The sequence below is a fragment of the Halobacillus amylolyticus genome, from assembly GCF_022921115.1.
Lineage (GTDB): Bacteria > Bacillota > Bacilli > Bacillales > Halobacillaceae > Halobacillus_A > Halobacillus_A amylolyticus.
In genome coordinates, this window is sequence record NZ_CP095075.1 from 1,954,766 (window position 1) to 2,012,436 (window position 57,671).

55 protein-coding genes and 2 riboswitches (2 of these 57 running past the window's edge) are annotated in these 57,671 nt (G+C 38.3%); of the genes, 9 read left to right on the top strand and 46 right to left on the bottom strand.

Features of this window, described 5'->3' with window-relative positions; all coding sequences use genetic code 11:
• Positions 1–268, top strand: partial view of an RDD family protein gene (locus MUO15_RS10125; protein ID WP_245035577.1) — the end only. Its footprint begins 269 nt before the window's first position; the window shows 268 of its 537 coding nt (coding positions 270–537); its start codon lies beyond the left edge, outside the window; it ends in the stop codon at positions 266–268.
• A 71-nt stretch (positions 269–339) separates the two neighbouring features.
• Here MUO15_RS10125 and metE read toward each other — a convergent pair whose 3' ends face one another.
• The gene (gene metE, locus MUO15_RS10130) at positions 340–2,652 is read right to left on the bottom strand and encodes a 5-methyltetrahydropteroyltriglutamate--homocysteine S-methyltransferase (protein WP_245035579.1); all 2,313 of its coding nucleotides are present in this window, start codon (positions 2,650–2,652) and stop codon (positions 340–342) included.
• 144 nt (positions 2,653–2,796) lie between these two features.
• Positions 2,797–3,001, bottom strand: a riboswitch (cobalamin riboswitch).
• A 75-nt stretch (positions 3,002–3,076) separates the two neighbouring features.
• Positions 3,077–3,188: riboswitch (SAM riboswitch) on the bottom strand.
• A 245-nt stretch (positions 3,189–3,433) separates the two neighbouring features.
• Between metE and MUO15_RS10135 the strand changes: the two genes are divergently transcribed.
• Positions 3,434–4,015 carry a YdhK family protein gene (locus tag MUO15_RS10135; protein WP_245035581.1) on the top strand — a complete coding sequence of 194 codons (582 nt, stop codon included), beginning with the start codon at positions 3,434–3,436 and terminating at the stop codon, positions 4,013–4,015.
• Between the two features lie 336 nt (positions 4,016–4,351).
• Here MUO15_RS10135 and ppc read toward each other — a convergent pair whose 3' ends face one another.
• The 3 genes from ppc to MUO15_RS10150 form a co-directional block, all read right to left on the bottom strand.
• A complete protein-coding gene (gene ppc / locus MUO15_RS10140) occupies positions 4,352–7,111 on the bottom strand; it encodes a phosphoenolpyruvate carboxylase (protein ID WP_245035583.1) in 2,760 nt (919 codons plus the stop codon).
• Positions 7,112–8,081: 970 nt separating this feature from the next.
• Positions 8,082–8,843, bottom strand: a complete 762-nt coding sequence (locus tag MUO15_RS10145) for a sugar phosphate isomerase/epimerase family protein (RefSeq protein ID WP_245035585.1) — start codon at positions 8,841–8,843, stop codon at positions 8,082–8,084.
• A 203-nt stretch (positions 8,844–9,046) separates the two neighbouring features.
• Positions 9,047–10,441, bottom strand: a complete 1,395-nt coding sequence (locus MUO15_RS10150) for a hypothetical protein (protein WP_245035587.1) — start codon at positions 10,439–10,441, stop codon at positions 9,047–9,049.
• Positions 10,442–10,708: 267 nt separating this feature from the next.
• On the opposite strand from MUO15_RS10150, the gene MUO15_RS10155 reads away from it, so the two are divergent.
• From MUO15_RS10155 to MUO15_RS10165, 3 genes are read left to right on the top strand one after another with little or no spacing between them, the layout of a single operon-like run.
• Positions 10,709–11,233, top strand: a complete 525-nt coding sequence (locus tag MUO15_RS10155; protein ID WP_245035589.1) for a sigma-70 family RNA polymerase sigma factor — start codon at positions 10,709–10,711, stop codon at positions 11,231–11,233.
• Positions 11,234–11,235: 2 nt separating this feature from the next.
• Positions 11,236–11,391, top strand: coding sequence for a YvrJ family protein (locus MUO15_RS10160; RefSeq protein ID WP_245035591.1), 156 nt, complete (start codon positions 11,236–11,238; stop codon positions 11,389–11,391).
• Entirely contained in the window at positions 11,384–11,614 is a 231-nt protein-coding gene (locus MUO15_RS10165) for a helix-turn-helix domain-containing protein (protein ID WP_245035592.1), read from the top strand. Before MUO15_RS10160 ends, MUO15_RS10165 begins: the two co-directional genes overlap by 8 nt.
• 196 nt (positions 11,615–11,810) lie before the next feature.
• Here the strand turns inward: MUO15_RS10165 and MUO15_RS10170 are convergent, their stop codons facing one another.
• Positions 11,811–13,250: a carbon starvation CstA family protein gene (locus tag MUO15_RS10170; RefSeq protein ID WP_245035594.1), complete on the bottom strand. Its 1,440-nt coding sequence runs from the start codon at positions 13,248–13,250 to the stop codon at positions 11,811–11,813.
• Positions 13,251–13,593: 343 nt separating this feature from the next.
• On the opposite strand from MUO15_RS10170, the gene MUO15_RS10175 reads away from it, so the two are divergent.
• The gene (locus tag MUO15_RS10175) at positions 13,594–13,938 is read left to right on the top strand and encodes a nuclease-related domain-containing protein (protein ID WP_245035595.1); all 345 of its coding nucleotides are present in this window, start codon (positions 13,594–13,596) and stop codon (positions 13,936–13,938) included.
• Between the two features lie 36 nt (positions 13,939–13,974).
• Positions 13,975–14,208, top strand: a complete 234-nt coding sequence (locus tag MUO15_RS10180; RefSeq protein WP_245035597.1) for a hypothetical protein — start codon at positions 13,975–13,977, stop codon at positions 14,206–14,208.
• Between the two features lie 38 nt (positions 14,209–14,246).
• Here the strand turns inward: MUO15_RS10180 and MUO15_RS10185 are convergent, their stop codons facing one another.
• From MUO15_RS10185 to MUO15_RS10270, 18 genes are all read right to left on the bottom strand, one after another.
• On the bottom strand, positions 14,247–15,224 hold the full coding sequence (locus tag MUO15_RS10185; RefSeq protein ID WP_245035599.1) for a metallophosphoesterase: 978 nt from the start codon (positions 15,222–15,224) through the stop codon (positions 14,247–14,249).
• Positions 15,225–15,256: 32 nt separating this feature from the next.
• Positions 15,257–17,047 (bottom strand): ABC transporter ATP-binding protein, encoded by a 1,791-nt coding sequence (locus tag MUO15_RS10190; protein WP_245035601.1) that lies wholly within the window; start codon positions 17,045–17,047, stop codon positions 15,257–15,259.
• Positions 17,048–17,049: 2 nt separating this feature from the next.
• The gene (locus MUO15_RS10195) at positions 17,050–18,237 is read right to left on the bottom strand and encodes a nucleotidyltransferase domain-containing protein (protein WP_245035603.1); all 1,188 of its coding nucleotides are present in this window, start codon (positions 18,235–18,237) and stop codon (positions 17,050–17,052) included.
• Complete coding sequence (locus MUO15_RS10200; RefSeq protein ID WP_245035959.1) at positions 18,215–18,697, bottom strand: lasso peptide biosynthesis B2 protein; 483 nt, start codon at positions 18,695–18,697, stop codon at positions 18,215–18,217. Before MUO15_RS10200 ends, MUO15_RS10195 begins: the two co-directional genes overlap by 23 nt.
• 17 nt (positions 18,698–18,714) lie before the next feature.
• On the bottom strand, positions 18,715–19,011 hold the full coding sequence (locus MUO15_RS10205; RefSeq protein WP_245035605.1) for a lasso peptide biosynthesis PqqD family chaperone: 297 nt from the start codon (positions 19,009–19,011) through the stop codon (positions 18,715–18,717).
• Positions 19,004–19,942 carry a phosphoenolpyruvate carboxykinase (ATP) gene (locus MUO15_RS10210; RefSeq protein ID WP_245035607.1) on the bottom strand — a complete coding sequence of 313 codons (939 nt, stop codon included), beginning with the start codon at positions 19,940–19,942 and terminating at the stop codon, positions 19,004–19,006. Before MUO15_RS10210 ends, MUO15_RS10205 begins: the two co-directional genes overlap by 8 nt.
• A gap of 84 nt (positions 19,943–20,026) precedes the next feature.
• Positions 20,027–20,188: a paeninodin family lasso peptide gene (locus MUO15_RS21645; protein WP_256464179.1), complete on the bottom strand. Its 162-nt coding sequence runs from the start codon at positions 20,186–20,188 to the stop codon at positions 20,027–20,029.
• Positions 20,185–22,155 (bottom strand): asparagine synthase-related protein, encoded by a 1,971-nt coding sequence (locus MUO15_RS10220; protein ID WP_245035610.1) that lies wholly within the window; start codon positions 22,153–22,155, stop codon positions 20,185–20,187. Before MUO15_RS10220 ends, MUO15_RS21645 begins: the two co-directional genes overlap by 4 nt.
• 165 nt (positions 22,156–22,320) lie before the next feature.
• Complete coding sequence (locus tag MUO15_RS10225) at positions 22,321–22,452, bottom strand: paeninodin family lasso peptide (protein ID WP_245035612.1); 132 nt, start codon at positions 22,450–22,452, stop codon at positions 22,321–22,323.
• 14 nt (positions 22,453–22,466) lie between these two features.
• Positions 22,467–24,410 (bottom strand): asparagine synthase-related protein, encoded by a 1,944-nt coding sequence (locus tag MUO15_RS10230; RefSeq protein ID WP_245035614.1) that lies wholly within the window; start codon positions 24,408–24,410, stop codon positions 22,467–22,469.
• A 193-nt stretch (positions 24,411–24,603) separates the two neighbouring features.
• Positions 24,604–25,698 carry an acyltransferase family protein gene (locus tag MUO15_RS10235; RefSeq protein ID WP_245035616.1) on the bottom strand — a complete coding sequence of 365 codons (1,095 nt, stop codon included), beginning with the start codon at positions 25,696–25,698 and terminating at the stop codon, positions 24,604–24,606.
• Between the two features lie 23 nt (positions 25,699–25,721).
• A complete protein-coding gene (locus tag MUO15_RS10240; RefSeq protein WP_245035618.1) occupies positions 25,722–26,441 on the bottom strand; it encodes a metallophosphoesterase family protein in 720 nt (239 codons plus the stop codon).
• A 32-nt stretch (positions 26,442–26,473) separates the two neighbouring features.
• Positions 26,474–28,252 carry an ABC transporter ATP-binding protein gene (locus tag MUO15_RS10245; RefSeq protein WP_245035620.1) on the bottom strand — a complete coding sequence of 593 codons (1,779 nt, stop codon included), beginning with the start codon at positions 28,250–28,252 and terminating at the stop codon, positions 26,474–26,476.
• Between the two features lie 51 nt (positions 28,253–28,303).
• Positions 28,304–29,272, bottom strand: a complete 969-nt coding sequence (locus tag MUO15_RS10250) for a glycosyltransferase family 2 protein (protein WP_245035622.1) — start codon at positions 29,270–29,272, stop codon at positions 28,304–28,306.
• Positions 29,272–30,309 carry a glycosyltransferase family 2 protein gene (locus MUO15_RS10255; RefSeq protein ID WP_245035624.1) on the bottom strand — a complete coding sequence of 346 codons (1,038 nt, stop codon included), beginning with the start codon at positions 30,307–30,309 and terminating at the stop codon, positions 29,272–29,274. Before MUO15_RS10255 ends, MUO15_RS10250 begins: the two co-directional genes overlap by 1 nt.
• A 26-nt stretch (positions 30,310–30,335) precedes the next feature.
• Positions 30,336–31,493 (bottom strand): glycosyltransferase, encoded by a 1,158-nt coding sequence (locus MUO15_RS10260; protein WP_245035626.1) that lies wholly within the window; start codon positions 31,491–31,493, stop codon positions 30,336–30,338.
• 18 nt (positions 31,494–31,511) lie between these two features.
• A complete protein-coding gene (locus tag MUO15_RS10265) occupies positions 31,512–32,702 on the bottom strand; it encodes a glycosyltransferase (protein ID WP_245035628.1) in 1,191 nt (396 codons plus the stop codon).
• Positions 32,703–32,711: 9 nt separating this feature from the next.
• Positions 32,712–33,488 carry a phosphotransferase family protein gene (locus MUO15_RS10270; protein WP_245035630.1) on the bottom strand — a complete coding sequence of 259 codons (777 nt, stop codon included), beginning with the start codon at positions 33,486–33,488 and terminating at the stop codon, positions 32,712–32,714.
• Between the two features lie 139 nt (positions 33,489–33,627).
• Here MUO15_RS10270 and MUO15_RS10275 point away from each other — a divergent pair, with 139 nt between their 5' ends.
• Positions 33,628–34,806, top strand: a complete 1,179-nt coding sequence (locus MUO15_RS10275; protein ID WP_245029549.1) for an IS256 family transposase — start codon at positions 33,628–33,630, stop codon at positions 34,804–34,806.
• A gap of 344 nt (positions 34,807–35,150) precedes the next feature.
• Here the strand turns inward: MUO15_RS10275 and MUO15_RS10280 are convergent, their stop codons facing one another.
• The 20 genes from MUO15_RS10280 to MUO15_RS10375 form a co-directional block, all read right to left on the bottom strand.
• The gene (locus MUO15_RS10280; RefSeq protein ID WP_245035632.1) at positions 35,151–36,137 is read right to left on the bottom strand and encodes a glycosyltransferase family 2 protein; all 987 of its coding nucleotides are present in this window, start codon (positions 36,135–36,137) and stop codon (positions 35,151–35,153) included.
• Positions 36,138–36,157: 20 nt separating this feature from the next.
• Positions 36,158–36,574, bottom strand: a complete 417-nt coding sequence (locus MUO15_RS10285; protein ID WP_245035634.1) for an FAD synthase family protein — start codon at positions 36,572–36,574, stop codon at positions 36,158–36,160.
• Positions 36,561–37,730, bottom strand: coding sequence for a CDP-glycerol glycerophosphotransferase family protein (locus MUO15_RS10290; RefSeq protein ID WP_245035636.1), 1,170 nt, complete (start codon positions 37,728–37,730; stop codon positions 36,561–36,563). Before MUO15_RS10290 ends, MUO15_RS10285 begins: the two co-directional genes overlap by 14 nt.
• The gene (locus tag MUO15_RS10295) at positions 37,727–38,788 is read right to left on the bottom strand and encodes a glycosyltransferase family 2 protein (protein ID WP_245035638.1); all 1,062 of its coding nucleotides are present in this window, start codon (positions 38,786–38,788) and stop codon (positions 37,727–37,729) included. The genes MUO15_RS10290 and MUO15_RS10295 overlap by 4 nt, the downstream gene beginning before the upstream one ends.
• 12 nt (positions 38,789–38,800) lie before the next feature.
• The gene (locus MUO15_RS10300; protein ID WP_245035640.1) at positions 38,801–39,979 is read right to left on the bottom strand and encodes a glycosyltransferase; all 1,179 of its coding nucleotides are present in this window, start codon (positions 39,977–39,979) and stop codon (positions 38,801–38,803) included.
• Positions 39,951–41,105 (bottom strand): glycosyltransferase family 1 protein, encoded by a 1,155-nt coding sequence (locus MUO15_RS10305; RefSeq protein WP_245035642.1) that lies wholly within the window; start codon positions 41,103–41,105, stop codon positions 39,951–39,953. The genes MUO15_RS10300 and MUO15_RS10305 overlap by 29 nt, the downstream gene beginning before the upstream one ends.
• Before the next feature lie 22 nt (positions 41,106–41,127).
• Positions 41,128–41,472: a helix-turn-helix domain-containing protein gene (locus MUO15_RS10310; RefSeq protein WP_245035644.1), complete on the bottom strand. Its 345-nt coding sequence runs from the start codon at positions 41,470–41,472 to the stop codon at positions 41,128–41,130.
• 25 nt (positions 41,473–41,497) lie between these two features.
• Complete coding sequence (locus tag MUO15_RS10315; RefSeq protein WP_396266334.1) at positions 41,498–42,673, bottom strand: DegT/DnrJ/EryC1/StrS family aminotransferase; 1,176 nt, start codon at positions 42,671–42,673, stop codon at positions 41,498–41,500.
• Complete coding sequence (locus MUO15_RS10320) at positions 42,618–43,325, bottom strand: acetyltransferase (protein ID WP_245035645.1); 708 nt, start codon at positions 43,323–43,325, stop codon at positions 42,618–42,620. The genes MUO15_RS10315 and MUO15_RS10320 overlap by 56 nt, the downstream gene beginning before the upstream one ends.
• A 1-nt stretch (position 43,326) precedes the next feature.
• On the bottom strand, positions 43,327–43,926 hold the full coding sequence (locus MUO15_RS10325) for a sugar transferase (protein ID WP_245035647.1): 600 nt from the start codon (positions 43,924–43,926) through the stop codon (positions 43,327–43,329).
• Between the two features lie 13 nt (positions 43,927–43,939).
• Positions 43,940–44,104 carry a YwzD family small protein gene (locus tag MUO15_RS10330; protein WP_245035649.1) on the bottom strand — a complete coding sequence of 55 codons (165 nt, stop codon included), beginning with the start codon at positions 44,102–44,104 and terminating at the stop codon, positions 43,940–43,942.
• A 2-nt stretch (positions 44,105–44,106) separates the two neighbouring features.
• Positions 44,107–45,195, bottom strand: coding sequence for a UDP-glucose 4-epimerase GalE (gene galE / locus MUO15_RS10335; protein ID WP_245035651.1), 1,089 nt, complete (start codon positions 45,193–45,195; stop codon positions 44,107–44,109).
• A gap of 19 nt (positions 45,196–45,214) precedes the next feature.
• Positions 45,215–46,279: an EpsG family protein gene (locus tag MUO15_RS10340; protein WP_245035653.1), complete on the bottom strand. Its 1,065-nt coding sequence runs from the start codon at positions 46,277–46,279 to the stop codon at positions 45,215–45,217.
• Positions 46,280–46,312: 33 nt separating this feature from the next.
• Entirely contained in the window at positions 46,313–47,203 is an 891-nt protein-coding gene (locus MUO15_RS10345; protein ID WP_245035963.1) for a glycosyltransferase family 2 protein, read from the bottom strand.
• Complete coding sequence (locus tag MUO15_RS10350) at positions 47,200–48,318, bottom strand: glycosyltransferase family 1 protein (RefSeq protein ID WP_245035655.1); 1,119 nt, start codon at positions 48,316–48,318, stop codon at positions 47,200–47,202. Before MUO15_RS10350 ends, MUO15_RS10345 begins: the two co-directional genes overlap by 4 nt.
• A complete protein-coding gene (locus MUO15_RS10355; protein ID WP_396266353.1) occupies positions 48,303–49,460 on the bottom strand; it encodes a glycosyltransferase family 4 protein in 1,158 nt (385 codons plus the stop codon). The genes MUO15_RS10350 and MUO15_RS10355 overlap by 16 nt, the downstream gene beginning before the upstream one ends.
• 19 nt (positions 49,461–49,479) lie before the next feature.
• Positions 49,480–50,358 (bottom strand): UTP--glucose-1-phosphate uridylyltransferase GalU, encoded by an 879-nt coding sequence (gene galU, locus MUO15_RS10360; RefSeq protein ID WP_245035659.1) that lies wholly within the window; start codon positions 50,356–50,358, stop codon positions 49,480–49,482.
• A 14-nt stretch (positions 50,359–50,372) separates the two neighbouring features.
• Positions 50,373–52,202: a polysaccharide biosynthesis protein gene (locus MUO15_RS10365; RefSeq protein WP_245035661.1), complete on the bottom strand. Its 1,830-nt coding sequence runs from the start codon at positions 52,200–52,202 to the stop codon at positions 50,373–50,375.
• Positions 52,203–52,529: 327 nt separating this feature from the next.
• Positions 52,530–53,192, bottom strand: a complete 663-nt coding sequence (locus MUO15_RS10370) for a CpsD/CapB family tyrosine-protein kinase (protein ID WP_245035663.1) — start codon at positions 53,190–53,192, stop codon at positions 52,530–52,532.
• A complete protein-coding gene (locus MUO15_RS10375; protein ID WP_245035665.1) occupies positions 53,179–53,919 on the bottom strand; it encodes a YveK family protein in 741 nt (246 codons plus the stop codon). The genes MUO15_RS10370 and MUO15_RS10375 overlap by 14 nt, the downstream gene beginning before the upstream one ends.
• 555 nt (positions 53,920–54,474) lie before the next feature.
• Here MUO15_RS10375 and MUO15_RS10380 point away from each other — a divergent pair.
• The gene (locus tag MUO15_RS10380; protein WP_245035667.1) at positions 54,475–54,822 is read left to right on the top strand and encodes a DUF4064 domain-containing protein; all 348 of its coding nucleotides are present in this window, start codon (positions 54,475–54,477) and stop codon (positions 54,820–54,822) included.
• A 12-nt stretch (positions 54,823–54,834) separates the two neighbouring features.
• Here the strand turns inward: MUO15_RS10380 and MUO15_RS10385 are convergent, their stop codons facing one another.
• The 3 genes from MUO15_RS10385 to MUO15_RS10395 all read right to left on the bottom strand — a co-directional run.
• Positions 54,835–55,782, bottom strand: coding sequence for an aminoglycoside phosphotransferase family protein (locus MUO15_RS10385; RefSeq protein ID WP_245035669.1), 948 nt, complete (start codon positions 55,780–55,782; stop codon positions 54,835–54,837).
• A gap of 24 nt (positions 55,783–55,806) precedes the next feature.
• Positions 55,807–56,868, bottom strand: a complete 1,062-nt coding sequence (locus MUO15_RS10390) for an AI-2E family transporter (RefSeq protein WP_245035671.1) — start codon at positions 56,866–56,868, stop codon at positions 55,807–55,809.
• A 241-nt stretch (positions 56,869–57,109) separates the two neighbouring features.
• Positions 57,110–57,671 carry the end of a Na+/H+ antiporter NhaC family protein gene (locus MUO15_RS10395; RefSeq protein ID WP_245035673.1) on the bottom strand. The gene runs 935 nt beyond the window's last position, so the window shows 562 of its 1,497 coding nt (coding positions 936–1,497); its start codon lies beyond the right edge, outside the window — the gene reads right to left on this strand; its stop codon occupies positions 57,110–57,112.

The window sequence follows — 57,671 nt, forward strand, 5'->3', positions numbered from 1 at the left end:
GATGACAAAGTTTTTTCGGGCGACACTCGGAAAGATGATCCTCGGCTTATCCGTTGAATCGTTGACGAGTAAACCACTCACAAACGTGCAGGTCATTTTTCGTGAATGTATTGGCAGATACATCAGCATGGCGCTCTTCGGCTTACCCTACTTGGTGGTCGCCTTTACGAAACGCCACCAGGGGATCCATGACTTGTTCGCTGACACTTCCGTGATTAAAAATAAATTTAAGCGGCTTAATGATTCAATCGAAAAAGAGACCGAATAAGCTAGATAAACAAAGCCTGCTTCCTGGTTAAGGAGCAGGCTTTGTTTTGTATCAAGTTCCTGTTGTTATCCTTACTTTTTAATAATTAATACTTCATCATTAATTTTCTCTCGAATTTGCCGGGCTACTTTAACCATGTTTCTAAGAGCATCCGTTGTTTCGTTAATTCCTCTTGTTTTCAACCCACAATCAGGGTTAACCCAAAATTGTCTCGGGTGAAGTACTTTTAATGCACGCAGGATATTGCTCTCCATTTCTTCCACTCCTGGTACCCTTGGACTATGGATGTCGTAAACTCCTAGACCAATCCCTTTTTCATATGACTTTTCCTCAAAATCAGAAATTAATTCTCCGTGACTTCTGGCGGCTTCTATAGAAATGACGTCAGCATCCAATTGGTCAATGGTGTCCATAATTTCCCCGAACTCGGAATAACACATATGTGTATGGATTTGAGTCTCATCTTGAACAGATGATGTGGCAAGCTTAAAAGCGTAAACGGCTTCCTCCAAATATTCTTTTTGTTTTTCAACCTTTATCGGCAGGCCTTCTCGTAAAGCCGGTTCATCCACTTGAATCATGTTAATGTTATTTTCTTCTAAAAAACTAATTTCCTTTTGCAGGGCTAAGGCAATTTGTTTAGTAACTTCAAATTTGCTGATATCTTCACGGACAAACGACCAATTTAAGATGGTGATAGGACCAGTAAGCATACCTTTCACAGGTTTTTTGGTTAGAGATTGAGCGTATGTGATTTCTTTGACTGTCATCGGTTCTGTGAGAGACACATCTCCATAAATGACGGGAGGTTTGACGCAGCGGGAGCCGTATGACTGAACCCATCCGTATCTGGTAAAGGCAAACCCATCCAGTTTTTCACCAAAGAATTCTACCATATCGTTACGTTCAAACTCGCCATGTATGAGGACGTCAAGCCCGATTTCCTCCTGGCGTTTAATCCATTCGGAAATGTTGTCTTCAATAAACGATTGATAATATTCATCAGACCACTCCCCTCTTCGCCATTTCAGCCGTGCCTGACGAATTTCTTTCGTTTGTGGGAGACTGCCAATCGTTGTTGTTGGCAATAATGGAAGCTCGAAATAATCTTGATGTATTTTCTGGCGACTGGAATAGTGGGTTGGACGTTTTGGTTCAATATCTTTCCATAACTCCACTTCTTTTTGAACATCTTCTAGATTTCTGCTCGAAGACTTCCAAAGTAATTCAATACACCGAGTACGTTCTTCTATATGTTTTTCAATCGTATGTCTACCATGGTTTAGACCTTCTGTTAACACTGTCGCTTCTTCAAGTTTTTGATCAGCAAATGATAGTGCATTTTTTATGACAGGGTCTAAATCCTCTTCGGTGGTTACAGTTACTGGAACGTGTAACAAACTGCAAGAAGGCTGTACGATGAGCCGATCTTTTTCAACTTTTGAAAGTATGTTTTCAAGTTGTGCGTATTTTGTGTCTAAATCTTCACTCCATATGTTGCGGCCGTTAATTACCCCGGCTGCGAGATACTTATCCTTAGGAAAGCCATGCTTTTTCAGTGATTCTAGATTAGCTCCCTGATCATGGACAAAATCAAGGCCTATCCCAGCAACTGGAAGGGAAACGACCTCCTGGTAATGATCAACGGATTCAAAATACGTTTGGAGAAGAATCTTTACACTTGAAACACCGTTTTGCATAGAGTCATATACTTCCCTGAATAGATGTAAATCATCCTTGGTCATCGGTGTTGTCAGAATAGGTTCGTCCACCTGCACCCACTCAGCACCAGCTCTTTCCAGCTCATAAAGAACTTGTATGTAGAGAGGAACAAGTCTTTTCAGTAGCTTTTTAAAATCTTTCTGCTCATAACCTTTCGCTAATTTTAAAAATGAAACAGGTCCCAGTATAACTGGCTTTCCTATGATACCTAGTTTTTCTTTGGCTTCCAAAAAGTAAGGTAACAGTCGATTCTCCGTAAGTGTTGGTTGAGCATCCGAGTCAATCTCAGGTACAATGTAGTGATAATTTGTGTTGAACCATTTGGTCATTTCAGATGCCACTGCTTCATGATTCCCTCGGGCGATATCAAAATACAAGTCTATTGGCACTTCCCCGCCCTTGTGCTTAAAACGGTTGGGTATAAAACCAAACATAACTGCCGTATCAAGCACATGATCATATAGACTAAAATCACCAATAGGAATGAGATCGCTCCCAATGTCCTGTTGCTTTTGCAAATCGTTTGTCCTTAGCGTCTCCATTTCTGACAAAAATTCACTTTCAGTTATGTTTCCATTCCAAAATTGTTCCAGTGCTTTTTTCCACTCTCTCTTTTCGCCTATTCTTGGATAACCAATCGTTGAACTTAATACCTTTGTCATTCTCATTCCTCCATTTAAGTTTTTTCCAGCTAAATAAAAAAATCTCCCTTTATAAAGAGAGATAGTCATGCAGCATTGCCAAATTCAAACCGTGAAAACAGCCTGAACACGTTACGCTCATAACACCCCCCTATACCTCGTAGGTTTAGTGCATTGCCTCAGGCAGGTCTCCTGACTCATGATCTTCACTCCCCTGCGCCTTCCCATCCTTTTCTAACAAAAAGGTAGTGACATTTCTTGCAGGTAGCTCCCATTTACAGTGGCGGGACCGTGTCGGATTTTCACCGAGCTTCCCTTTTAAGTTGAATAGATTTTTCACCTAGACAACACCTGAGTAATCAACATATCTAGTTTTCTATGCATGTATGTGTATTAAAAAAGAAAAAGCCTCTCCATATTTAGAGAGGCTTACACATGCGTACCCCTCTTATTTCCCAAAGCATTTGCTTTGCTGGAATTAGCACATTATCAACGACTAAACGCTGACAGGTTGCCGGGCATCATCGGGCCAGTCCCTCCGCCTCTCTGAATAAGAGTTTCAATTTAATTGGTTAAAGGCATACTAGCATGGAGGGAAAGAACTGTCAATATTTTCACACAATATAAAATATAATATCCATTTCTTAATGTATATAAAAAATCCAACTTGTGCTTAGCCAGTAAAATGATACGAATAATAAAAAACAGTTTACCTATATACTATACAGGGGTATTGTACAAGGAAATGCTTTGCCATTGCTGATAAGGTCCCTAATCTAAGTAATTTTAAAGGAGGATGAACATGAAGCGTAAAAAAATAATGATGGGAATTATTCTACTCACCTCTGCATTGCTGCTAGCCGCATGTGCCAGTGATAGTGAAGAGCAGAGCCAGACGGAAAATGAAGAAAACACAAACATGGAATCCAGTTCTGATGAACATATGGAAATGGACCACTCCAGTTCAGGTGCAGTCCCTGATGATTTGGAAGCAGCAGAGAATCCAACCTATGAAGTTGGAAGTCAAGTAATGATCGAAAAAGGTCACATGAAAGGAATGGAGGGTGCTGAAGCAACTATAACCGGCGCCTACGATACTATCGCCTATGCTGTTTCTTACACACCTACTACTGGCGGTGAGCGAGTTGAAAATCATAAATGGGTCATTCATGAAGAAATTGAAGACGCCGGTGAAGAAAAGCTAAAACCCGGAACAGAGGTTACGTTGGATGCATCACATATGGAAGGCATGGACGGGGCCACTGCCGAAATTGAATCTGCCCAACAAACAATAGTATATATGATCACCTATACCCCAACTGCTGGTGGTGAGAAAGTAACCAACCATAAATGGGTAACAAAAAGTGAATTATCTGCTGAATAACATTTGAACAAAATGAACGGACTTTTCAACACACCTAAAGAGCTTATTCCTAAACTGGATAAGCTTTTTTAATTTAAACGTAAAAGAAGTTAAGCTAAGAAAAATGTTCATTATTTTCAGTGGTTACGTCCGGGCATTGTAACACCAGAAGAATTATTCTACTCAAATTCATTTGGTTTCTACCCAAATATTCGATGATTCTACCCAAAATAGGTAGGATTTTGACAAAATTTCTCAGGAATCTAACCGAAATAGTTAAGATTTTGACCAAAACAGAAGGTATGCTTCCCTAATCAAAAAAGCTGTCGGCCTTAGACCGACAGCTCCCTATCAAGATCAACCCGTATTACGCAAACCTGCCGCAATACCACTGATCGTGAGTAATACTTCTGTGAGTGTATCTTCATTTTCATTTCCTTTTTGACGAAGATCCTTGATAAGTTCTACTTGTAAGAAGTTCAATGGATCAACGTATGGGTTACGCAGCTTGACCGATTCCTGAATCGTAGGCTGCTGGTCGAGAAGTTCGTGATCACCTGTGATTTGTAAGAGAACCTGTTTCGTCGTATTGTATTCTTCAACGATAGTTTGAAAGATACGTTCACCAAGAACTTGATCATTCACTAGAGCCGTATATTCTTTGGCTGTGTGAATATCTGCTTTGGTTAAAGCCATTTGCAGATTGTAAATGGTGGAGCGGAAGAAAGGCCAGTTCTCATACATTTGCTGCAATTGCTTTAAGTGATCATCACTTTGGGAGGCATAGTTTACCAATCCTGTACCAGAAGCATACCACGCTGGAATTAGCTGGCGATTTTGGGTCCAGGCGAATACCCATGGGATCGCTCTTAAGTTTTCAAACTTCATGCTGTCCTTCCGTTTCATAGGACGCGAACCAATATTCAATTCACTAATTTCTTGAAGCGGAGTCGCTTCATTGAAATACGTTAGGAAGTCTTTATCTCCAAAGACAAGCGATTGGTATTTTTCTAGAGAGACGTTCGCGATCTCTTCCATGGCTTGTTCCCACATTTCCTCACGGTTGTGTGCTTGTTCCGACTCTTTGGATACATGGGCCGCTCCTTCAACCAAGGTGGAAACACCCTGTTCAAGACTACGGTAGGCAATATCTGTCAGCAGGTAGCGTGATGACAGCACTTCACCTTGTTCAGTAATTTTCACGCCGTCACCTAATGTTTCAGCAGGCTGTGATAGAATGCTTCGATTTAACGGACCACCGCCGCGTCCAAGCGAGCCGCCGCGTCCATGGAAGAATTTCAAACCAATATTATAATCTTTGGCCATATCATGGATTTCTTGCTGGGCCTTATAAAGTCTCCAGTTGGCTGTTAGAGTACCGCCGTCTTTACTCCCGTCAGAGTAGCCTAGCATAATTTCTTGATGGTTATTCATGTCGCCCAAGTGTTTATTGTAGACATCCATTTCAAACAATGTTTTTAAGATCTCTGGTCCTGCCACCAAATCATCTACAGTTTCAAGCAATGGCGCGATGTTCAAATGGCTCTCTACTCGTCCATCGGCATGCAGACGGTAAATCCCCGCCTCTTTGGCAAGCACTAATACTTCCAGAAGATCACTTGTAGATTCAGTCATGCTGATTAAATAGACTTCAATCGAACGTTTGCCGAATTCCTTATGAGCCTCACGAATCAATTGGAAGACCTTCAACATTTCCTGCGTTTCTTCACTGTAGTCTTCATTTAGTAGAGTGATAGGACGGGGATCTTTTAACACACCCTCAAGCAGCTCAATCTTTTCCGATTCAGAAAGACTAGTATAATCACGATCAATATTTACTTTTTGCAAAATTTCCGTAATCGCTGCTTCATGCTCACCGCTATGATTACGAATATCGAGGGTAGCTAAGTGAAAGCCGAAAAGTTTCACCTGGCGAACGAGTTTACGCAGCATTTTCAAATCTCGCTTCGATGGTTGATGGTTTTTCACACTGTTTTGAATCAGATCAAGATCTGCTAAAAGCTGGTCGTCGGATGCATAACCTGTTTCCGATTCACCCACTTGACGCAAACGCTCCAGGATAATAGCAAATTTACGGCGATACATTTCTTCTTTGACTCGCCACCTCTTCCCTTCTGGAATGAGGGACTCTTCTTTTTCAACAGAAGCAACCAGTTCTTCACTCACTTTTACACGAGTTGTCGAATGACTGAACCGCTTCATTAATTCAACAAGCACAGCATCATACTTTTTCAAAACAAGCTCCCTCTGTTTGATCAATGTTTCCCATGTGATCTCTGGAGTAACATTCGGGTTGCCGTCTCGATCCCCACCAATCCATGAACCGAAGCGAAGGAAATTTGGTACATTCCATTTCTCTTCAGGATAACTTTCTTCAAGACGATCCTCTAACTCCTGATGGATATCTGGGAGCACATCAAACAAGGTTTGATCAAAATAATACAAGCCATTTCGCACTTCATCCATGACAGTCGGTTTCCGGTGTCTCAATTCATCCGTTTGCCAAAGAACCGTAACCTCGTTAAACAAGCTTTCTTGGATACGTTCACGCTCATTATCCGTTAGCTGTGGATGATCGAGCTGCATTAATATTGTCGCAATACGCTTTTGAATTTCAAGTACAGTACGCTTCGTCGCTTCAGTAGGGTGTGCTGTAATGATCAGCTCCAATGATAATTGATCGAGCACATCCTGAATGACCTTCTTATCCATGCTATGGTCTTTTAAAGACAGAACAGCACTCTCAATCGAAAAAGGCTGCACCCCTTGGTCATCAAAAAGTTGATATTCGCGACGTCTGCGAATACGATGGTTTTGCTCTGCAATATTTACGAGGTGGAAATAGATTGAGAATGCGCGGATGACTTGGGAACGCATCGGAGGTTGTAGGGTTTGAATTTCACTTTTAAGTTTTTCATACGTAGAGGTTTCGCGATTTCTTCTAAGTTCTTTCGTTAACTTACGGATTGTTTCCACTTTGTTTAATAGCTCTTCCCCGCCTTGATGAACAAGAATCTCACCAAGCATATTCCCAAGTAGATTCACATCATGTCGTAAGGGGGTTGTATGGTCGTTTTTTTCTTTTTGAATTGTCACTCTTTCACCATCCTGTATTATTTTTTTCTGAGCGATTCTGATAATACCTCGCCCATATTTTAATTATGTTATCAGAATCTTTTGGATAGTCAAATGGATAAGATACCCTACCAATCCTTGTAAGCGCTTGATTTAAAGGCTTCTTGCAAGAAATTTAAATGGGGTTGATGCATAGAGGGACAGGGGCCAAGCGTTAAAAAACACACCACTATTATAACTAGCTTTAAAATTTTTTAATTTATTTTCGAATTTTTGTTAGAGATCGTCTCATGTTGGCTATTAGAAATGAGCACTTTTCCCACTCCTTCTATATAAAATTAGTTGAATAATATTCCATTACTGTTACAAAAATAAATATAGATAAATATATACATATAACCTAACCACTGCTGTTCGCTTTGACACTTTCAATACCAGATAGTAAAAAAACATTAAAGATATAAAAGAAAATAAGAAGTTAGTAGGCGGTTCGAAGTCATCGTCAATAAAATGATAGACGAACAAACTAGTAGCTAATAAATATTAATTTTTCGTAAAGCATTCATTGTCTCCCTCCCTTTCTACAGAAACATTTATCTAGTAAAAATGCTTATAGCTACTAAATAATTAAAAAAGGGGTTATTTGTTTTCTCGATCACTTTTCCATTTGAAATACAATAGAATAAACATAATCACTAAAACTACCCATCATAAAACTAGTAAAGAGGTGTTTAACGAACCTGGATATTTCCCTTCCATTTTGTAAGACCAAAATAAACTTTGAGTTGTCGTTATGAAGCCTACAAATACCACAATGAATATATGCCACCAATATTTCATAACTATCACTCCATGTTTCTTCCTATTTCAAAAAGAATTATTCTCTTGGTCTGAGAACCATTTCAAACTACAAAAAAGGATGGCACTCATAAAGTTGAATGGCATCCTTTTCACTTATAGAAATGTAGATGATGACTTTAAACGGGTCGTTCTATTTTTGTAAATAAGGAAGCCTGGCCTTCAAATATTCCAAACTGATCTCTAGACTTTCTAGTGGTGTTTTCCGGCTTTCATCTTGTTCAACGATCCACCAATGAACGCCAGTATCCTTACCTTTTTCTAGAATCGATTCGATATCGATGCCACCCGTCCCAAGCTCCGCAAAAAACTGCTCATCGTCTGTGGTCATATCTTTCAAATGCAAAAGCGGCGTTCTCCCTTTGTATCTTTCCAGCCATTTGATCGGGTCTTCCCCCGCTTTTTTCAGCCAATACACATCAAACTCGGTTTGGACGTGTTCGGCATCGGTCTCTTCAAAAATCGTTTGCAGAGCCGTTCGCCCATCACTTAATTTTTCCAGTTCAAAATCATGGTTATGGTAGCAGAGTGTCAGCCCTTCCTGGGAACATATTTCTCCAGCTTTCTTTAAGTTAGTAACGAGATCGTCGTAGTCTTCTTCCCTTTTTGGTTCAAAATAAGGACAGACTACATACTTGCTACCTAATGTTTTCTGATCTTCTATAACTTGGGGTAAATGGTGTGTCAGTTCATCTAGCGGGATATGACTGGATGCTGCCTTAAGCCCAAGTTGATCTAATAATTTCCTTAGATCCCCGGCACTCAAGCCTTCATATCCAGCTAGCTCCACCCCTGAAAAACCAAGATCAGCTACTTTTTTCAATGTACTTGCAAAGTCTTGCTTGACTTCATTTCGCAATGTGTACATTTGCGCAGCGATAGGTATGTTTTTCAATAGTGTTCCCTTCTTTCTTAATTAAAAGTTTCCAACCCCATTGGTTTAAATTATGCTCCAACTTTCTAGCACCTTTAACTTTATTTCTATCCAAACCTTACAAACCCTCTAAAAAGGAAACAATTTTAGTTGAAATAACCCAAGCTATGATAATAACTTCACTTAATCGATGGTTATTACAAAAAACGGAAGGTGACTATTTCCTAAGATCTCTTGACCATATCAATATAAAGCTGCTGGTAGGCCCTGTGCTCCTCTTCCATTCCTAACTCGCTGTAAAGCTTTGCAAGCCACTGCACTGGTTTGGGGTCTTCTTCACGTAGTTCCATATCCCAGCTCATACATTCAATAGCTTGCTCAGGGTTATGGAAATAGTGGTAGAGTTCGCCGAGGCGTCGTTGTTCATTTGGGTCCTCGACAATCCGATTCATTTCATCGACCTTTTGTAAAATGGGTTTGGCAAGGGATATATTTCTTAGCGGTTGTGTCCATTCTTGTATGTAAGAAAGATCCCGCTCGTTCAGTAAGGAAGTGATCGCTTGATGGAGAAAATCAGCGGCTTGATCATCCTTTGATTCAAATAAAGCCATAATCAGTTTTCGTAATCCTTCAGGTGGGGTAGCATCGGCTGTAATTTCTTGCTGTTTTACAATTTTGATCAGTCGTTGAGATTGGGATGGCTGCAGCGTAAGCTCATGCTTACCTATAAAAGTCAATACCTCTTCAAGCTTTTCATCCTCCATATACAAGTTCAGTAAATCTTGTTTTAGTGGTTCAAATTCAAGACCGCGAGTGTATAAGTCTTCTAGTAAATGCAACCTATTCATACCGATAAAATGTTCATCAATCAATGAGTGGAGTATATGATAATCTTTTTGTGTTTGCGTATGAACCACTCGCGTTATGTAGATAGCGATAATATCCAGCCATCGCGACTGTTCTTTATACAAGGCCGTCAGCTTTTGAAAAGATAGGTCATGATGTTTATTGGAATACAACCTTTTTTCCACATGGACGGGGTCTTTGGCAAGGAATGTCTCATCCCCATTTTTGTAGCGTTCATCGTATTTGGTAAATTGCAGGTCGCCTGAGAATGTTGAAATCAAACTATGGTTTGGTGCAAAGTCTTTGAGGATATGAAGAATGCGATAACAGGATAGTAACTTTCCGTCCCGCCGATCCTTATAGAAAAGAGTTTGAATAAAGGCGGCTAGTTTCTCTTTTTTAATAAAGGATTCAAAGTAGCTGGCGATCAAGGCCGTTTCTTGAAAAGTGTACTGTTGTTGAAGTTTTTTAAAGAGATCGTTGAAATTCTGTTTCTTAAAATGAGGAAGTGAGGAGACCACCATTTCAATCAGTGGATGGGGTGGGGATAGGGTAACACCTTTTTCAAATGCATCTTTAACATGTGAACGTTTCGTAATTTTCTTTGATGTTACGTAATTTAAATATTGTTCTTTATGAAAAAAGATATAGTAGATCTGGTCATGTTCGTCTGTGGCTTCAATAATTTTACTTTGTTTATAGACCGTCATACGTCTAATTTCTAGTTGGAGTGATTGCTGTTTATCTTTTATATTTACCGCTTGAATGGACATAATCAACCTCCTTATCGTTATCTTGACCATACCATGAAACGGTTTATAAAGATACCAACACTTCAAGGAGTAATTTAATTTCATCCCCCACTCTCCTAGACAAATTCCGATGATGGGCCCATCCTTTTATTAGACCGGCTGAGCTTTATTCATTCTATAAAAATGTATAAAGTTTATTTTTTTGTGTAAAAATACGAACATTAGTTCGATTTAAGGTTGTGAAATGTTAACCAGAACCCTTATTCTTTAGAAAGGAGGGGTGATCGCATGATGAAAAAACCGCTCGAGTTATTTTTGCAGAACGAGAACCATTACGAGGCCGTTGTGATCGCAACAAAGAAACCAACACTTAAAAATCGCAGCTATGTGAATCAGTTGTTCTATCATTATCAAATTGAGGCGCGCTTTGTGACCTATATCAATACGGTGTTATGGCGTTACGCCAAAGATTATCAGAAAAAGCGAAAGCATTGGTGTGATTGGCATGTGTTCAAGCTTGACCAGTCCGTTGGTGAGGACTTGACTGTGTTAGATGTGCTGGCAGATGAGCGTGTGGATTTAGACCATTGGACTGTGGGGCGGGATCCGCTTGAATCAGTAACCAATCGTCATTTACACAGAGAAATTGGCAGGCTGACTAGTCGCCAGCGGCAGATTTTAGATGATCATATAGCTGAGCAAATGTCATTCAGTGAGATTGCAAACAAACTCGGAATCTCGCAGCAATCCGTGTCCAAGTCGTTTCACACGATGATGAGAAAACTTCTTATTGCCTATCAGAAAGGAGAATAACGATGATGACAATCGAATCCTGGATCACACTTGCTGGAAATGTCGGCTTCCCTGTTGTTGTAAGCTTCTTTCTTTTATTCCGATTGGATCAGTGTCTGCAAAACCTGGACAAGTCGATTGACCAATTAACGGAGGAGGTGAGAAAGAAGCATGAGTGAGTTGTATACACTGTTGTTGCGAGCTAAACAGGAAGATGAAGAGGCCCTCTCCGAACTAATTGAGAAGTTTGATCCAAAGATGAAGAAGTTGAGTGCATCGCTCCCTTCGTCTGAGCGGGAGGATTTGGAGCAGGAGCTAAGGATTCAGATGATCAGGTCTATTCGAAAATTTGATATTGAGGCGCTGGTGCCATTTTGGAGTTGCTATAAGGAAGAAAAGTAGGCTGCCTATGGTGAGATAGGCAGCTTGCTTTTTGTTTACTGGCTGAATTTTTAAGCTTCGGGCTTCACACGACGATGAGGCGTTCGGTGTTGGCCCATTCTCTCCGCGCAACCCAAAGTTGGATCTGGACTTTTCATTTCTGACTATTTACTACGAACGCAAATAAAGCCCGCCTCTGCCTAGGCGGGCTTTATCATTAGCTGGCTTTGTCAGCGACGACTTGCCGCTGATGGAAAGCTCTAGATTTTATTAGTTTGGTGATAAACCATGCAAAAACAACGATCCAAATAATGCCTCCGATCACCATGGATGTGGTGTAGGATAGATTAAACCCTTCAGGTGCATAGAAAATATAAGAACTTACCACAGCTGTCATGAATAAAGCGGGGACACTGCAAATCCAGTGGAACTTTTGATGTTGCAACAGATACATGGCACCTGTCCATAGCATAACAGTAGCAACGACCTGATTCGACCAGCCTACATAACGCCAAAGAAAGCTGTAATCCATTTGTGTTAGTAAAAATGTTGGTACGACAACAGGTATGACTAACAATCCTTTAGTCCACTTTCCATCTTTATTTATAAGCGGCTTGAGAAGATCTCCTAGCATCATTCGGGAGGATCTCAGTGCCGTATCACCTGTTGTGACCGGCAGGATGATAACGCCAAGCACGGCAAGGATGCCGCCTAGTGTTCCAAGTGTTGTTATACTAATTTCATTGACGACTCCAGCAGGTCCTCCGGCTGCAAGAGCTTCTTGCAGACCACCCGTACCTCCAAAGAAGGCCATTCCGGCTGCGGCCCAGATGAGGGCGATGATGCCCTCAGCGATCATCGCTCCGTAAAAGACTTTACGTCCTTCGCTTTCTTTCTTAAGTGTCCGTGAAAGGATTGGACTTTGTGTACTATGAAAACCTGAAATAGCGCCACAAGAGACTGTCACCATTAGCAGCGGCCACACTGGCAGCTCCTCTGGGTGAAGATTGCTCAGTGTTAGGTTCGGTACTGGATTATCAAAAAAGAACAACCCCACCCCGATAGAAAGCGCCATAAAAATGAGGATACCCCCAAAGATCGGATAAACTCGCCCGATAATTTTATTAATAGGCAGTAAAGTAGCTGCTAAAAAATAGGTGAAGATGATCAGTATTGATGCCATGAAGCTGAGTGGCGTGATTTCGGCCATCAACTGGGCAGGGCCTGCGGTAAAAGCTGCTGCAACAAGAGTCATTAGTCCAATGGAAAGCAGATTAATCATGGATTGTGCAGGTTTCCCCAAGTATTTTCCAACAATGGTCGGGAATTGGGCCCCATTGTGCCTAAGTGATAACATCCCTGAGAAATAATCGTGGACGGCCCCTGCAAAGATGCTGCCGATGACGATCCAGATGAAGGCAATAGGCCCATAGAGTGCGCCAAGGATTGCGCCAAATATTGGGCCGAGGCCTGCGATGTTAAGCAGTTGGATGAGGCTCGCTCTCCACCAGCTCATCGGTGTATAGTCAAAGCCGTCGTTTTCTGTGTAGGCCGGTGTTTGGTTCTGGTCGTTGATGCCGAAAATTCGCTCAACCACCTTTGAATAGAAAAAGTATCCTAGCAGTAATAGAATGATGGATGAAATAAAAGTAACCATCGCGAAGCCTCCCTTCGTTTCAAATGATAGGGAGTATTTTATAACGGTCTTTGTCGGATTACAACACTTTATCTGAAAATTATATTTCTTCTCATTTTTTTCTCAACTATGAAACGCTTTCTTTTAAAAAAGCCGGACTTGCCTCAATGACAAGTCCGGCTTCCATATGTAACCTGCCACCCCAAGAGAATGGTTAAGTTTCCCGCAGTCGCCTTTAGCGTCTGGGATGGCATTGATATGAATTTACCATAGTATGGGTTGTTTAGGCAAATATGGCGGATGGATTTTGAGTATCTATGTAGAATAGTGAAGAATATTAAATTTTAGAAAGAGTGATCTATAATTGATTCGTAAAAATTATTCAATCCCCATCTACCTTGAACAGCTTGAAACCTTATCAAGCCGGCTGAATCATAACCATACGAAATGGCCAGAAATAGAGGAGTGGCCTTTTCGCCAGTCCGCTGGTTTTGCCGGCGAAAAGGCTCTTGAGTACGCGCTCCTGATACTTAATTTCCAAACATCCCCACATCTTCTACAGCATACGACTTCCCCTTCATACCATTCCTTTTTCCAAATCGATGTGCTGCTTGTCACCAGTAGCTACGACCTCATTTTGGATGTGAAAAACATTTCAGGGGCAAGCTACTTTGACGGTGTCCATACGCAATTAATTCGACAAAAATAAGGAATTGAATCTGGCCTTCCTGATCCTGTCTCTCACGTGGAACGACAGAAAATGCAGCTTGAAGAATGGATCCTGCAGCATCGCTTCCCTATTCTCCCGATTGCAACGCTCGTTGTCTTCACAACCAGAACCTCTGTCATCAGATCTTCTTCCAATCACACAGCTGCTGTAAACCAAGTAATGCGTGTGGAAAATCTCCCTGTTGCGATCCGCGATATCGACCCCCGGCATTCGGAATCGGTTATCGATGAAGGTGAGATTGCATTGTAGATAACCGCCCCCTGCCCTAAAACATAGAGCAGACCTCATTACTTTTCCTTTAAAGTTAATAAGTTAATTTCCGGAGTATTAAATAAACGAAAATTCACGTTACTATACCCCAGTCCTGCACTAACATACTGCTTCACATTCTTATATTCCCAAAGACCCTTCACCCGATCCTGTGGCGGAAAAAAGCCTCCATTTTCGTACCAAGGCTCCGGGACAAATAATGCCCCTATCATGGGCAAACGAATTTGGCCACCATGATAATGACCAGCCATAATCAAGTCGTAGTCGCGAAAATTAAAGTATGAGTTACTCAAAAGTTCGTTCATTCGCTTATCCACTACCGGGTAATGATTGAGCGCGATTAGCACATCCTCATCAGCAAGCTTCTCAAGGCTTGCTGTTTCTTCCATTAATCCTCGTTGATGTGCCTTATATTGTTCAGTAAAAGCATACTTTGGCTTAACTCTTCCCTCTGCAACAACTGGTTCTTTTTCTGGGTCCTGTATCGATAATTCAAAATCAACAAACCTGAGCTTCGCTTCTCCTATATTTAGGGTATAAGCTGATTCGAGCAGCTTCACACCGCGTTGCTCCATTCCTTCAATGAATTCATCTTTAACGTAGTTCCCACGTGAGTCTATAAAGTAATTTTCTGGATCTGCGTTACCTTTGACATATAGTGCATGATCTTTATTCTTAATTGCTTCAATTAATGAATAGAAAGGCTGATAGTTCACACTCGTGGGACTGCTAAGCATATCCCCCGTAAAAACGATCACATCATAAGTCTCAGAGTTTACTGCTTCAATAAGCTTCTTTTGATTACTGCCAAATACTTTTTCATGTAAATCAGTTACTTGAAGTATAGATAACCCCACAAGCTCACTTGGCAAATTTTCAATTTCAATCTCTTGTTTGACAACGATAACTCTTTGATTATCCCAAATGTTATAAACTATGATTACAATCAATACGCTTAAAAATGCAATAAGCATGGCTCGCACAACCTTCTTCATTGGCAATCGCTCTCCAATTTCGCTTAGAGTTACTAATGGGTCGCTTCTAGTTGATTTTGCAAAAGATGGCTAAACATACTTTTTTTCTGATCTGCAAGCTGTTTGAACCCACCCTTTTGAATGGCTCTTCCTTCGTCTAACACTACAACCTGATCTGCACTTCTTATAGTCGATAAACGGTGAGCGATGACAATGATGGTCATCTTTCCTTTTAACATTTCGAGCGCTTCTTGGATCTTCGCTTCATTTTCCGTATCCAGCGCACTCGTTGCTTCATCCAATACTAAAATGGAAGGTTTTCTTAAAATTGCACGTGCTAATACAAGCCGCTGACGTTCGCCGCCAGATAACTTAATTCCTCTATCACCAATAAGTGTATCAAGGCCTTGAGGTAACTTACGTACGAATTCTGCTGCTGAGGAGAATTCCAGCGCCTGCCATAACTCCGATTCACTTGCTTCAGGTACTACTAACATTAAGTTTTCTCTTATGCTTTCATTAAACAAAAACGGCTCCTGGGGAACATAACTGATTGCTTGTCTTAACGACAGTACATTATCACTTGACAGTGGAACGTCATCTATTAAAACTTGTCCTTTTTCTGGTTCGTTAAGCCCCATTAGCAAATCAACCAGGGTGCTTTTCCCAGCCCCAGAACGCCCAACGAAAGCGGTCATCTGATTGACGGGAATTTTGACATTTATATTTTCCAGAGCATAACCTGACTCATTTTGATAACGGAAGGACACATCACGACAAATTATTTCCCGGGTAATATTTATTGCCTGAATATGTCGATTCTTCTTTTGGAATTCCTGGGCATGCTTACACTCACTCTGCAAATCTTTAACCGCCTGTAGAGAAGGAAGACTAGTAGCAATTTGCTCCATGGATGCTTGAATGCCTGCCACTCTTGGCCATAGTCTTGAAAAAATAAGAATGACTAACATTAGTTGCCCTGCCTGAGCATTGAACATTTGAATCGCAATATAAATAAAGGCTGCGATAAATAACGCTGAGGCTGCTTTATAATAAAATTGTGACGTTGTTTTCAGTTTTGTGTAGGCTACTTGTTCATTCTGCATCCGTTCAGTTATAGCACCAAACCACTCCATCCTTGATCCTTCTAAGGTATTACTTTTCACATCTTTAATCCCATTGATTTGATCGGTTATTCCACCAATATAACTTCTTGCTAAATCGAAATTTCTTGTTCCTAAGGCAAGGGACCTTTTCAAAAATTTACGATTAAAAAAGATAAGAATTAATCCACAAAGTAAAACGAAGGTCGTAATATGAGGAGATAATAAGAACGCTAAACCAATTTGAATCAAAGTAAAAATAAGCGAAGCCATAAATTGTAAAAGTGAATGCGTCCCTGCACTAGCACGAGCAACCTCTGATGTTAATATGTTGATTAAGTCTGACTTTCTTTTTCTAATAAAAAAACTCCAATTGGAATGTAACAAAGTATCATACGTCCCTACTCGCATATGACGCAAGAAACCCTGTTGAATGGTTGTGTTTCGAATCGTTATCCGTCTTTGTATTAGATTTTGACCAATCACGACCAGCACATAAACGGCCAAAACAAGTGGTAAACCATAGGAACTGGGAATACCTTCTATAAAACCAAATAGCCCTGAAAATGGTGTTCCACCCGCATCTAAATTTACAATCCCTGTCATACTAATCATCGGAACTAATAATAAAATGCCCACCCCCTCAAGCAACCCGATCCCCGTCATGGCAAGAAGGTTAATGTAAAGAATCTTCCCGGAATAGGAATGAATTTGTTTTACAAAATAGAATACATGTTTCATTATTAAACCCTCCCAGGGTAGACTTGCTTCCTTGTCTTCCTCCACCCCCAAAGAAACGGACGTAGTGGAAAATATAGAAGATGGAGTTTTTCTGGTAACGGCAATGTCGCTACATCTTCAGGGTATGGATATAAAAAGCTCAAAATGAAGAAGAGCTTCTGCTGAATAGACATTAAGGAGAATAGGTGACGCTTATGGTAGCTAGCTACTTCCTCTGACAGCGGTTCATTGTGGAGGTTGATCATTGATTCAAGATAAAAGACTGCTTCTTGGGCCAATTTTTCCCCTTTACTTGTTGTCTCGATTTCTTTTATTAATGGGGTATTCAAGAGTTGGGTAGCTAAAATCGTTGCCTGTACACCTACATGACGATAATGATACTTCTTTATTAACCTGGAAACGTCCTCCCATTTTACTTTCTGACGCATCAATTGCTGAATATCAACTAACCATCTTAGCCGAGACCAACCATGACGTGCCCCATGGGAAGCAAGAAATAAGAACAGATCTTCTTTACTAAGTAAATAAACGGGCTGGTTTGTGAAGGTAATATTCCTTTTCCGTTCCCACAATTCGTGAAAACTAGGTTCCTTAGCTGGCCCAGGGTTTAACCTCCAATGGACCTCCACCTTTACCCCTTGCTCAGGATGGAAATATGTCACATGATGATGTCTCCATTTCCAATCACTCAAAACCCCTTGAATATAATCATCCTTTTTGTAACCTAGGCTTACTAGCAGCTGCTCCGTTCGGGCGAGGTCATCCATTGGAATAAGAACATCCAAGTCACTGGAGGTGCGAAGCGACAGGTCACCATATAAGTCATGCGCAAGAACAGGCCCCTTTAGAAAAAGCAATTTAATTTGATGCTCTGAAAATTTTTGATTGAGCTGCTCCATCTGCCCACTTAAGTGCAACATTTGAAACGTATTCCGCTTATATTCATAGGAAACGTCCTTAATCACATTGGGTGGAATCATGTTCTCATCGGTCCCTTTAATTTTGGAATAGAGAAATGGATAAATACGATGATGCTTCGTCTGCTTAATAAAAAGCTCCCAATCTATATCTTTGAAGAGGTCGGGGTTAATAGCCGTAACTTGATGACTGTTTTCACATTTTAACAGTTCAAGGATTAACCGCAGTTCTCGTGGTACATTTGTTGTATTAAGACGACCGTTTACTACCATGTATTCCCCCTCCAACCTGTTTCGCAAATTTTCCTACAACCGTAAATTCTTCCCTTCCTTCCGCCCCAGTAATATAATAAGGACCGCTTCGCAGCCAAGCATGTGCTATCAGTTCTCCATTTTCATCCCTTGCCGTTCCTAAATATAACGTACTTCCAATCTCACGTTTCTCAAGCATTTTCATTGCAGCAATGGCTTTAACTAGACATTGGCTTTCCCAGAAAGTATAACGACTCATCAATTGAATAGATTGAGAGACACCGGACAACATTTTCCTATGAGATGGCATTTTGTCATATGTCGTTTCTTGCATTTGAACACCAAGAGAAGGAGCTAACTTAGAAAATGGAATTCTCTTTGAGTAACGAGCCCAAGCAAGAAAAAAATAAGCCTCAAATAACATTCTCTTACTTTTACAATCTAGTGATAAAAATAGTCTTAGTTTTTTCATAAGATTCAGGGTCCCTTCTAGTTGAGTTAAGACTCTTCTACGTGGATTAATCCCTCATCAGCTAGCATCGTTAAAAAGGACTGTACCTGTTCCTCACATTGTTGTTGTTCAACATCATATTCTGACCTTAACTTTATGACTAAGTCTCGAATTGTCATTGGATCGTTGATAAGCTCCCAAATAACACCGCCCATTTCTCCGAGATTATAATACTTGCCATTTTTCAGACTCAGCATAACCTTTTCTCCACCCATGTCACTCACGATATTCCCTTCATTTTGACGAACCAACTGATTCAATAACAGCTGTTGATTTTTAATCATACATCTTCTCCTCTATTTTTAATGTTGATAAAATTAAGTCTGTTAATTCATGTGCAGTAAAATGTGAAACAGGACGACGCAATTGGTAAAGGTCGATCTGACTAAGAATTTTTGCGGAAGTGTTAAAATGCCAATCCATTAAACCGGAGCGGCCGATCATAAAATTCCGATACGTATGGTTGAACAACGTATGGAGCTTGTGCAAATTTTCAATAGGGTGAATTACAGTACCATCCTCATTTGTTTTAACTAGCTCGAAGACGCCCGCTAAAGGCAGCCGTTTTGAGGCAAATTGATCTAGAACAGGAATAGCAAATTTGTTTTCCCTATCGATAATGGGCTTATAATGATGAGATTCCATGCCAAACTCATTCAAACTCTCCACCCATAACTTCTGTTGAGGATAGGCTGGTGTCACAATAGGAATGTCCTCTTCCGAAAGAGTAACCGGAATAACATCATCACTAAGAAGTGGATAGCCCTTTTTTAAGAAAACAGAAGCCAAAGTAGATTTTCCGGCGCCAGAATCCCCAACAATAGCATAAGCTTTACCATTTATGGCTATTGCACTTCCGTGTAAAGGTAGGATTTTTCTTTGCACTAATACAGCCCCCATGCAAGTTCCAAGGATATAAAGACGGAGTTGATCCTCCCTGGCGTTATCCAATGGAGAAAACGTAATTTTGCTACCTTCCTCTATCAAAAAAATTGCTAAATTCGGGACTTTAAACATGCATAAATCCTGCTCTATAACAAAATGCCTGTTCGGTTTAGATTTTTTCTCCCATAATCGGGTTAAATCAGCCTGTTCAATAGAAATCTCCAGTTTATCTGATTTCATTTCATCAGCAGGCAGTTCAGGTAAAGGTAATTCACTTGTTACTCTAAAGCCAAATGCTTTATAAGCAGTTCTCTTTAAGGTGTCTACCATTACTAAAGCCCCTCCCTAAATAAAGTACTTATTCAAACCCTTATACCCAGGGAGGGACAAGGGTTGCGCTGCCATTACCTAATATCATGAACCACCTAAACAACTCGCATTTGACATTCCTTCATGTGTTTCTCCTCTTGGCGCTTCCCCTACATCAAAACAATCAGTATTTGCGTTACCTGGCCCGTTCATCGTCATGCTAATATCAAGAACTTCCAACATGGGTTTTTCCCATTCCTTTTTCACATCTTCACCTCCTTTCTATTCAATCTTTTAATGAACCTTGAAACGATTAGACTACGCGTTATTATTTTAAATTCCTCTTCAAATATCATTTCTGGACGGGGATGACCACCCATCTTAGTTAAAGCACGATTAATAACGTCTATATTCAAAATTTCCGAAACCATAGAATCTTTACAAAGATCTTGTATTTCTTTTATAAAACCCTTCCAGTTCGATGTCATACGATGAATTGTATCAGCACCTTGGATTCCACGTATGTGGTGATTTAATCTAACTTTCTCAGGGAGTATGTGTTTTGTTGCCCCGCGAATGAAGGATCGCTCCATCCCATTTTGCACATATAACTCTTCCGGTAAGGATAAACAAAACTTGATCACGTTAAGGTCGTTTGTGGGATCACGATCCCACAACGCATAACGTAATGATAACTTTGTTCCAACCACTCCACTTTTGTTCCAAACATGTGGTTTTTGAAAGTATGAATTCCTATATTCCGTTAAACTTCCAACATCCCCACCACTGATACCGGCATCATATTCTTTCATTTTTTCAATTACATTTGTTCTTTTTGCTAACGATGGGTGGATCAACTTAGAAATCTGACTTTCATACCCCTCTTCTTTATTAAACAACTGGCTTATCGCAGGAAAAGCCCTCTTTGTTATAACCGGAAGCAAGTTTGACTTCCCTGTATGAAATCTTTTTCTATAGCGGCCTAATTCGCGATTAAGCTTCAACCATCTTACTTTTTTCAATAGCGAAGCGTAGTACTCCATGTTCAAATTCCATGACCCCCAGGAGATCGAGTGGTTGCCCCTTGCTCCATTTAAGAGAACTTTGATTCCTTGTTGATGGGCTGTCTCATTAATCCCTTTTAACCAAAACGAATTCTCAAAGAACTTATACGGCATTTCCATTAATTCAAGAAAATCATCCACTTCGGAAAGAGAGCTCTCTCCTTCAAAGTTTAAATATTGATCCGAAATATTTCCGGCATGATCTACCGTCTCTTTAATAAATGGTCTTTCATCAGGCATATAATATTTGGGCGTCCAATCAGAAAACGTATCTTCAGGGATGTAGCTAAATGTATGTAATCGCTTTTTCTCCTTCTTTAGTTCTTTGGCAGCAAAACTAACGACTGAACCTGAATCCAATCCTCCACTTAAATGAGCACCAACTTCGCCATGTGTACGAATTCTATCAGTCACTGCTTTTTGAAATACATCTCGGAACGCCTCTGCATATTCCTCTTTAGATTTAAGTTTCAACCTTTTAACTGATCCAAATGTACAATACCTCGAAAGTGACACCCTGCCTTTTTTTATAGTTATACTATTGGATGGAGGAACTTGATTGATAGAATGATAGACAGTTGATGACATATCTACCGCCTCTACCATGTTCGGAATCACCAGGAATTCCGCCAACCACTCTTCATTTAAGTTCTTTTCAATATACGGCAATGTAAATAGTGGTGCGATCGTTGTAGAGAAAGCAAGCCTGCTTTGATCATTGTAAAAATAAAGCGACCGTGAACCAGAAAAATCCCTAGCACCAAAAAGCTTACGTTCCTTTTCATCCCAAATCATAAAAGCAAAGTCACCCATCAAGTGTGCTGGAACATCTTCTCCCCACTTGTGATAGGCTAGTAAAATTAATTGACTATCAGGTATTATTTTTCTAAGTGCTCGATCTACATGCAATCGGTCAAATAATTCCTCACGATTATCAATAATTGCATCAGCCGTAATAGCCAGTTGCCGCTCATAATCATAGTAAGGTAACACTTCACCAATCGATTCAGGAGTAATCCACTGAGCATGACAGCCAAAGAAAACGTTTTGTCTATGGAAAGTGCGTATGTCATCAGCAGGGTAATGTTGAAAAGCCTTTATTAAACCATTGCTTTGTTCTGCCGAGACAGGTTCACCATTTGCATGAAAAATACCGGCTATCGCGCTCATAAGATCACCTCTTATACTTTTTCATTGTATTCTTTATAGAGAACAAAAGTATGGAATTATAAACTAAGCGAGCTTTGTTTTTTAGAAAGAATACAATATTATTTTTGGATTTGTAAGGCCCTCGTTTTAGTTGTAGTGAGGGCCTCATAAAATCTTTCTTTATTCTTAACTGTAGTGATCAGCATCTTCTGGGTCTGGATCATTTTGGTACTCATCCTCAATCCTTAAACCGGGGCCCGCCATTGTTAAATTAATATTTAGAAATTCCAACTCAGGTCTCTTCCATTCCTTTCTCATTTCTTCACCTCCTTTCAAATAAACGATTTCAAGAATCGGTAGACAATAACACTTCTAATTAATACCTTAAATTCATGATTAAATACTGTTTCTGGTTTCGGTTCATTTGCAAACTTACTCACCCCTCTATCTATAACATCGCCATTTATGAATTCAGAAATAGTTGGGTCTCTCGTCAACTGGCGAACCTCTTTCAAAAAAGTGTCCCACGTCGGTTCCATTCTTTGTATTACATCAGCCCCTTGAATCCCTCTCACCTTTTGGTTTAATCGTATTTTATCTGGCAAATAGTTAGCTGTAGATCTTCTGACTAATGCACGATCTTGTCCATTTTGGACATACTGGTTATCGGGCAGAGAGAGACAAAAGCGAATCACTCTCAAATCGTTCGTAGGGTCTCGTTCCCACACCCCGTACCTTAAGGATAACTTCGTACCTATAGTGCCATTTAAGTTCCAAAAAAACAGTTGATCAAATTGGCTTTGCCTTGCCTCTTTTGCGTTAGGAATATAACTCCCAGCTGTGTCAATCTGCCTAGCGTTTAGCTTTTCAAAAACTCCGGTTTTCCTGGCAAGCTCATTACTTATGATTTGAGGAAAAGAATAGCTTTGACTAGTTGGAGACAAACGACTTCTAAGAGGATAAAATGCTTTCCTCTGAATAGAGTTCAATACTCTCTTTCTACCAACACCAACATTCCTACTGTATTGCTCAACTTCTCGATAAAGCTTTATCCATTTCATCTTCTTAAAGAGATTAGTATAATGATCAAGAGCAGACCCCCATGAGATCGTATAATTCCCTCTAGACCCTTTCAATAAAATTCTCATCCCCTGGTTTTGAGCATGTTCGTAGATACCCTTAGTCCAAAAAGAATTCCCATAAAACTTATAAGGCATTTCAACCATTTTCAGCCAATCATCAATATCTAAATATGGATTTCTATCCTCAAATCTATAATATTGATCGTTTATATTGCCTACATGATTAACTGTGGTTCTGATATAGAAGCTCTCATCAGCTACTCTTCGCTTAGGTGTCCAATCCTCAAAGCTTGCGAGTGGTAGATAGCTCATTGTGTGTAATGTTTTATTCGCTCTTTTCAAAGAGGGGGCCGCGAAACTTACAACAGTTCCAGAATCTAATCCACCACTTAATTGAGCCCCAACTTGACCATGTGTACGTGTTCTACAGTCAACAGCCTTTTGAAACACTTGTCGAAAAGCTTCTTCATATTCTTCATCTGACTTGAATCTTAATGGGCTGCTTTCTTCAATGAGATTACAGTATCTCTGAAACCTAACTTTATTATCTTTCACAGAAATAGTGTGGGAAGGTGGAATTTGATAAATCCATTTATAAGCTGTGGTAAATTCATCACTGGAATCATGCATCCCTGGAATTGCTAAAAACTCAGCCAACCACTCTTCATTTAAATATTTATCCACATAAGGTAACGAAAACATCGGAGTAATCGTTGTACTAAATACAAATCGATGTTGCCGATGAAAGTAGTAAAGCGTTCGACTTCCAGAAAAGTCCCTTGCTCCAAAAAACTTTTGCTCATTTTCATCCCATATCATAAATGCGAAATCACCAATTAAATATTTTAGGGATTCTTCTCCCCATTTTTGATAGGAAAGTAAAATTAATTTACTATCAGGCATGTTGGCACGAAGTGCTTTGCTAACTTGTAACGCATCAAATAGTTCTTCACGATTATCAATAATTGCATCTGCTGTAATACTTAACTTTCTATCAGGATCATAGTAAGGCAGCTTTTCACCAACAGATTCTGGAGTAATCCACTGGGCATGGCAACCGAGAAAGATATTTCCTTGCTGCCATGTTTGCACATCATCGGCTGGGTATTTTTGTAATTCATTCATCATGCCATTGCGATCACCGATAGCGATAGGTTCCTTATTGAAGTTAATAATTCCAACAATAGCACTCATAATATCCCTCATTTGCTAATTATGTTCTTTATATTTAGTGAATATTCTTAATAAAGAACAAAAAGATACAACAATCCTCTTTTTGTATCTTTGATCCGGTCTTGCTTTCATTCTATATAAAGAACATACTACACTTTTATAAAGAACACAACACTGAATTATCTTTTTAAGTTTTTCCAAGACCGCTATGCTTTTATAGATTCACTTGTTTTTGTTCTAATACTGTATATTTTTTTCGTATAGTAGATGCACTCTTGTCAATTTTTTGTTGGATAGGATTATTGATCCAATTAATGATATAGGAAGAACAAAGACATAGTATAAGAAGCCATATAAAAATAAGAACAGGATATCTTGGAGCAAAAGTGAATTCAGGAAAAATGGTCATATAAAAGAACATGTGGGTTAGCCAGAGATTTGTTGAATGGTTGCCAAAGTAAGTAAGCACTTTTCTGATCAATATGCTTTTATCCATTAGGCTAAAGAGACAAATAAAACTAATAGCGGTTAAAGGAGCAATCACCATTGATTCATAAAGTGAATGGATGATGACTAAAGCAACTATTCCTACCAGGCACAAAATATTCTTCAATTTAATGCTGTGAAACATTGAATGCAATTTGGAATAAATCCGATCTTTAGCAAAAACAGCTCCCACAACAAAGGCAAATTGAGAAGTACCTAATAACACAAGGGCATTAACCAATATAATAACAACACCATGATCACCAACATCAATGACACCTTTTATTCTCTGAATATAAGTGGTTAGGTAGATAACAACAGAAATAAACACTATTGTTAAAGGGTTATATTTCTTAATCAGTTTAAAAATAAAGGGTGTTAACAGGATTAGAATGGTGTATGTTTGTAAATACCACCATACCCCATTATATGAATTGGATAGCAGAGAAAAATTCAATAAAAATTGTACAACCCCACCCGAAAATGCATCCGATCTTCCAACCAAAAATCCAATCGCCATAAACATAAATAATATAATCCAAAAATTCACCAGTAACTTTATAATACGAATTGCGTTTTTCCTTTTAGGTGAGTTTCTCAGCTTACTTAGGCTTATATAAAGTCCATAGCCGCTTGCAAATAAATAGATGGGAACACAGGCATCACCAAATAAACCTAAATAATAGATCAGTGGTATGCCGTCAATAGTCGGGAAAGTTTCATATAAGCCGTTTACTTCTTTTCGAGCAAATAAATGAAGGGATAGCATCATTAAGATAGCTACCCCTTGCAAAATTTTTATGTCGTTTTTCGAAAATTCCATCTAGCCCTCCTAAAAGCCCCATATTATATAGAAGCATTTATCAATAACTTGCCTAGTAATTCTTTATTTGGGTAATCCGAAGTTTTCACTTCTTCGATTAATTCTCTCAGGTCAAAGCTTGGTCTAATAATAGAAGATTCTATGCCATCCTCTTCAATAGCTACGATTACGTAGGAAGGCTTGGCAAGTCCATCAAATGGTAACCCTACGCTTCCTGTATTAATAATGACCTTTCCATCAATATGACGAATGTAAGGCTTGTGGATATGACCATATACATAAATGTGTGCCGCTTCGTTTGTCATCAATCTCTCTTTAATTAATTTATCCGGCTCCGATGGTAAAACCACTTCAAACAGGTCGGTTGGCGCCGCATGGAACCCATGGATTTTTACCCCATAGTACTCCGCATTAATTTCTTCAGGTAATTCCTTTAAATAGTTAATAGCATCACTTGTCATTTTCGAAAATGCCCAATCTCTCTCTAGATTCATCCCTTCAATTACTTTATCAGGAACTTCGCCTTGCCGAACCCCTCTTACCAACCACTCATCTGCATTTCCTTTAATTACCTCTGCATCAAGTTCACGAACCATGTCAACTGAACGCTGCGGATCCAGTCCCCTATAAGAGATATCACCAAGTACAAATAACTTATCAATATTTCTGGTTTCAATGTCTTTCAAAACCGCTTCAAGCGCATGTGCGTTTCCATGAATATCTGAAATAAATGCCAGTCTCATAACGAACTCCTTCTTAAAAAATTCTACTAAATTCACATAATCGATTTTTGCAATTTGTTTTCTATAGATACGAGTTCGCCCTTACTCATTTTGAACACTGTATCACAATTTTTAATAGTACTTAACCTATGAGCAATAATGATTAGTGTCTTATCGCCTTTTAAACCATCTATAGCTCTCATAATTTCCTTTTCCGTCTCATTATCTAATGCTGAAGTCGCTTCATCCATAAATAATATTTCCGGGTTATGGTATAAAGCCCTTGCAATGCCAATTCGCTGACGCTGCCCTCCCGACAGCCTTACTCCGTTTTCACCAACAGCTGTGTCGAGCTGTTTGGGTAATTCTTTGACAAAATCTTTTAGTTGAGCTTGTTCTAAAGCCCGCCATACCTCATCATCATTAATATTGTCTCTTTCAATTCCAAAAGCTATATTACCCCTAATTGTGTCATCGGAAAGGTATATAGATTGCGGAATGTATCCGATCTTTTGCTGCCATAATGATTTTTGATGGGCTATATTCTTTCCGTCTACCGTTACACTTCCTTTTTCCGGGTTAAATAGCCCCAAAATGATATCCACAATTGTTGTTTTCCCTGCACCGGATTCACCTATGAATGCTACGGACTCACCTATTGGAATAGTTAAAGATACATTTTTCACAGAATTGACATCCTGTTCTGGATAACGATAAGAAACATTTGATAATTTAATAGAATCTTTAAATGATTTTTCTCCCTTGTTAATTACACCCGTTTTTACATCCAGCGCTATATTTGAAGAATTGTCTTTATTTAAAAATAAATCATCATATACTACCGTTAATGCAGGCTGACTGTATTTAATAGTCGTTATCATTGCTACTACACGCGTAATTGATGGCATAAGGCGAAAAGCTGCCATAGCAAACAAAGCCATAGTCGATATCAAATCGGCCGTATCCTTACCTTGTATAACAATAATCACCATGGTAATGAGGACCACTGATACTAACAATGTCTCAATAAATAGTCGCGGAACCTGTTCTAACATTTTCATGTATCTACTATTGTTAGCTTTAATCTGACTTTGACCCGTATAGGCGTTAATAAAGAAACTCTCTTTTCCAGAAACCTTTACTACCTTGCTTGCTCCTAACCCCTGATTCACCCATTTAATCATCGTTCCGCTAACCTTTTGTTGCTCTTCACCTAAAGCAGATATTTTTTTACGAAAAAATCTAAAGAAAATAAAAACACTTCCACCTAATAAAGTGAAAGCGGTTAGAGTTGCTATAGGTGATGTAAATAGTAACAATACTAGGATGCATGTTATGACTAATACTTCAGTAGCTAGTTGAAAACTCGACATGATGATTCCTTGAAACACCTTGGATACTTCTCCATTCACGTTTCGAAGTAAATCAGCTGTGTTACGCTGCAAATGAAAAGTGTATGGTTTTTTTAAGTACTCTTGGAATAATTGCCTCGATAACTTAACTTGCTGATTCAGGATTACTCTGAATTGGGAGTACTGAAAGAAAAGTAAATATAGGTTCTTCAGTATAAATACTGCGAGCAATCCCCCTACAGAAAAAATAATAAATTCAGTAGAAGACTCAAAATTAAATAACTCGTAAAGGTAGGAAAGTACAGCTTGATCTTGTATTTGCCCGGGGTTGGTTACTATTCCAACAAACGGGACTATTAATCCTATTCCGATTGTTTCAAACAATGCTGCCACTATCATCATAAAAAATAAAGCTATTAGCTTTTTCTTCTCTCTTTTGTTGAAGAGCATCAGCAATTTTTTAGTTGTTGTTTCCTTCACTTTAATCACACCTCTTGATTATGCAGTCTAAAAATGAATACCGGACATACATTATAATTTGTTGCCTTTATTATATTCAAAACAACTAAACCTAGGTAATAACTTTTTAATAAGTGAGCCACTTTTTAAAAAGCTAAACTTTAAATGTTTACCCAATAGTTTTAAACAGTTCTTTTTGCCTAATCCACCGATTTTATTAAAATCAGTAATAAGTCTAAATGAATTTTTTAATAAAAAAGAGCTGGAATAATCATAAAGTAAATTGATATAAAAAACCCTAAAATATATAACACCTTTTTCAAATTCTTTACTGTATGTTGAATATATATCCTCGCTCATTAGAAATTTTTTTATTTCTGTATATGCCCATAGATTATCTAGGATTCTACCATCTCTATTGGCCGTGGTTGAATTACCTCGTTTCAAATAATTATAAGCAACCTCAGTTATACTACTAATCCCCTGAGACTTAATGAATAGTTTTGGAATAAGCTCAAGGTCTTCATAATACTTACCTTCTTTAAAAAATAGTTTATTTCTAATAAATAATTCCTTTTTAAAAAGTTTATTCCACGGGTATGCCCTTCTTAATATACTATGGAAAGTAACATTATTAGGAATGTATTCACTCAAACAAGTCCCACTTTCATTAATTTCTCTTACACCTATTATAGAAATATCTGAATCATTGATTACACAATAATTATATAATAAGCTGAACATATTTCTTTCTATCCAATCATCACTGTCTACGAATCCTATATATTCCCCACGTGCTATTTTAATACCATGGTTTCTCGCTGCTGCTTGCCCCTTATTTTTTGTATGGAATACTTTTATTCTATTATCCAGCGAAGCATAATAATCGCATATAGTCCCACTATCGTCAGTAGATCCATCATTTATTAATATCAGTTCGAAGTTCTTAAAACTTTGATTTAATATAGATTTTATACATTTCCCCACATACTCTTCAACATTAAATACTGGTGTGATGATACTTATTTTTGGGTGATACATCAACTCCTCCGTCCTTTCCTTATAATCCAGCTACATAACCTTCCTTCCAATATGAGTAAAAGTTTCATTAATTTTAATATTACCTTAGCTTTCATAACCAAATATCTACTATTATAATTAGCAAGAGCATTGGTAAAATATTGTTCATGAACTAATTTGTTTATTTGTTGGAATTTCTCCTTATACTTTTCACTGGAAGACAATATAATTAATATTTTATCTAAATATTCAGCAGTTGTCTTAGAATTTTCATAACATACACAGGTTATATATACTTTATTACTTATCTTAATTCCTCTTAACGCTTTTAACATTTCTCTTCTAGCATCCAAATGTAAATAAAATGATCCAGCTTCTTGGTTCATAATACTATTTTCATTCACTCTTCTATAAATATAAAGTGCTTCATTCACAGCACTTATACTATCTGCACATGAAAAAGCATTAATATTAAAACAAAGGTCCTCAGCTATACTAATTTTTTCATTCATCAACATATTATTGTTATCTATAAGAGTTTTTTTATATAACTTATTACACACACTTGCATAACCTAATATTTTATTTTGTGTCAATAAAAACTCTAGGTCCTCCATTATTTGTTTGCCCTTGATACTTTCTTTCCCGTTTAGTGGTTTAACGAACTCCTTTGTAGCACCTGAAAAGTCACTAGTCTCTCTATATCCACACGAAACAATATCTGCATTGTTAGTTTTTAAGACTTCGTACATTTTCTGGTACATTTCTTTTTCTATTAGATCATCACTGTCCACAAACCCTATATAATCCCCTTTTGAATTTTTTATCCCAACGTTTCTTGAGGAACTTACACCACCATTTTGTTTATGAATTACTCTGATTCTTTTATCTGTTCTTGCATATTCTTCACAAATTTTCCCACTATCGTCTGTTGAACCATCATTTATAAGTATTAATTCAAACCTTTCAAATTGTTGTTGTTGTATGGATTCAATACATTTTCTTATAAAATTTTCAACATTAAACACCGGAACTACAATAGATATTTGTGGATTCATAAATTTAGCACCTTCTTTTTTTCCATTTATAACGTTTTAGTATTCTCTATTATTAAGTTGTTTACAAATGATGAACTAAGCGTTTTATCACTTAATATACCTTCTAAGGCGCTATACAGTTGGAGTTCATTAAAATCCACAATAATACCGGTATTATTATTTAATATTTGTTCTTTAGCTCCTGTAAAATTCGTGCTAACAATAGGCTTACCAAAAAACTTTGCTTCAGCTAAGGTTATACAATATCCTTCATGGCGTGAAGGCTGTACATATAGGTCACACTGTTTCATAAAAGGATATGGATTGGCCACGGCTCCCAAAAGTATGAAGTCTTCTTTAAGGCCATAACGTTTAATTAACTCTTCGTAGTTCTTACGTTCATTTCCTTCCCCTATACAGTACCACCTTACTTTAATCCCTTGTTCCTTCATTTTAGCTAGTACTTTTATGATTAAGTCCTGACCTTTCTCATAACTGAGACGGCCTACCGTAAGAATTCTTACACCCTCGTAGTCATCCTGGAATCCTGATCCCTCTTCTGCCATCTTTAGAATGACTTTTTCGGATAAAAGATTAGGGAATGCCTCAACCTTATTCGCAATCCCTGGCACTCTTTCAACAAGTTTTTCTTTGCCTTCCTGCGAGGCAACAAAGATCTTATGAAATTTACTGTATAGTTTTTTAGCATACGAAGGATCGAACCCAATTCTTGTGACATCAAAATGAATCCATTGAACTTTTTTAGTAGCCGTTATTTTATTTAAAACAAAATAGCTTATGAAGTCCATTGGACCAGCATAAGCTATGGCTATATCATATTTCTTATTCAATTTTGGAAAGTTTTTTAATAGATATTTAAAAAGAATGCTTTTGTTTCTTAATAATTTAGAGAATAGGTAACGAGCTAATAATTTTAAAGCTCTTAAGGTTTTTCCATTTTTAAGTAAAGCTATAGAAGAGTGAATAGGAGGTTGATTCAATAAAGGCTTAATACTCGAGTAGCCTTCCAAATATTGAACATGAACATGCGAAGGAATATAGTCCAAAAAGCCACCTGTCTCCTCCAGCATTAAAATTGAAATATCGTAGTGATCTCTTGGCATTTCTGCAATCATGTTTAGCAAGGCTTTCTCAGTACCGCCGATGTTCATATTAATAATCATGAAGACAACTTTTTTTTTCATTTTTACTTCACCTTCTACTCAACTTATTAGCTTATAGAACTTACTTAGCTCTTCTATATTTCCTTTTTCCTCACTCTTTAAATACTCTGTGATACTTTCTTTTAGATTTGGATTATCAATGAGCTTCACAATTCCCTGAAAGACCCCTTCACCATTCATATTTACAACTAGTCCGTTCCTCCCATCGATCATCTGGTTGTACACCGCATCAAACCGTGTCGTAACGACAGGAACATTCAACATTCTAGCTTCTGCAATTGCTAACCCAAAACCTTCAAATCTAGAGGTTTGTACATAAAGATCAGCTGCTTTGATATAAGGGTAAGGATTGGCCTTTACACCTAGCAAAATAAAGTGATTGCTCAAGTTTCTCTTCTTAATTTCCTTTTCAATTTCTTCCTTCATTGGGCCTTTTCCTAATACATACCATTTAAACTTTATCCCCTGATTTTTAAGCCTTTCACAAGCATCTAAAGCTATATCATATCCTTTCTGGCGTGCTAACCTTCCTACGGTGAGTATTCTTAGACCATCAAATTGATCTTTATAACTACCTTCAAAATCCGCCATATTTGAAATTAATTCTGGGTTGTTAATATCATAAATAACTTCTAGTTTCTTAGAGTATTCGGGAAATGTTTTGATAAAAACATCTTTCGTGGAATCAGAAACAGATATAATCTTTCGATAGCAATCATAATACCCGCGGTGAAAATTCTTCTCTTTTTCGTTTAAATGATAACTAACATTTACCCACGCAAACTTCTTTTTAGCTTGCACCCGTTCTGCAACATAAAAAGTTGGGACTCCTTGTGCATAACTGATGGCTACATCGTATTTTTTTGGATTTACCTCAATCACTTTTGAGGCTGACTGCCAAAATACTCTTGCCTTCTCCGGGTTACTATATTTTTTTTGGCGAATTCTCGAGGAGTATTTAATTCTTGTGAAAAGCATCTTTATGTCTTTATTACTTAAAGAAGTAACCACTGATTTTTTTAAACTTAAATTCGCAAACTGGGTGTAACTTAGTGGTGGTAAAAGATTGACCTCTTTAGGAAGTAATTCCTCTAAGGTGTTCCCATGTGAGAAAAGCATTAGGTCAACTGAAAATCTATCGTAATCTAATAAGGACAACAAAGTGACTAGGCTTTTTTCTGCCCCAGCAACATTCAAAGAATCAATTGCAAAGAATAAACTTTTCTTCATAACACCCTATCACCTTTCTAATGTATCTATATAGTTAATAATGTATTTATTAATATCTTTGGCAAATTCTCGATATTTAATTTGAGTTAGGACTAGTTGGATATACTCAAGCATCACAATTTGTTTTAACAAGCTTATGTCTGTATCTAAGAACCTGACTAATTCATTGTTATATTTGAGTTTAGACGATAAGTATTTTTTAATGTCTTTAAACAGTTCTATATTATATTGAGGCTCTCCTCTTAAGGAATACAGGAAAAATTGACTGTCATAATAAGGAGAACGAAACTCGCAATACTCCCAATCAATAGGCTGAAGGCTTCCGCCTATTGAAATTAAATTCTTACAGCATACATCACCATGACTTAGAACAAGTGGTATATTTTCATTTGGAAATTTAAGTATTAAATTTCTGTGCTTATCGTTTACAAATTGGATAATCTTCTTCTTTTGTCTTCTTGTTAAGTAGCCTGATACTTTATCAATCTCCTTTTGAATCTCCTTTAGACGTAAATTAAAATAATCTTTAGCTTGCATGCTTTTAACAGTTGAAGACACTAACAAATTCACTAACATCCTTTTAATAGAGTTATGATACTTTGACAACTCTTTAATACTAGGATGGCTACCATTCAAGTAAAGTTCTTCTAAAATCCGTTCTTCTTTATCCCAACCCTTTATTTGAGACATTCCATGATATTTACTTAAATCAAATTGTTTTTTGACTAACTCACTGTATTCACTTCTGTATAAGTAGAAAACACTTTTTTCCTTTACTGAAAACACTTTATAATTGATATCACTAACTCTTATGAGAGTGTAAAATATTTTGTGTAAATAGAATTCTTTCCAAATAGAAAAAGGAAGACCTTTTCTTGTAGAATTAAGTCACCACAACCAATCCAAAGAAAAGAGGTCTTCCCTTATGGATCATTTTACATCAGATATTATACAAGCTCTAGTGAAAAAAGAGGATATATCGGAAATCTTTCGCAGCCACCTGGAAAGCGCGGTGAATACGCTGCTTCAAACGGAATTGACAGCCTTCTTAGACTACGAAAAGTATGATCGTCTAGGCTTTCATACCGGAAACTCTCGCAACGGCTCTTATTCCCGTACCTTAAAAACCGAGTATGGTGAGCTTGAGATCTCCATCCCTCGTGATCGAAATGGAGAGTTCAAACAACAAACAGTGGCTCCTTATAAGCGCACCAACGATACCCTGGAGTCCTTCGTCATACATATGTTCCAAAAGGGTGTCACCATGTCCGAAGTATCCAATTTGATTGAACGAATGTATGGCCACCATTATACGCCCCAAACGATTTCAAACATGACCAAAGCGATCGGCGAAGAAGTAGAAGCATTTCGCCAACGAACTTTATCCAAGCGTTACGTATGCGTTTATTTAGATGCGACCTTTCTTCCCGTCAAGCGAGATACCGTATCCAAGGAAGCTGTCTATATTGCCGTTGGAATTCGGGAAGACGGATCTAAAGAGGTGCTCGCTTACACGATTGCTCCAACCGAATCTGCGTACGTTTGGAAAGAGTTAATTGAGGATATTCAAGCTCGTGGTGTTGAGGAGGTGCTCCTTTTTATTTCGGATGGATTAAAAGGGATCAAAGAAAGCATTTATTCGGTGTTCCCCAAGGCCAAGTACCAAACCTGTTTCGTCCATGTTTCCCGTAATATCGCCCATAAAGTCCGTGTTTCAGATCGAAAAGAAATATGTGAAGACCTGAAGACCCTTTACCGTGCGGATAATAAAGAGAAGGCTGAGGAAGCGATGGAAGCATTTATAGAGAAGTGGAAGAAATCATATGCGAAGGTCACTCAATCCCTTAGCGATAACCAGGATCTTTTCACGTTTTATGACTTCCCCAAGTCCATTCGAAAGAGTATCTACTCCACCAATTTAATCGAGTCCTTCAATAAGAAGATCAAGAAATACAGCAAGCGCAAAGAGCAGTTCCCCAATGAAGAATCACTGGACCGATTTCTCGTCACTCAGTTCGAAGAATACAACCAGCGTTTCGCAACACGTTGCCACATTGGTTTTGATCAAGCAAGGTCTGAAATAGCAGAAATGTTTAACGAGTAACAGCAGCTACAAGAAGAGGTATATGGTTATTTACACAAAATTATTGACAGTCCCACTCTTATTGCAACTTCACCATTTTTAGGTAACTCAATAATTTGAGATTTAGCTTTTATAAATATCTTCGTATAAAGCAGGATTCTTTTAGTGCTTCCTAATCGGTCCTCTGGCAATATTGGTTTGCATTTAAAAAACAATATAAATAGAAACTTGGTAATACTCATTTCTTTATTAAAAAATATCTTCTGATCTAGTTGTATATATGGATACATTAAGCTCCTCCGATACCATTCTTTATATTACCGACCAATCATGTCCTAAGCTTTAAAACTGTTTAATGATAATGTTCACGAAGATGCATTCCTTATAAATTTATTCACATTGTATTGGAAACAAAATGATCGTGTACTATAATTAAGCACCGTAATTAGATATTTATATTTAAAAGATAGGTTATTCGTTCGTAGTATGTTTTTATAATATTTCTTCACACATTCTTGTATTATAGAGAGAAATTCGTATTTAACCTTCTTATGGTTAACTTGATTTAAAATATAAAAACTATTATCAATACACCAATATACAAAACAAGTTAAGTATTCTTTCGAAAGTCGAGGATATTCAGATTCCATAAATGAAATAATTTCATCCCAGCCTATGAATGCTTCCATCCTTTTTCTGCTAAACCTTGATGTTAAAATACTTCTATCTCTCTTTACGTAGATATAGCCAGTATAATTAGTAAAGACTACTTTATCAGCTTTATAAAAGAGCTTATAAGTAGTGGATAGATCTTCATGTATTCTACCTTCTGGAAACCTGACATTGAAAAAACACTTTTTTTTATAAAGCTTGTTACATAATGCAAATCTATATAATTTTCCTTTAAAAAGCTGCCTCATAGCTTCTTCGTTATTCATTGTTTTGGTATAACTTTCTTGCCTTAACAAACTCCCTTTACCATTTATTTCTCTAGCAAAGTCGCAAACTGCTATATCACAATTTGAATTTAAACAAATCCGAAAAAGTCTTCCAAACATATCCTCGAAAACCCAGTCGTCACTATCTACAAAACCAATAAAATTGCCTCTCGCCTCATCTATCCCAATATTTCTAGCAGAGCTTACCCCACCATTTTCTTTATGAATAACCTTAACTCGCTCATCCTTAGTAGCGAACTCATCACATATTAGCCCACTCCCATCAGTTGAACCATCATTCACTACAATCACTTCAATATTAGTAAATGTTTGGGCAAGAATACTGTCTAAACACCTTCTTAAGTATGGTTCAACATTATAAACAGGAACGATAATACTGATTGTTGGATTCATTAATATCCCACCTATCGAACTTATAATTGAATCTTCTCCTTCACAAACGTTGAAGACACACCCTTTGTATAAGGAAAATACACGATATCGACCTCAACCCTATTTAACGACTTCTCCACTTGGTTGAATAATTCATCGCCTTTCCAATCATCCCCCACAAACATCACATCAAAGTTCAATACTTCCCAAGCAGCCAATTTATCTCTACTAATTTGAGCTACAACCTCATCAACATATTTAATTCCGCTTACAATTTCTTTCCTGTCTTTATAAGAAATCACAGGCTGCTTGTTTTTGTATTCCTGGACGAGTTCATCTGTACTAACCCCAACGATTAGATAGTCGCATTGTTCCTTAGCTTTCCTTAAAATATTTAAATGCCCCACATGAAATAGATCAAAAACACCGGTTGTATACCCGACTTTATATGGTTTCATAAACTTCTCTCCTTTTCTCAGTAAAACAAACTTCGTTTATCCGTTGTATTATCTGTTCAGACGCCTGCCCGTTTTCGAAGGTACCAATACGATCCAAGAAATACTTCAGCTCCCTCTCATATACCTCAGCTTGAAAATCAATAATTTTCTCAGTTAGGTCTTGGTTAGATTTTGCTTGGATAAATGGTAAATCGTTCAACTCAAAATATAATTTTCGATCTTGTGCTGTGTAATCTTCTATGTCAGGAACATATAAAAAGCACGGTCGTTTTGTTATCGAGAAATCAAACATCAGTGAAGAATAATCGGTTATTAAGACATCAGATATGTTTAGTAGTTCTTGAATATCATCGTAGTTTGTAACATCAACTAGACCCTGGTCTGCTGGTAGCTCTCTCTTTACTGAGATGAGATGAGGATGGAATTTTATAAGGACTATCCAATTCCCACCGAATCTATTTTTGAGGTTATTGGTCACTTTCGAGTAATCTAAATCATAAGCATTCAGATCATTATTTTTTCTAAAAGTAGGGGCATATAAGACGATTTTAGTTTCTTCTGGAATATTCAATTTCCCTAGGAGGTCTTTCCTCTTTTCATTTTGAAAGAAAATATCATTCCTAGGCGTGCCTAGTTCAAAGATCTCCCCCTCGTACCAAAAGGACCTTTTGAAGATTTGCGTACTATAATCACATCCTGAAAGCACCAGGTTGCATTTCTTAGAATCTCTTTGAGCCATCTTTAAGTAGTGTTCAGGCAAAACTTCTTCTGCATCTTTCTCAATTTGTTTTAAGCGTAAGGAGCTATGCCAGGTTTGGATATAGTATTGTTGTTTTCTTTTTATAAATAGATCAGTTGTGCGGAAATTCGTAATAATTACTTTTGAGGTACATAATTCGTAAAAGTACCTTGAAGACATCACCTTCACTTTTCGAATTTGACGGTTGATACTTTGCGAATCCGGGTCATTGAAGGCCCATACAATATCAAATTTTCCTACTGGAGTATGCTTAAGAATATACTCTGTTAAATATTTCGGATTACAGCCATATTGACTACCGTAATAACTGAACATGAAGATCTTATTTTTCTTAATAGGAAGGCAGTTGAATACATGAATAATGATTAGCATGAGAAGTTTCTTCAATCTCTTCATAGAGTTTGAACCTCCTTCCTGCTCTTCAGCTTAATCTTCTCCAACCCAACAGGTTTCGAGAATACTTTTAACTTTCTCACTACCTTTTTAGACACTAAATAGAAAATATTTAAATACGGATGTTTATAAAATAAACGCAACTGAAGGCTCAGGTGCTTATCATTTTCGATTGCTTGTTGAAAACTAAAGTAATTATCTGTAATGTAACTTTGGATCTCTTTTCGGTGATGACGGTCACGATCAACTTTTCTATTCATTGATAAAAGGTTGTAGTGAATTAAAGAAGTTTTCAGTATCGTTTTAAATGACTCGTCGATCAGCTCTTCATACTCTTTTTCAATAAAGGCGTGCCGTTCTTTTAACCCTTTTAAAATATCAAGATTCCGTGGTGTGTAAGTTGTAACGATGCTATCGTCTCGCTGGTAATAGTTATAAAGCGGTTCGTGAAGAATAACGAACATGTTCACGCGATGCATGACTTGATGAGCCCAAAACACATCTTCAAACAGCACCCCTTTTTCAAAAGGAATATCCCTGATCAGCTTTGTTTTATACAACTTTCCCCAGGCAAAATTCTTCACGGTTTCGTTTTTTACTAGTTCATGCATGAGCTTTTCGTTATCTAGTATCATTAGATCGCCGTTCTTTGTATAATGCCTTTGATCAAACAATAGGTAGTCTTCGTGAGCATAATAAAAAGCTGATTGAATGACATCAGCTTTAAAGGCGAGACTATGGTGGACCATTTTTTCAATGGCATATGGTTCTAACCAGTCATCACTGTCAACGAACATGGTGAATTCACCAGTGACCTGTTTCATCCCGTGATTTCTTGCATCGGATAGGCCGCCATTTTCCTTATGAAAGACTTTCACCCGTGAATCTGACTGTTTATAACCTTCCGCTATCTCTCCACATTGGTCTGGAGATCCATCATTAACTAGAATGATTTCTAAATTCTCGTAGGTTTGTTTAAGAATACTATTTACACAGCGATGAATGTATTTTTCTACCTTATAGGTAGGAACAACAACGCTGACTTTTTCGGTTTCTAACATTGATGGTTCCTCCTACACTAATTGGTATAACTTTTTCAACTCATGATGGTTGTGGTAGTTACTAAGGCTACAGTTATAGGCTAATTGACTTCGTAACGTTGAATCCGTGTATAGTTCTACTATTCCATCTGCAATCCCCTTGATGGATAGATCGCAAATAATTCCATCGATCCCATCGGTAATTTGACTAGGGGCGGTAGGATAATTCGTTATTAAAACAGGCTTGGCTAATACCTGGGCCTCTCCCACCGTTACGGCTTTACCTTCATACCGCGATGGTTGAACATATAGATCGGCTGCTTTCATAAATGGGTACGGATTTATTTTCTTGCCTAACAGAATAAATTCGTTTTCTAATCCGTATTCTGAAATCAGTTTTTTAATCTTTGTTTCGTCCCCTCCATAGCCAACAACATACCAGGCAATATCTTGATACCCTTTATCTTTTAGGATTTTTAGTGCCTCTACAGCTTGATCTATTCCCTTGGCATGGGAAAGCCTGGAAACTGTCAACAGTTTGAACCGTGAATCGTTGGTCATTGGATTTTCAACATCTTCATCGGCCAGAGATTTAATCAAGTCTGGAGAAGTAATGTTCTCGACCACAGAAACCTTCCTTAACAAGGGAGGATACTTACGAATGAATGCTTTTTTGCATTCTTCAGAAACAGCAATGATGGAATCAAATTTGTTCCATAGGGCCAGGTCCATTTCAATGTCCGTCTCTACGGTAGAATAATCAGTATGAATCCAAGCTATCTTTGTATCAGCCTCGACCTTTTCAGCTACAAGATAGTGGGGCCAAAGATAGCTAATGGCTACATCGTACTTTTTTTCAATCTTTGGCAAAAATGGCAGTGTGTATTTCCACATATACTGCATTTGTTTGTAACCATTTTCTAGGGAGTGGCTGTGACTAGCTCTGTACTTTGCAAGCAATCTCCCAATACCAATCGGAAAGTTCCCCTTTTTAAAAATCTGGCTGATCGACATTCTGAATGTTTTATAAGGGCTGGATTCTTTTAGCAGTGTTGGTTGTTTAGGCAGTAGCTTCATAAAATCTCCGGTGTGACTACACAGCATCAGGTCAACCTGGTGATTGATGTAGTCAAAATGATCGAGCATACTAATTAAGCTCCGCTCCACTCCTCCTACTTCCATGTCAAAGGAGGTGATTAATACATTTTTCATAGGATCCTCCGTGGCTATTTTGGTAAATGTTCAGTAGTTTTGTAATGCCAGAATTTAGGCTGTAGTCATTCTTCTCGAAGCTTTCTAAGATCTTATTGAGATTCTTTTCTTTCTGACCGGCTCTTTCTAGGATTTTCTCACCCCAATCGTCTGCTCCGTCTGCCAAGGAGAGTTTTGATACTAACCCTATGTTTAAATCCGCTTCGGGTTGAATAGCTTCGGATACAATGCACGGAACACCGCTGGCTTGAGCTTCCAATAATACCAGCCCTAACCCTTCATAGATAGATGGAAAAACAAATACATCCATACTATGGAGCATTGTTGGTATATCCTCCCTGATCCCGACAAATCTAATGTTGTCATAGATCCCGGCTTGTTTTGCATCTCGTTCTATTTTTTGTCTAAAGTCTCCATCCCCTACTAGTAACAGCTTAATAGCATTGTTTTTCTTAACGATACTTTTCATGATTTCAAGTAGAAAGGGATGGTTTTTAGCTTTTATGAAACGGCCAATGTGGCCAATGATGAGACTATTCCCTAATCCTTCTTGCAGTTTAAATTGGCTTACCTCTTTTTGGGGTTTATTTAAAAGATCAAAATAATTAATGACGTTAGGGAAGTAGAAGTAGTTTGGTTGATGTATGCCTTTTTCTCCAAACAAATAGATACCAGCTTGTTTGCTGCAAGATAATAAATGAGTAGAGAATCTATTGATTACGTTTCGCATGCTTGATATATATAGTTTCTTTATCAGTTGATCACTGCGATCTAAAGTCGTGTGGGCATGGGAAATTCTTATCTTTACCCCTGCTAGGAATGCTGCGAAAATTGCTATCCCACAATGAAATAGAGTATGAGCATGGACAGCGTCATAAGGTCCATATTTTTTTATAACCTGATATATTTCTTTTACTGAGCTCGTACGGTTTAATTTAATGATCTTTCCGCCCAACCTTTTAATTTCCTGATCGTAATGGGCTTCTTCCTTACTATAGGAGATAAAGTCAAACTGGATCTTATCGTGATCGATATTGCGATAAATATTCATCAGCATCGTCTCTGTCCCTGCTCGATTCATTGCCCCGACAACATGAAGGATTCTTATTGGCCTTATTTCATCCATGATCTCCCCCCACCCCTATTATTTACTCTTTCCTGTAATGATTCCGCCACTTAATAAATTCAATCAACCCCTTATATTCCTGAAGCTGATCCTTCTGAACCCCTGATTCTTTTAATTCATTCACAAATTGAATCCACTCATATTCAAGTCTTTGTGACGGTTCCAAGGAGGGTTCCTGTTTTAACAAAGCGTTAATCTCGACATCCAAAACGGATGCAATCTTATTAATCATTTGGATTGATGGATTTTTGTTTACGTTTCGCTCGATGTTGCTCAAATATGATTTAGAAATATTCGCCTTTTTGGCGAGCCCTGATAAGGAGAGTCCTTTGCTTTTTCGAATATTATGGATGTTATTTCCTATCATTAACGGATACCTCGTATTTTTTAAGTCATACTATACCTTCTTTATTTAAAGCTTCTTCAAAGGATTCTTTCACATAGTTAATCACCCTCATTTGTTCAGAACTAGTAAGGTTTGAACCTGAAGGAAGGCAAATGCCCGTATGAAAGAGCTGTTCGGACAAAGATTCTTTTTCAAAATGGGAAAAGTGTTTGTGTCCTTTAAATAGTGGCTGCATATGAAGCGGCTTCCATACTGGGCGTGCTTCAATATTGTGTTTGATCAACATCTTTAAAATTTGATTACTTGTGACGCCTGCCTCCTTTTGATTGATCGTTAAGGCAGTGAGCCAACGATTTGTGCGTGAAACATTTAATTCAGGCATAAAGTAAACACCTGGTAAAGGTGACAGCTGCTCTTTGTAGTAGTCGAAAATATTCCTTCGAGCTGTTACCCGCTTTTCTATTGCTTGAAGCTGTCCTCTGCCTATGCCAGCTAAAATATTGCTCATGCGGTAGTTAAATCCAACGACACTATGCTGATAATGGATGGCAGGATCACGTGCCTGGGTAGCTAAATAACGAACTTTATCCAAGGCAGCCAAATCATCTGAAACCAGCATCCCGCCGCCTGAAGTGGTAATAATTTTATTGCCATTAAAGGAATAGATACCAAAGTCTCCAAATGTGCCACTAGAAATGCCCTTGTAAGAAGAACCTAGGGATTCAGCTGCATCTTCAATTACCGGCACACCATAATGGTGACAGAGGGTTAGCAATTCATCGTATTTTGCACTTTGACCATACAAGTTAACAATGATGACTGCCTTTGGTAATTTCCCATCCAGAAAAGCATAATGTAATGCTTTTTCAAGTGCCAATGGGGACATATTCCAAGTATCTGGTTCAGAATCGATAAAAACTGGTTCAGCTCCCTGATAGACAATCGGGTTCGCCGTGGCTACGAAAGTGAGGCTGGAGCAAAAAACCGTGTCCCCTCTTTTAATATTTAATAAAGAAAGAGCCAAATGAATCGCTGCCGTTCCTGAACTTACGGCTACCGCTCCTTTGGCTCCAGTATATTCTGCTATTTCGTTTTCAAATTCATCGATATTTTCTCCTACAGGTGCAATCCAATTTCCAGCAAACGCTTCTGCAATATATTTTTGCTCATTCCCTGTCATATGTGGCGGGGAGAGGAATATTCTTGAACTTGTCAAACGCATCACCTCCTGTTTTTTCCAAAACTTGAACTGAAGCAGCTTTCTTAATAATTCTCGCTGGTGAACCTACAGCCTTGCAGTAAGCTGGAATGTTGGCAATCACCGTTGAACCGGCTCCGATAACGGACCACATCCCGATCGTTTTCCCGGGTATGATAGTTGCGGATGCCCCAACGTTAGCACCTTCTGCAATTGAAACGTTTCCGGTCAATGTCGCATTTGGAGAAATATGCACAAAGTTGGCGACAGCATTGTCATGTTCTACGATCGCTCCCGTGTTGATAATACAATGTTCCCCTACCCATGCCCCGGCGTTAAGGACGGCATTTGGCATGACAACTGTCCCTCTCCCTATTCTTGCTTTGGTGCTTACTGTAGCTGTCGGGTGGACAAGTGAGATGTATTGTTCTGGGCGGACCTCCAAAGCATCAGCAAGTCTGTTTCTGATCTTGTTGTCACCAATGGCAATGATGACTCTCGCCTCTTGATTAAGTAGCTGATTTAGGCTTGCAAATGGACCATACAAGATGCCATTATGTTTAAATTCATCACTATACTTACTGTCTAAAATACCAATGATCTCATGGTCTAAAGCTGAGGTGATTTCTTGAATCACCTTACTATGTCCACCATTTCCTAATAGAATAATTTTCATGTTACATCACTTCTTTTGAGCCCTTGAATTTTTCCATTGACACATGTCCTTGATAATTAATACCTTCTCTTTTCAATACTTTGGACATTGTAATGAATAAAATTTTGACATCAAGCCACAAGCTCTGGTTGCTTACATACCATGTATCAAAATAAAACTTCTCTTCCCAAGTGATTGCATTCCTTCCGTTCACCTGGGCCCAGCCTGTAATTCCAGGTTTCACATAATGTCGCTTAGCTTGCTCCGATGAATAAAGCGGTAAGTACTCCATTAATAATGGTCTCGGTCCTACCAAACTCATCTCTCCCTTCACTACATTGAAAAGCTGCGGGAATTCATCTAGGCTATATTTCCTTAAAAATTTCCCAACGTTTGTTAACCGTAATTCATCAGGTAAAATCTTTCCCCTGTCATCTCTTCCAGTTATCATCGTTCTAAATTTATAAAGATAAAACGGTTTCCCATATTGCCCCGGACGTTTTTGTTTAAAGAGAATAGGGGATCCCATCTTTACCTTTACTACAATGGCAACCATAAAAATAACTGGAGAGAATCCTGCTAAAATGAATAATGAAATGACTAAATCCAATCCTCTCTTCATGACAATCTAACCCCTATTCAACCGAATTTAATGAATAAATGGTTACTAGACTCTTCTTTATTTCTTCAATAATTTCTTGTACACTAAAGTCGTTTGGCTCGTTTCCTTTTGTATAAATGGTCATTAATACATCTTGCATTTCTTGTTGAGTCAGCTTTTTTGGAATGGTATGATCCATTTTCATCCCTCACTTAAAGGCATAAAAAAAGCCTTTGCTTGACTAAGTACCGGGGTTCTTGTTCCATCGGGTATACTGGATGTCTCCTCATACCCATTGGGATTATTCTGCTGCCATCTCCACGTATCCTCACACATTTTTTCAATTCCTCTTTTGGCTGTCCAACCAAGTTCGTCACGCGCTTTTGACACATCTGCAAAACAAATCGGCACATCTCCAGGGCGCCTTTCTAAGATGGAATAAGGGATTGTTTGACCTGAGGATTTTTCAAAAGCTTCAACCATATCGATCACACTATACCCTTTTCCTGTACCTAGGTTGTAAGTGCAAATGCTGCTTGAAGATTGCACTTTCTGTAAAGCACGCAAGTGGCCAGCTGCTAAGTCAACCACATGGATATAATCCCTGACACCTGTACCATCTTTTGTAGGGTAATCATTTCCGAATACGTTCAGCCTCTCCAATTTTCCTGCCGCAACTTGTGATATATACGGTAATAGATTGTTTGGAACCCCGGTTGGGTCTTCACCGATATGGCCGCTTTGATGGGCGCCGATTGGATTAAAGTATCTCAGGATAGCAATGCTCCATTCAGGATCTGAGTGATGAAGATCCAGTAAAACTTCTTCTATTATATGTTTCGTCCGGCCATAAGGATTGGCAGCTGCTAGTTTTGCATCCTCGGGGATTGGCACATTGGCAGCTCCATAGACAGTTGCGGATGAACTGAATACGAGATTCTTAACTTGATATTTTTCCATTATTTCGCAAAGATTCACGGTGCCGATCACGTTATTTTTGTAATACCAAAGCGGTTCTGCAACAGATTCACCGACTGCCTTCAAACCGGCGAAGTGGATGACGGCTTCAATATGATTTTCAAAAAAAACTGTATCTAGATCCTTCTTATTAAGTAAGTCGACATCGTAAGACTTGAACGTTCGGCCAGTGATTTCGGATACACGCTTTAATGATTCAGGACTGCTGTTTGAAAAGTTATCGACCACAACAATTTCATATCCTTCATTAAGAAGCTCCACACACGTATGACTTCCTATATACCCGGCTCCACCTGTTACAAGTATGGTCATTCAACATCCCTCCCCAAAATTACAAAAAGTTACTTTTATATATAATGTTTAGATTCACAACATTTTCATAGTAGAAATACACGAGGTAACAGACAATAATTCCGTAATAAACCAGCTTTTCGTCTCTTTCCCTAAAAAGTTTGACAACCCATGAGACAAGAATCAATTGATAAAGCCCGAAATAGACGTTAAAGCGGGCAAAGATCCAATTTTGAGTAGCAACAACCATAAACACACAACCTATTAAACACATATTAATAATCACATCACTATTAGGGAAAATCTCTCGTAATTTATTACGTCCCAAATAGGCAATTAAAAGCGGAACCAAATCAACAGCAACCCTAAGTAAATTGGCTCCACCCTCTGCAAAATCTTCGTATCCCCCATATTGAGTACCTTCAATTGCGGTGAATAGCAGTGCTGAAAACTGCTCGTATCCCATGACAATAAGGATGGAAAAAACAATGAGTGCTATGGTCGCTTTTGACCAGACTTTCACTTGTACTAAAAAATAAATTGGCAATAAAATAAGAGCACTCAGGTGAAATAATGATGCGAAAAGAATGACGATCATATATTTAGTAAAGCTGGCTTCTATTAAAAATTTAATCGCTGTGAAAGCAATCGCAGCTGCTAAGGCCTGCCTGACTCCATTCATGGAAACAAGAAATAAACCACCTGTAATGTAAACATAAATACTTAATTCTAGCATTCTCGAATAATTGTAGAGCACAACGATGACTAGTGAATTGGTTATAAAAGCTGTCGTTATGAGTAATAGTTGTGGATCATTGGAAACATATTTCAACAACATCTGCAGTAGACCAAAGCCTATATCTTTCTGGGATTGGATAAACTCCCATGTAAACGTGTTGACTTCATAGGTGTGCTTATAAAAATAGGTATCACCGATATTTGATCTTAGACCAGATACAACTACAAGTGACGACAAGGCCGCAGTAATAAGTAATTTATTAGGTCTAATCCATGTGACCGTATTATATTGAACCGAAACAGCTCCAAGCTTGGCTAATAAAGCAAAGCCAAAAACGAGCGCCAGATTCATCCAAAGTATAGTCATAACATTTTCCTTTCAAAGGAAAGCAAAAATTGCCTAGTTGAAGGCACCCTTTGTCTTGTTCATAATATACATATATAACGTGAATCCAAATGGCACAGCCAATATGGCTAATCCCTTATTGGGTGACTCTTTAATAAATTTTGTATTTTTGCACATCAAGCTGCTTGATACATAGTGAATTGCCTGTCTATATTTAAATAGTAGACTGGCAAAAGATAATTTCATTAATTCTTTACGGTAAAAAGCAAAGCCTTTCGGGTTGCTGCGATATTGTTTTAGCATATTATTTGATGAACCATCCGGAAGATATTCTACACAACATAGAGTTTCATTCATTAATAACATCTCGTACTCTTCATCAAGCCTATAATATTTATATGCTAATCCTACATACTTTTCATTCGTAAATATGGGATAGGGATAGTGCTTTGTTAACTCTGTACGATAGACTAATTTCTTGTCCCCTGTTACTCCATATTTGTTATATAAATCAAACAATGTAGATTGATGAATCTGTTCAGGGAACGGGGTACCGATGATTTTTTGATCGGTATAAGAATCAAGCCCTATGATTCCACTAACTTTATCACTGCCGTTCTCCTTCCAATACGTAACAATCTTGTCGACCGCTTCTGCCGGCATATAGTCATCAGAATCAATACAAACATTTAGTTCTGTATCAATGATTTCATAAGCCGTATTATGGGCCCCGTGCATCCCCTGATTGTGCTGGTAATGATAAGTAATGGGTATCATTGCTTCATCGATCCATCTCCTGACCAACTCTTCTGTCTCATCCGTTGATCCATCATCAATAATTAGCCATGTAAAGTCATCATTCGTTTGTTTTATTAAGCTTTCATAACATGTCTGAAGGCAATAAGCACGATTATATGTTGGGGTAAAAACAGTTAACGTCTTCAGCTTACCTCACCACCTAAATCAATATAGGAAGTTTGTGCGTGGGAAGCTGTTTTTCGGATATCATATCCTTTTTGGTGTAGGGCACTTCTGTCAATTGTTCTCACAGGAGTTTTTGAAATTTGTTCTTGAATCGCATTCAACCACAGTTTTTGCTCTTTTAAAGACAATCGCCTTACTAAATTAAGCCCCATATCTACTTCCGATGTAATGGTGTCTGCAATAATACAAGGCAAACCAGCGTTTTGAGCTTCTATCAGAGTTACGGGTAATCCTTCATGAAGGGAAGGGAAAACAAATAAGTCATAGGCCTGGAGCAATCGATGGATATCTTTTCGAACCCCCAGGACCTTAACCTTACTTTCTATCCCTAGTTCTGTAATCTTTTCTTTAATCTGCGATTTTAAAGGACCGTCCCCGACTAAAATGAGCCTCGTATTTGGATGAACTTTAGTTAATTTGGCAAACACATCTATTAGAAATAGATGATTTTTCTGCTGGGCAAACCTGCCTACATGTCCTAATACAAAAGAATTATGCTCCAATCCCAGCTGTTCTCTTATTTTAGTTCGAGCCTCTGTAGAATAGATAAACCTATCACAATCAACACCATTTTTTAAGATAAAGGCTTGATCTGATCTGCCTCCAAACAACCATTTTGCTGCAGCATTTGAACATGCATACAGATGAGTTGCATGCTGTCTAATAGTGCTCCCGGCAAGAAATTTATATAATTGAGAGGCGATTCCGCCCTCACTCCGAGTGTTATGACTGTGGGCAATCCGGACAGGTACTCGCGCTTTCTTTGCCGCATGCAGAACAATTCCGCTCATTTTATCCATGTGAGAGTGAACAATTTTGTAGGTTTGATTGGTTTGAAAAAAGTTTGCCAGTGCCTTTTTATACCCTTGATGCCCTACATCCGTCACATACGGAATCCTGTGGATGACCCCACCCATCGAGGTAATTTCTGAATCAAAAACACCTTCCTTACATGTTAAAAAGTCGAATTGGACTTTTGAACGATCTATATTTCGATACAAATTCATGATCAATGTTTCCGCTCCACCGCGATTCATGTTAACTACTACATGCAATACCCTTAATGGACGGCCCATTCTTTCACCTCTCCTTCTCCCATATATGTTTGATAGATCTGTCTATTTCTAGCTAATATATGGTTAACACTATATGTTGAGAGAACGACTCTTCTTCCATTTTTACCTAGCTGCTCTTTTACATCGACCATCCTTGCCAACATTTCGATCTTGTTAGCAAATTGATCGATATCATTTTTGTCAATAATCCAACCATTAAAATTGTTATGAACCAGTTCACGATGTCCCCTATTTTCAATAGCTACTACTGGGAGTCCACAAGCCATCGCTTCCATAACATTTACAGGAAGCCCTTCACGAAGACTTGAGCCAACGGCCACATCACTTATTGAGACAAGTTCTTTAATATCTTTTCGAAACCCTAAAAAATCTACCATGTGACTAATCCCTAGCTTTACTGCTAACTCTCGGCAGTTCTCTAACAATGCACCTTCACCAGCCAACAAAAGCCTTGCCTGTGGTACCTTATCTCTGATTCGAGCTAGTGAATGAAGCAGCAGCTGCTGATTTTTATTTTTATTAAATTCAGCTGCGTAAAATAATAAAAAGTCATTTGGACGATACCCAAATGACTTCCTGATTGCTACTCTTCGATTGTCACTTAGTGGTTTAAAAACATCTGTGTCAACTCCTACCCCGTTGACTAGCTCAATGGTTCGCGCCTTAAATCGTTTACTTGCTAACTGGTAGTCTTCTTGATTAATCGTAATCAGGCAATCTGTATTATGTGCAAGAATTTTTTCAATAGGGTAATAAATCAGCCAGTTAGTAAGCGGGGCACCTTTACAAAAGTGAAAACCGTGTGCTGTGTAAATCATTTTTGTGCCTTGCTTTCTAGCATTTCGTGCCGCCAACCTGGTAATCACTCCACCCATAGGTGTATGACAATGGATAATTTTATAGTTGTTCTCATTCATGATCGCTTTCAACCCGTTGTAGGCTTCTACATTTTTCAAATCAAGCGGTGATCGTCGGATGGGAATGGTAAATTTTTTGTCAACATATGGGAGATCGGTGGTTCCACTGGCTGCAACGTGTACTTCCCAACCTTGTTCTTTAAACCATTTTAAATAGGGTAAATGAAAGGCTTTAAAATGATAATCTACCGTCGCGCAAAATAAAACCTTATTGATCACATGCATCACCACCTTTGCTTCTTTTTTATGTGGCAAATTCCTTTTCCAAAACTGTAGAAAGATAGTCTAATAAATCGTCCTTTAAATCTTCACGTTCGAGGGCTAATTCAATCGTTGTTTTAATAAATCCCATTTTTTCACCGACATCATAACGTCTCCCTTCAAAGTCATAAGCATAGACGGCCTCATATTTATTCAACTCTGCTATGGCATCTGTCAGTTGGATCTCATTACCCGCTCCAGGCTTTTGCTTGCTTAGGATATCGAAAATTGTCGGTGTAAGAATATAGCGACCTAGTATCGCCAAGTTAGAAGGGGCCTTATCTTGATGTGGCTTTTCTACTAACCCTCGGACATTGAAAAGGCGAGTATCTACCATACTGCCATCTACAATCCCGTATCGAGATACCTCTTCTTTCTTAACGGTTTGAACGCCGAGGGTCGATGACTTGTAACGATCATATTGATTTGTCAGTTGTTTTAAGCATGGAATTTCCGCTCGGACGATGTCATCACCTAACAGAACAGCAAAAGGCTCCTCACCAATAAATTTACGCGCACACCAAATAGCATGTCCCAATCCTTTAGGTTCCTTCTGTCGAATATAGTGAATATCGACTAGTTTTGATGATTTTTGCACTTCACTTAATAAGTCGAACTTTCCTTTATCCATAAGGTTCTGTTCTAACTCGAAAGAATGATCAAAGTGATCTTCAATCGCTCTTTTCCCTTTTCCAGTCACGATAATGATATCTTCAATTCCAGCTTCTATTGCTTCTTCAACAATATATTGAATGGTCGGCTTATCGACAATAGGCAGCATTTCTTTGGGCATCGCTTTTGTGGCAGGAAGAAACCTTGTCCCTAATCCTGCAGCAGGGATTATAGCTTTTTTTACTTTCATTTATTTATCTCCTTTTAGCTCGTAATCGGCACAATTGGCGTTTGTTCGGCTTCAGCGTGATTCGCGAGATTGACTAACTTCTCTCTTAAAGCTTCCTTATTTAATGTTTCATAAATAGAAATCATTTCTTCTATTTCTTCGATGTAAAGCTGGATTGTTTTTCCGATATAAATTTTTGGATACACTTGATTCTTATAAACTTCATCCGCCTTCAGCAGCTCTTCAAACAGTTTCTCCCCAGGCCTTATGCCACTAAACTCAACCCCAATTTCCTCGAGGGTGTTTCCCGATAGTTTGATTAAGTTTTTAGCAAGGTCAACAATCTTCACGGGGGCGCCCATATCTAGCACAAATATTTCCCCGCCTTTTGTTAATGCACCAGCTTGGATAACTAATCGTGATGCTTCTGGGATCGTCATAAAATATCGCACCATTTCCGGATGTGTGACGGTCACAGGGCCGCCTTTTTCAATCTGTTCTTTAAACAACGGAATCACACTGCCACGGCTCCCAAGAACATTGCCGAACCGTACTGCTACAAACTTAGTTTCGCTTTTTTGATTCATGTTTTGTACAATCATTTCTGCTAATCTTTTCGTTGCTCCCATAACACTGGTAGGATTAACAGCTTTATCTGTTGATATCATGACAAATGTACTCACATCGTGCCAACTAGCAGCTTTGGCAACATTCCATGTTCCTATTACATTATTTTTTACGGCTTCATCTGGGTTCCGCTCCATTAACGGTACATGTTTATGAGCAGCTGCGTGATAAATGACGTCAGGATGATGAAAACCAATGACGTTCATCATTTTCACTTCATCCTGAATATCAGCAATTTCCGTAATAAACTCTACTCCAGTATCAGCAAAGCTTGATCTCAGTTCCTTTTCTATTGAATAAATACTATTCTCCCCATGGCCCAATAGAATCAGCCTTTTCGGATGGAATTTGGAGACCTGTCTCGTAATTTCAGAGCCAATTGATCCTCCTGCACCAGTAACTAGGACAACTTTGCCTTTGACATAATCCGAAATACTATCTGTATCCAAAACAACAGGCTCCCTGCCTAATAGATCTTCTACTTCCACATCCCGGAACTGTTTGACCGAAACTTTCCCTGTTACCAGGTCCTCTAGCATCGGTAAAATTTGCGTTTTGGCTTCTGTTTTTGCACATTCCTTAAAAATCACATTCAACTCCTGCTTGTTTAATGAAGGAATGGCGATGATAATATTTGCGATCTCCAACTCGTCAACAATTTTCTCAATCTCGCTTACACCACCTGCGACCGGAATTCCTAAAATATCTAGACGATGCTTCTTAAAGTCATCATCAACGAAGGCAATAGGTGCTAGACGAGAGTCATTGCTCTTTTGCAATTGCCTGACAACCATAGTTCCAGCAGATCCGGCTCCTACAATTAAGGCCCGTTTATGATTTAGTTCCGGCAAGATAAATGAATTTCGATACACTCGCCATAAAAAACGCGATCCTCCTATTAATAAAATATGAAGCATCCACGTGAGTGTCAGCATTTTTATAAAAATTGCCTGGAACACGATGAACTGAACAACTCCTGTAACCAGCAGCGAATAGGTCACAGTTTTAAATATAATGAGTAATTCCCCGACACTTGCATATTCCCATACCTTTTTATAAAGGTTTAATTTAAATGAAAAATACAAGTGGCTTACTAAGATGGCCATCATAGTAATGAGGAATGACAGTGTCATCGCGTAAAAGCTTGAATTCACTAGTAATCGGCTGATAAAGAGAGAAATGAGTACAATACATGAATCAATGAAAATAAATAGAGACAGTCTTTGTCGATATGTCATCTTTTTTGGCTCCTTTCCTAGCAATAACCCCTCTATAAATTGACTCTATTTGCGAATGCTGTATATAGTGGGATTTATGATCGATGAATGTTGAATAAAGTCCTTAGGAAGATAGTTTTGGTGAAAAAACCAACTTCCTAAAGATTTTAAATAGGGCATTTAACCCATCCTCACACCATACTAATGCGACTAGCGCTAAGGTCTATTTCAACCCACAGCATGGCCGAGTGCCTCCATTGATAATGGCAAGGAGACATCGCCTGAATAATTACCTTTTAACGAAAATTAATTCTTTATAACGAACGATAAGGTAAAAAAATAATAGGGCTACCTTTTCTTATTCATAATGGCTCCAACCACGTTTGCATGGGCAAGATCCAAAACTTTTTTTGCTTCCGCTGCTTTTTTAAAATCTGTTTTTCCATGATTAAGGATTAATATGACCCCATCACATTGATTGGCTAACACCCTTGTTTCAGTGGATAACAATACAGATGGTGAGTCGATTAAAACGATGTTATACAGATCCCCCACCTTTTTTAACAACTCGGACATATTGTTACTTCCAAGGAATTCTGAAGGATTAGGCGAGCTTGTTCCACTAGTTAAGATGTCCAAGCTTCCCATACCCGTTCTAAAAATCGACTCTTCAAGATTGGCGTGGCCAGTCAGAATGTCTGTTAAACCGATATCGTTTGTCGTTTTAAAAATAGTGTGCAAATATGAATCTCTTAAATCTGCATCGATTAAGAGCACCTTTAACTTTTGCTGGGCCATAGAAACGGCTAAATTTGCGATCGATGTTGATTTACCTTCCTTTTTTCCTGGTGAGGTAAGAAGGAAAAGTCGCTGATCTCTGTTTTCTGTTAAAAACTGAATGTTGGTGCGGATCGTCCTAAATTGTTCAGAAATGAGAGATTCGGGATTGGAATAAGTGACAAGATTTCTTTTTTTAACAGAAGAAGCTTTATTCATTCTATTTAATATCAACAGATTCACCTCTTAATTCTACTTCCTCATTTCGCTGCTTCTTTTTCCTAATCGTACTGTTTCTCTTATTCATAGGGGAGACAAAGCCAATAACAGGGATCTCCAAGTATTCTTCCACATCTTCTCTGTTTTTCACGGTACTATCCAAAGTATCTAATAGGAAAACCAGACCGATCCCTGTCATTACACCGAACAGAGCTGCGAGGATAACGGTGCGGCTTTGATCCCCGTTGATAGGAAAGGGGTTTTCCTTAGCCTCCGATAATAATTGAACTTGGTCAAAATCCAAAATGTTTACAATCTCATTTTTATAAACCTTTGCGGTGGCATTTGCAATCTCTACCGCTCGTTTCGGGTCTGTCGCTGTCACCGATATTCGAATTACCTGGGAATCCTCAAGCTGGCTAACCTCAATTTGGCTTGCAAGACTTCCAGCTGACTGACTAAGCTGTAACTCCTCTCTTACTTCCTCCATAATGATGGGATCTTTGATCATAACCATCAGTGTATTCATGTTGTCATCTTCTGTACTTAAAATCATGCGGGTTGATGATTCATAGAGAAGAGTATTGTTTACATGGTTATAACCCAATCCGGCTAACGTTGTAAGTATAGTAATTAGAATAATAATCCAAAAGCGATTCTTTATTACATCAAAATATTCCTTTAAATTAATCTCTTTTCCTCTGCCATCATCATTAAAGTTAACTTGTTTCATTCTACTCATGAATACCACCTTTACTATGCTGTCGTTTAAACATTCATTCTTTATAAAGAACAAAAAGACTAAAAAAATATACTGGGTACCAAGTTATGATGGATTATCCTCTAATGCGAGGCTTCTTCTCTTATTTTAGTTCTTTATATAGAACATGTCAATAGTAAAAGACAAATCTCATGCTACTAAGGTGTTCCTAACACTTAATTAAGAAAGAACACTGTTCAGTAGTCTATTCATTTTAATATGATATAAGATATTCTTTATAAAGAACAATTTGGTTAAGTGAATACTACCACTTAATCTTTAGAATGTCCATAGTTATTTAAATGCTATAGTTTATTTTACACTTCTTTGTCGATTCCTTTGTCAGGCTATTTATTACTGATTATTATGGTACTATATACCGAATCTATGTGTCTAAGATCATTAATAAAACTGGCTTTTCGTGGTGTTTGACGATCGATCAACCTCATTAGGAAACTTCTTTTATAGCACGAATAAAGGAATGCCTGCTGAATATGAATGAAAAAGACAGGTTCTATATGATGAAGGGGGAACACCATGAAGCGGAACGGTGAATTCATAGTAGGCTTACTCGGTGGCATCATTGGTCTTTTCAGTACTTTTTTTGCCCTGTTTATTGGTGCAGTTGACGCAGCGATAAATGAAGCAGGGACAAGTGTAATCAGCGGACTTGGCTGGGCAGCATTCTTATTTTCTACACTAGCTATTGTGGGTTCTGCGCTAGTAAAAAGTAAAACAAAGGCTGGGACCATCATGATGATCGTCGCTGCGCTCGGCGGACTAGTTAGCATTGCCTTGTTCTACGTAATACCAGCCATTCTTCTCCTAACTGCTGGTATTATGGGGCTCGTTCGTAAGGATAAAGCTGCTGCTAAAGCTTCATAATTTTATAAAAAGCTAGGGAACTCTTTTTTCTAAGAAGTCAACGATGGTATGCTGAAATTCCTTCTGATACAGTTTTTCAAAAATAGCCGGGCACTGTGAGAAAACCTTATTATAGTCGCCTGTTTTCTCATCGACTGTCCATACACTTGATAATACGGAATGGGCATATCCCCACAGCAAAAGACGGTGAAGATCTAAATCCAGCTCCTTCGTAAATTTCTCTACTCTAGATTCAATTACCTCAAAAACACCATCCTTAGGCAGGCAATTCATAAGAAATTGGATCAAGTCATATTCTACTTCACCAATTAACCCTTTAGGATCTATGGCTATCCACGATTCGTGTCCATTTGAGAGAACATTGTAATGATGAAAATCACCATGGAGCAACTTCGGGTCTACCATCGTCTTATTCATATATGTAAATACTGCCAATGCCCTTTTTAATGTTTGAGTTAAAAAAGGACCAAATTGATTAGGGTGATCCTTGCATATCAGCGCTAATTCAGCCTCCCTATCTTTTGTGGAGGGAAGATTCATGCCTTCGGAAGCTGGAGTAATGAGTCCTTTCATGACCTCTGAGGCGATCTGGCATACTTTATCCTCCTTTTCCAATTCAGCAAGCATCGTTCCCGGAGAAACTTTTTCTAAAATCAGCACTCCATGGTCACGGTCAGCATCAATTAATCGTACCACTCCACTTGAATCGAGCATTATCAGCGCATCATGTTCATAATTAAACTCTACGCCGGGCAGACCAATTTTGACAACTACTTCGCTTCCATCACTTCTAATCGCTGGCGCCACATAATTGATGGATAACTCATAAGGATTCTTCATAGTTAACCCCCACTTTCCCTCACAGTACTCAAGGAGAGTAGGTAATTCTTCTAACCACTTCTCTCCTACCTCCCGGAAATATAATCGTACGTTTCGAACGAACTTTTCTTGGAAATTCATGATAAACACCTCCTAAAATAGACATTATTGATACCGTAATTTTAAAAAGTGAACTAAATTTTTCAATGTGACCTTTAAAATGGAATATAACGGAACCGCAATGACCATACCGATAAATCCATATAAGGCGGCAGCAACGATTAATAAAAGGATGATCGTTAATGGATGCAACCGCAATCGATTTCCTAAGACGACAGGTGCGACTAAGTTCCCTTCAAGCTGCTGTACAACGATAAGAGTAATTAAAACGTAGACTACCATAGTTGGGTCTTGCGTCAAGGCGACAACTAACGCAGGGATCGCCCCTATAATTGGCCCGAAAAATGGTACGACTGCAGTCACAGCAACAAAAATCGCAAGAATTAAAGCATAATTAAGTCCAATGATCAGGTAACCTATGTACATAAGGATACCATCTACAACCGCCACCGTGATTTGTCCAATGATATAAGCAGCTAAGGTCTGGTCAATATTTTTTAATGCCTTCTCCCCCTCTTGTTTATGTTTGTCAGGGATGGCTTTCAACAAGAAAGGAAGCAAACGATGACCGTCCTTTAAAAAGTAAAAGAGCACAAAAGGAATAATAACGAGCACAGTCGTAGCTCCCGCAATTGTAGAGACAATTTCAGTAATATGATTACCAATTTGTTGGGTGAGATCACCAAAGAAACTCGTCGCTTTTTGGCGTAGTCCTTCGACCGAGAAGACCCCCAAGTCATTATTCTTTAGCACTTCTCCCGTGTCTTTAGCAGTTTGCTTTAATTTATCGGGTAAGTTCGAAATATCTGTGATCTGCTTTTGAACCGTATCAGCTAAGTACCTGAACCCGATATATAAGATACCTGCAATGGCAGCAAAGACAAGCAGGATGGCGGCAACTTTTGGAATATATTTAAACTTTGAGAGGAATGTTATTAACGGTTTAATAAGATAATATAGAAATCCCGCTATTAAAATAGGATAAAATAGGGTCCCGATGATTGTTTGAACTGGTCCAAAGAAATGGAGGATATGTAAAAAATAGATACAAATTAATATCAGAATTACTGCTGTTATATATTTAAAAAAGGGATGTTTGATCCACATAATTTCTCTCCTTAGTATTCGATTGAATATTACAACTCTTATCTTATTTCCACAGATTTATTCACCTCTAACCTCTTTTCATTAGAAAAACAAAAAAAACTCCGAGGTTTGAAACTAATACCGATCTTTTATCACTTTTTACTACCATTCTCTCCTTACCTAGTTCATTCTTCGTTAAAATCCTTTATTCCATTTAAAAGGCACCCTTCTTCACAAACGGAAGGGTGCCTTTTTGAGAAAACTATGAACTTTCATTTCCTTGATAATCTTTTGGTTTAACTTCTTCACCATTCTTACCGGTATAGCGTAACCCCCAGCCTGTCCAGGCCGCAATGAGCATAACTATGAGCAGTCCCCAGCCTTGGAAGACGAATGGAAACACCTCTGCCGGACTTACAACTGGTAAAAACTCGTATTCTTGGGCTGCGCCTTTAATAGTTGTCCAAGCAAGCAGAACACCAGCGCTCCAAGGGAAAATATAGCCTAAAGATGACGTTACGGTATCTAAAAAGTTTGCACGACGGTAAGGATGGATATTCATCTCCTTACCTAGCTTCCGAACAAACGGAGCGGCTGCAATTTCCGCTGCTGTGTTGATTGTAATAAACACGTTTAAGAGTGCGACGATTCCATATATGGAAAGTTCCGCACGCTTCACTACATTTTTTATAATACCCAAGAAAAAGTCCCTGATGGCTTCCATCGTCCCGGCAACTTCCATGAGATGTGCAGCAGCTAATATAAACAGGATTAAAATCGCCATATTAAAATAACCGCTGATCCCACTCATAAGAGCACCTTCA

Bases quoted from the DNA above. Each gene is read 5' to 3' on its own strand.
- MUO15_RS10205 (WP_245035605.1), bottom strand. From the start codon at position 19,011: ATGATTAAAAATCAACAGCTGTTATTGAATCAGTTGGTTCGTCAAAAT.
- MUO15_RS10240 (WP_245035618.1), bottom strand. From the start codon at position 26,441: ATGAGACTGGCATTTATTTCAGATATTCATGGAAACGCACATGCGCTT.
- MUO15_RS10330 (WP_245035649.1), bottom strand. From the start codon at position 44,104: ATGGATCATACCATTCCAAAAAAGCTGACTCAACAAGAAATGCAAGAT.
- MUO15_RS10315 (WP_396266334.1), bottom strand. From the start codon at position 42,673: ATGCGTTTGACAAGTTCAAGAATATTCCTCTCCCCGCCACATATGACA.
- MUO15_RS10220 (WP_245035610.1), bottom strand. From the start codon at position 22,155: ATGAGCGCGATAGCCGGTATTTTTCATGCAAATGGTGAACCTGTCTCG.
- MUO15_RS10235 (WP_245035616.1), bottom strand. From the start codon at position 25,698: ATGGAATTTTCGAAAAACGACATAAAAATTTTGCAAGGGGTAGCTATC.
- MUO15_RS10285 (WP_245035634.1), bottom strand. From the start codon at position 36,574: ATGAAACCATATAAAGTCGGGTATACAACCGGTGTTTTTGATCTATTT.
- MUO15_RS10380 (WP_245035667.1), top strand. From the start codon at position 54,475: ATGAAGCGGAACGGTGAATTCATAGTAGGCTTACTCGGTGGCATCATT.
- MUO15_RS10375 (WP_245035665.1), bottom strand. From the start codon at position 53,919: ATGAGTAGAATGAAACAAGTTAACTTTAATGATGATGGCAGAGGAAAA.
- MUO15_RS10295 (WP_245035638.1), bottom strand. From the start codon at position 38,788: ATGTTAGAAACCGAAAAAGTCAGCGTTGTTGTTCCTACCTATAAGGTA.
- galE (WP_245035651.1), bottom strand. From the start codon at position 45,195: ATGACCATACTTGTAACAGGTGGAGCCGGGTATATAGGAAGTCATACG.
- MUO15_RS10305 (WP_245035642.1), bottom strand. From the start codon at position 41,105: ATGGATGAAATAAGGCCAATAAGAATCCTTCATGTTGTCGGGGCAATG.
- MUO15_RS10265 (WP_245035628.1), bottom strand. From the start codon at position 32,702: ATGAAGAAAAGTTTATTCTTTGCAATTGATTCTTTGAATGTTGCTGGG.
- galU (WP_245035659.1), bottom strand. From the start codon at position 50,358: ATGAAAGTAAAAAAAGCTATAATCCCTGCTGCAGGATTAGGGACAAGG.
- MUO15_RS10160 (WP_245035591.1), top strand. From the start codon at position 11,236: ATGATGACAATCGAATCCTGGATCACACTTGCTGGAAATGTCGGCTTC.
- MUO15_RS10230 (WP_245035614.1), bottom strand. From the start codon at position 24,410: ATGAGTGCTATTGTTGGAATTATTAACTTCAATAAGGAACCTATCGCT.
- MUO15_RS10300 (WP_245035640.1), bottom strand. From the start codon at position 39,979: ATGAAAAATGTATTAATCACCTCCTTTGACATGGAAGTAGGAGGAGTG.
- metE (WP_245035579.1), bottom strand. From the start codon at position 2,652: ATGACAAAGGTATTAAGTTCAACGATTGGTTATCCAAGAATAGGCGAA.
- MUO15_RS10250 (WP_245035622.1), bottom strand. From the start codon at position 29,272: ATGTATCACCCAAAAATAAGTATCATCACACCAGTATTTAATGTTGAA.
- MUO15_RS10350 (WP_245035655.1), bottom strand. From the start codon at position 48,318: ATGGGCCGTCCATTAAGGGTATTGCATGTAGTAGTTAACATGAATCGC.
- MUO15_RS10280 (WP_245035632.1), bottom strand. From the start codon at position 36,137: ATGAATCCAACAATCAGTATTATCGTTCCTGTTTATAATGTTGAACCA.
- MUO15_RS10165 (WP_245035592.1), top strand. From the start codon at position 11,384: ATGAGTGAGTTGTATACACTGTTGTTGCGAGCTAAACAGGAAGATGAA.
- MUO15_RS10225 (WP_245035612.1), bottom strand. From the start codon at position 22,452: ATGAGAAAGGAATGGAAGAGACCTGAGTTGGAATTTCTAAATATTAAT.
- MUO15_RS10210 (WP_245035607.1), bottom strand. From the start codon at position 19,942: ATGGTAGACACCTTAAAGAGAACTGCTTATAAAGCATTTGGCTTTAGA.
- MUO15_RS10385 (WP_245035669.1), bottom strand. From the start codon at position 55,782: ATGAATTTCCAAGAAAAGTTCGTTCGAAACGTACGATTATATTTCCGG.
- MUO15_RS10325 (WP_245035647.1), bottom strand. From the start codon at position 43,926: ATGAAGAGAGGATTGGATTTAGTCATTTCATTATTCATTTTAGCAGGA.
- MUO15_RS10320 (WP_245035645.1), bottom strand. From the start codon at position 43,325: ATGAAAATTATTCTATTAGGAAATGGTGGACATAGTAAGGTGATTCAA.
- MUO15_RS10275 (WP_245029549.1), top strand. From the start codon at position 33,628: ATGGATCATTTTACATCAGATATTATACAAGCTCTAGTGAAAAAAGAG.
- MUO15_RS10290 (WP_245035636.1), bottom strand. From the start codon at position 37,730: ATGAAGAGATTGAAGAAACTTCTCATGCTAATCATTATTCATGTATTC.
- MUO15_RS10260 (WP_245035626.1), bottom strand. From the start codon at position 31,493: ATGAAAAAAAAAGTTGTCTTCATGATTATTAATATGAACATCGGCGGT.
- MUO15_RS10390 (WP_245035671.1), bottom strand. From the start codon at position 56,868: ATGTGGATCAAACATCCCTTTTTTAAATATATAACAGCAGTAATTCTG.
- MUO15_RS10170 (WP_245035594.1), bottom strand. From the start codon at position 13,250: ATGGTTACTTTTATTTCATCCATCATTCTATTACTGCTAGGATACTTT.
- MUO15_RS10155 (WP_245035589.1), top strand. From the start codon at position 10,709: ATGATGAAAAAACCGCTCGAGTTATTTTTGCAGAACGAGAACCATTAC.
- MUO15_RS10255 (WP_245035624.1), bottom strand. From the start codon at position 30,309: ATGAATCCACAAATATCTATTGTAGTTCCGGTGTTTAATGTTGAAAAT.
- MUO15_RS10355 (WP_396266353.1), bottom strand. From the start codon at position 49,460: ATGCATGTGATCAATAAGGTTTTATTTTGCGCGACGGTAGATTATCAT.
- MUO15_RS10365 (WP_245035661.1), bottom strand. From the start codon at position 52,202: ATGACATATCGACAAAGACTGTCTCTATTTATTTTCATTGATTCATGT.
- MUO15_RS10195 (WP_245035603.1), bottom strand. From the start codon at position 18,237: ATGGTAGTAAACGGTCGTCTTAATACAACAAATGTACCACGAGAACTG.
- MUO15_RS10150 (WP_245035587.1), bottom strand. From the start codon at position 10,441: ATGTCCATTCAAGCGGTAAATATAAAAGATAAACAGCAATCACTCCAA.
- MUO15_RS10135 (WP_245035581.1), top strand. From the start codon at position 3,434: ATGAAGCGTAAAAAAATAATGATGGGAATTATTCTACTCACCTCTGCA.
- MUO15_RS10310 (WP_245035644.1), bottom strand. From the start codon at position 41,472: ATGATAGGAAATAACATCCATAATATTCGAAAAAGCAAAGGACTCTCC.
- MUO15_RS10185 (WP_245035599.1), bottom strand. From the start codon at position 15,224: ATGAAGAAGGTTGTGCGAGCCATGCTTATTGCATTTTTAAGCGTATTG.
- MUO15_RS10340 (WP_245035653.1), bottom strand. From the start codon at position 46,279: ATGACTATACTTTGGATGAATCTGGCGCTCGTTTTTGGCTTTGCTTTA.
- MUO15_RS10190 (WP_245035601.1), bottom strand. From the start codon at position 17,047: ATGAAACATGTATTCTATTTTGTAAAACAAATTCATTCCTATTCCGGG.